Origin of the sequence: Nostoc sp., assembly GCF_036917415.1 — a bacterium.
Taxonomy (GTDB): domain Bacteria; phylum Cyanobacteriota; class Cyanobacteriia; order Cyanobacteriales; family Nostocaceae; genus Nostoc.
Genome location: NZ_JBALDJ010000092.1, coordinates 57,672 through 115,342, shown reverse-complemented (window position 1 = coordinate 115,342; position 57,671 = coordinate 57,672). Strand labels below are relative to the sequence as shown.

The 57,671-nt window shown below is 40.3% G+C and carries 41 protein-coding genes and 1 pseudogene (2 of these 42 cut by a window edge); 27 read left to right on the top strand and 15 right to left on the bottom strand.

The window, feature by feature from the left end:
• Positions 1–92, bottom strand: partial view of a hypothetical protein gene (locus tag V7K41_RS19940; protein WP_334850922.1) — the 5' portion only. The gene continues 79 nt to the left of window position 1, outside the view; 92 of the gene's 171 nt are visible here — the first part of the coding sequence; it begins with the start codon at positions 90–92; its stop codon lies off the left edge, out of view.
• Between the two features lie 87 nt (positions 93–179).
• Here V7K41_RS19940 and V7K41_RS19935 point away from each other — a divergent pair, with 87 nt between their 5' ends.
• Entirely contained in the window at positions 180–812 is a 633-nt protein-coding gene (locus V7K41_RS19935; protein ID WP_334850920.1) for a hypothetical protein, read from the top strand.
• Between the two features lie 22 nt (positions 813–834).
• On the opposite strand, the gene V7K41_RS19930 is transcribed toward V7K41_RS19935, so the two are convergent.
• Both V7K41_RS19930 and V7K41_RS19925 read right to left on the bottom strand, forming a co-directional pair.
• A complete protein-coding gene (locus V7K41_RS19930) occupies positions 835–2,058 on the bottom strand; it encodes a tetratricopeptide repeat protein (protein ID WP_334850919.1) in 1,224 nt (407 codons plus the stop codon).
• Positions 2,059–2,419: 361 nt separating this feature from the next.
• Positions 2,420–3,607, bottom strand: coding sequence for a tetratricopeptide repeat protein (locus V7K41_RS19925; RefSeq protein ID WP_334850917.1), 1,188 nt, complete (start codon positions 3,605–3,607; stop codon positions 2,420–2,422).
• Positions 3,608–4,017: 410 nt separating this feature from the next.
• Here V7K41_RS19925 and V7K41_RS19920 point away from each other — a divergent pair, with 410 nt between their 5' ends.
• From V7K41_RS19920 to V7K41_RS19860, 13 genes are all read left to right on the top strand, one after another.
• Positions 4,018–5,280 (top strand): proton extrusion protein PcxA, encoded by a 1,263-nt coding sequence (locus V7K41_RS19920; protein ID WP_334850915.1) that lies wholly within the window; start codon positions 4,018–4,020, stop codon positions 5,278–5,280.
• Between the two features lie 151 nt (positions 5,281–5,431).
• Positions 5,432–5,908 (top strand): hypothetical protein, encoded by a 477-nt coding sequence (locus tag V7K41_RS19915; RefSeq protein ID WP_334850913.1) that lies wholly within the window; start codon positions 5,432–5,434, stop codon positions 5,906–5,908.
• Positions 5,909–6,283: 375 nt separating this feature from the next.
• Entirely contained in the window at positions 6,284–7,153 is an 870-nt protein-coding gene (locus tag V7K41_RS19910; RefSeq protein WP_334850910.1) for a polyphosphate kinase 2 family protein, read from the top strand.
• Positions 7,154–7,309: 156 nt separating this feature from the next.
• Positions 7,310–7,927, top strand: coding sequence for a chemotaxis protein CheB (locus V7K41_RS19905; RefSeq protein ID WP_442943231.1), 618 nt, complete (start codon positions 7,310–7,312; stop codon positions 7,925–7,927).
• 246 nt (positions 7,928–8,173) lie between these two features.
• Positions 8,174–10,069: a CheR family methyltransferase gene (locus V7K41_RS19900; RefSeq protein WP_334850909.1), complete on the top strand. Its 1,896-nt coding sequence runs from the start codon at positions 8,174–8,176 to the stop codon at positions 10,067–10,069.
• 39 nt (positions 10,070–10,108) lie between these two features.
• Complete coding sequence (locus tag V7K41_RS19895) at positions 10,109–10,495, top strand: four helix bundle protein (RefSeq protein WP_334850907.1); 387 nt, start codon at positions 10,109–10,111, stop codon at positions 10,493–10,495.
• Positions 10,496–10,672: 177 nt separating this feature from the next.
• The gene (locus V7K41_RS19890) at positions 10,673–12,757 is read left to right on the top strand and encodes a PAS domain-containing hybrid sensor histidine kinase/response regulator (protein WP_334850906.1); all 2,085 of its coding nucleotides are present in this window, start codon (positions 10,673–10,675) and stop codon (positions 12,755–12,757) included.
• 51 nt (positions 12,758–12,808) lie between these two features.
• Positions 12,809–13,405, top strand: a complete 597-nt coding sequence (locus V7K41_RS19885; RefSeq protein ID WP_334850904.1) for a tRNA-(ms[2]io[6]A)-hydroxylase — start codon at positions 12,809–12,811, stop codon at positions 13,403–13,405.
• A gap of 18 nt (positions 13,406–13,423) precedes the next feature.
• A complete protein-coding gene (locus tag V7K41_RS19880) occupies positions 13,424–13,828 on the top strand; it encodes a VOC family protein (protein WP_334850902.1) in 405 nt (134 codons plus the stop codon).
• 35 nt (positions 13,829–13,863) lie between these two features.
• Positions 13,864–15,069, top strand: a complete 1,206-nt coding sequence (cbiE, locus tag V7K41_RS19875) for a precorrin-6y C5,15-methyltransferase (decarboxylating) subunit CbiE (protein WP_334850901.1) — start codon at positions 13,864–13,866, stop codon at positions 15,067–15,069.
• A 332-nt stretch (positions 15,070–15,401) separates the two neighbouring features.
• On the top strand, positions 15,402–21,065 hold the full coding sequence (locus V7K41_RS19870; protein ID WP_334850899.1) for an ATP-binding sensor histidine kinase: 5,664 nt from the start codon (positions 15,402–15,404) through the stop codon (positions 21,063–21,065).
• A gap of 201 nt (positions 21,066–21,266) precedes the next feature.
• Positions 21,267–22,016 carry a response regulator transcription factor RpaB gene (rpaB, locus tag V7K41_RS19865; RefSeq protein ID WP_334850898.1) on the top strand — a complete coding sequence of 250 codons (750 nt, stop codon included), beginning with the start codon at positions 21,267–21,269 and terminating at the stop codon, positions 22,014–22,016.
• The gene (locus V7K41_RS19860; RefSeq protein WP_334850896.1) at positions 22,009–22,689 is read left to right on the top strand and encodes an SDR family oxidoreductase; all 681 of its coding nucleotides are present in this window, start codon (positions 22,009–22,011) and stop codon (positions 22,687–22,689) included. The genes rpaB and V7K41_RS19860 overlap by 8 nt, the downstream gene beginning before the upstream one ends.
• Before the next feature lie 9 nt (positions 22,690–22,698).
• Here V7K41_RS19860 and V7K41_RS19855 read toward each other — a convergent pair whose 3' ends face one another.
• On the bottom strand, positions 22,699–23,109 hold the full coding sequence (locus V7K41_RS19855; RefSeq protein ID WP_334850894.1) for a hypothetical protein: 411 nt from the start codon (positions 23,107–23,109) through the stop codon (positions 22,699–22,701).
• Positions 23,110–23,404: 295 nt separating this feature from the next.
• Between V7K41_RS19855 and V7K41_RS19850 the strand changes: the two genes are divergently transcribed.
• Positions 23,405–24,667 (top strand): flavin monoamine oxidase family protein, encoded by a 1,263-nt coding sequence (locus V7K41_RS19850; RefSeq protein ID WP_334850893.1) that lies wholly within the window; start codon positions 23,405–23,407, stop codon positions 24,665–24,667.
• Positions 24,668–25,040: 373 nt separating this feature from the next.
• On the opposite strand, the gene V7K41_RS19845 is transcribed toward V7K41_RS19850, so the two are convergent.
• Positions 25,041–26,081: an SDR family oxidoreductase gene (locus V7K41_RS19845; RefSeq protein WP_334850892.1), complete on the bottom strand. Its 1,041-nt coding sequence runs from the start codon at positions 26,079–26,081 to the stop codon at positions 25,041–25,043.
• A gap of 83 nt (positions 26,082–26,164) precedes the next feature.
• On the bottom strand, positions 26,165–26,458 hold the full coding sequence (locus V7K41_RS19840; RefSeq protein ID WP_334850891.1) for a hypothetical protein: 294 nt from the start codon (positions 26,456–26,458) through the stop codon (positions 26,165–26,167).
• Positions 26,459–27,650: 1,192 nt separating this feature from the next.
• On the opposite strand from V7K41_RS19840, the gene V7K41_RS19835 reads away from it, so the two are divergent.
• Entirely contained in the window at positions 27,651–28,604 is a 954-nt protein-coding gene (locus V7K41_RS19835; protein ID WP_334850889.1) for a ribokinase, read from the top strand.
• The gene (locus V7K41_RS19830; RefSeq protein ID WP_334850888.1) at positions 28,522–31,026 is read left to right on the top strand and encodes a glycoside hydrolase family 65 protein; all 2,505 of its coding nucleotides are present in this window, start codon (positions 28,522–28,524) and stop codon (positions 31,024–31,026) included. Before V7K41_RS19835 ends, V7K41_RS19830 begins: the two co-directional genes overlap by 83 nt.
• 160 nt (positions 31,027–31,186) lie before the next feature.
• On the opposite strand, the gene V7K41_RS19825 is transcribed toward V7K41_RS19830, so the two are convergent.
• The 5 genes and pseudogenes from V7K41_RS19825 to V7K41_RS19810 all read right to left on the bottom strand — a co-directional run bounded on the left by V7K41_RS19825 (position 31,187) and on the right by V7K41_RS19810 (position 36,359).
• Entirely contained in the window at positions 31,187–32,725 is a 1,539-nt protein-coding gene (locus V7K41_RS19825; RefSeq protein WP_334850887.1) for a flavin-containing monooxygenase, read from the bottom strand.
• 16 nt (positions 32,726–32,741) lie between these two features.
• Complete coding sequence (locus V7K41_RS19820; RefSeq protein WP_334850885.1) at positions 32,742–34,382, bottom strand: tryptophan halogenase family protein; 1,641 nt, start codon at positions 34,380–34,382, stop codon at positions 32,742–32,744.
• 55 nt (positions 34,383–34,437) lie between these two features.
• Entirely contained in the window at positions 34,438–35,151 is a 714-nt protein-coding gene (locus tag V7K41_RS19815; protein ID WP_334850884.1) for a hypothetical protein, read from the bottom strand.
• A gap of 438 nt (positions 35,152–35,589) precedes the next feature.
• Positions 35,590–35,770: pseudogene (locus V7K41_RS32955) on the bottom strand (hypothetical protein); the annotation flags it as partial.
• A 43-nt stretch (positions 35,771–35,813) separates the two neighbouring features.
• Positions 35,814–36,359, bottom strand: a complete 546-nt coding sequence (locus tag V7K41_RS19810) for a hypothetical protein (protein WP_334850882.1) — start codon at positions 36,357–36,359, stop codon at positions 35,814–35,816.
• 187 nt (positions 36,360–36,546) lie between these two features.
• Here V7K41_RS19810 and V7K41_RS19805 point away from each other — a divergent pair, with 187 nt between their 5' ends.
• Both V7K41_RS19805 and V7K41_RS19800 read left to right on the top strand, forming a co-directional pair.
• The gene (locus V7K41_RS19805) at positions 36,547–36,750 is read left to right on the top strand and encodes a type II toxin-antitoxin system HicB family antitoxin (RefSeq protein ID WP_322672322.1); all 204 of its coding nucleotides are present in this window, start codon (positions 36,547–36,549) and stop codon (positions 36,748–36,750) included.
• Positions 36,747–36,974, top strand: a complete 228-nt coding sequence (locus V7K41_RS19800; protein WP_334850879.1) for a type II toxin-antitoxin system HicA family toxin — start codon at positions 36,747–36,749, stop codon at positions 36,972–36,974. Before V7K41_RS19805 ends, V7K41_RS19800 begins: the two co-directional genes overlap by 4 nt.
• Positions 36,975–36,993: 19 nt before the next feature.
• On the opposite strand, the gene V7K41_RS19795 is transcribed toward V7K41_RS19800, so the two are convergent.
• A complete protein-coding gene (locus V7K41_RS19795) occupies positions 36,994–42,663 on the bottom strand; it encodes an alpha-2-macroglobulin family protein (protein WP_334850877.1) in 5,670 nt (1,889 codons plus the stop codon).
• A gap of 594 nt (positions 42,664–43,257) precedes the next feature.
• Between V7K41_RS19795 and pbpC the strand changes: the two genes are divergently transcribed.
• Positions 43,258–45,552: a penicillin-binding protein 1C gene (gene pbpC / locus V7K41_RS19790; RefSeq protein ID WP_334850875.1), complete on the top strand. Its 2,295-nt coding sequence runs from the start codon at positions 43,258–43,260 to the stop codon at positions 45,550–45,552.
• Positions 45,553–45,610: 58 nt separating this feature from the next.
• Here the strand turns inward: pbpC and V7K41_RS19785 are convergent, their stop codons facing one another.
• Together V7K41_RS19785 and V7K41_RS19780 are read right to left on the bottom strand one after the other, a co-directional pair.
• On the bottom strand, positions 45,611–47,215 hold the full coding sequence (locus V7K41_RS19785) for a sensor histidine kinase (RefSeq protein WP_334850873.1): 1,605 nt from the start codon (positions 47,213–47,215) through the stop codon (positions 45,611–45,613).
• A 47-nt stretch (positions 47,216–47,262) separates the two neighbouring features.
• The gene (locus V7K41_RS19780) at positions 47,263–47,766 is read right to left on the bottom strand and encodes a hypothetical protein (RefSeq protein ID WP_334850871.1); all 504 of its coding nucleotides are present in this window, start codon (positions 47,764–47,766) and stop codon (positions 47,263–47,265) included.
• 415 nt (positions 47,767–48,181) lie between these two features.
• On the opposite strand from V7K41_RS19780, the gene V7K41_RS19775 reads away from it, so the two are divergent.
• The 6 genes from V7K41_RS19775 to V7K41_RS19750 all read left to right on the top strand — a co-directional run bounded on the left by V7K41_RS19775 (position 48,182) and on the right by V7K41_RS19750 (position 53,138).
• Positions 48,182–49,600, top strand: a complete 1,419-nt coding sequence (locus tag V7K41_RS19775) for an aldehyde dehydrogenase family protein (protein WP_334850869.1) — start codon at positions 48,182–48,184, stop codon at positions 49,598–49,600.
• A 379-nt stretch (positions 49,601–49,979) separates the two neighbouring features.
• Entirely contained in the window at positions 49,980–50,429 is a 450-nt protein-coding gene (locus tag V7K41_RS19770; RefSeq protein ID WP_334850867.1) for a DUF3598 family protein, read from the top strand.
• Positions 50,430–50,580: 151 nt separating this feature from the next.
• On the top strand, positions 50,581–51,969 hold the full coding sequence (gene hisS, locus V7K41_RS19765) for a histidine--tRNA ligase (RefSeq protein WP_334850866.1): 1,389 nt from the start codon (positions 50,581–50,583) through the stop codon (positions 51,967–51,969).
• 126 nt (positions 51,970–52,095) lie between these two features.
• Positions 52,096–52,260 (top strand): hypothetical protein, encoded by a 165-nt coding sequence (locus V7K41_RS19760; protein WP_334850864.1) that lies wholly within the window; start codon positions 52,096–52,098, stop codon positions 52,258–52,260.
• Positions 52,261–52,263: 3 nt separating this feature from the next.
• Complete coding sequence (locus V7K41_RS19755) at positions 52,264–52,401, top strand: hypothetical protein (protein ID WP_334850862.1); 138 nt, start codon at positions 52,264–52,266, stop codon at positions 52,399–52,401.
• Positions 52,402–52,562: 161 nt separating this feature from the next.
• Positions 52,563–53,138, top strand: a complete 576-nt coding sequence (locus V7K41_RS19750) for a TMEM175 family protein (protein ID WP_334850860.1) — start codon at positions 52,563–52,565, stop codon at positions 53,136–53,138.
• A 12-nt stretch (positions 53,139–53,150) separates the two neighbouring features.
• Here the strand turns inward: V7K41_RS19750 and V7K41_RS19745 are convergent, their stop codons facing one another.
• Positions 53,151–54,344: an MFS transporter gene (locus V7K41_RS19745; protein ID WP_334850857.1), complete on the bottom strand. Its 1,194-nt coding sequence runs from the start codon at positions 54,342–54,344 to the stop codon at positions 53,151–53,153.
• A gap of 609 nt (positions 54,345–54,953) precedes the next feature.
• On the opposite strand from V7K41_RS19745, the gene V7K41_RS19740 reads away from it, so the two are divergent.
• Positions 54,954–57,671, top strand: the 5' portion of a protein-coding gene (locus V7K41_RS19740) for an ATP-binding protein (protein ID WP_334850856.1). The gene runs 108 nt beyond the window's last position; only the first 2,718 of its 2,826 coding nucleotides appear in the window; its start codon is at positions 54,954–54,956; its stop codon lies off the right edge, out of view.

The following is a 57,671-nucleotide window of genomic DNA, read 5'->3' as shown; positions in this document are numbered from 1 at the left end:
ATCATCTCCAAGGTTAGCGCCTGCTTGCGATGCAAAATGTCGGCAATTTCTGCTTTACTGCCAATAACAGGCTCTAATTCATCTACAGACAACCCACGAGATTCGAGATAATATAAAATTGCTTAGGTAATTACAGCGTTACGATACATAAATATACTTGAAACCTTTACCAATGACAAATGACAACTGAACGTCAGCGTCCCCCGATACTGAAACCAAATGAATTCTACACATTCCGCAGTTATTTTCTAATGAAATTTGCTCCCGCCGATATTTTGCGGGAATTAGGAGTAACTTTAACTAAAACAACAATCAATTTACCTATTGCTGCTTCCGAATTACTGACTCGACTACCAGACTTACACCAACGCCTAGAAGAAGCGATCGCTCGTGTTAGTCTAACTAGTGAAGCCGCTAGACGCGAAGTACTAATCGCACCCATTTTATTAGAAGTAGCCCACATCACAAAAGCAATAGTTAATATTGAGTACCCTATCGAAGTTAACCAGTACCTCAGAGGTGATTTAGACTACTATCTTCAGTCAAAACACAATGTTTTAGTGGTAGAAGCAAAACAGGCAGACTTAACACGGGGATTTACCCAGTTAGCGACGGAGTTGATTGCTTTGGATACCTGGGTAGAATCAGATGAGCCAATCTTGTATGGTGCTGTGACTACTGGGGATATTTGGCAGTTTGGTAGTTTTGATCGTCAAGAACGGAAGGTGAGTCAAGATTTAATGTTGTATCGCGTACTAACTGATTTGGAAATCTTGATGCAGATTTTAGTAGGAATTTTGATGCAAGGCTAAATGGATGCAACGCCTCAAGGATCTACTTCTGAAGTTGGTTGATGATTTCCAGCACTTTTTGGTAATCTTCTATTTTTCCTTGTTGCTTAAAGATATCTGCGGCTTGCTGCAAGTCAGTAATTGCCCCCTTTTTATCTCCCAATAGAGAGCGGGCAGAACCCCGGTTGGTGTAGGCTTCAGCAGAGTTGGGATTAATCCGCAAAGCTTGGCTGTAATCTTCGATTGCCCCCTTGCTATCTCTCAATCCAATGCGGACATTTCCTCGGTTAATGTAGGCTTCAGCAGAGTTGGGATTAATCCGCAAAACTTGGTTGAAATCTTCGATTGCCCCTTTGTTATCTCCCAAATCGGTGCGGACATTTCCTCGGTTAATGTAGACTGGGGCAAAGTTGGGATAAATTCGCACAGCTTGGTTATAATCTTCGATTGCCCCCTTGTTATCTCCCAATTGAGCGCGGACATTTCCTCGGTTGATGTAGGTAGCGGCATCGTTGGGATTAATCCGCACAGCTTGGTTATAATCTTCGATTGCTCCTTTTTTATCTCCCAATTGAGTGCGGACATCTCCTCGGATGATATAGGCATCGGCATAGTTGGGATTAATCAGCAAAGCTTGGTTATAATCTTCGATTGCCCCTTTTTTATCTCCCAAATCAGCGCGGGCAACACCCCGGTTGAAGTAGGCTTGGGCATAGTTGGGATTAATCCGCAAAGCTTGGTTATAATCTTCGATTGCCCCTTTTTTATCTCCCAAATCAGCGCGGGCAACACCCCGGTGGAAGTAGGCATCGGCAAAGTTAGGATTAATCCGCAAAGCTTGGTTGTAATCTTCGATAGCCTCCTTCTTATCTCCCAAATCAGCACGGGCAAGACCCCGGTTGCTGTAGGCATTGGCATTGTTGGGATTAATCCGCAAAGCTTGGTTGTAATCTTCGATTGCCCCCTTTTTATCTCCCAAATCAGCGCGGACAACACCCCGGTTGGTGTAGGCTTCAGCAAAGTTAGGATTGAGGCGAATTGCTTCAGTATAAGCTGCAACTGCTCCTTGCAAATCTCCTTTCTTTTGCTTATCGAAACCCTGATTAAACAAGTCTTCAGCCGTGAGTGTTGTAACTTTGGGAGCATCAGTTAGACGAATTCCCAAGAAATTTATGTTACTAGCAGAACTGGGCTGATTGATGGTCGCAGTAGTGGTAAATGTAGTTAAGGTTGCTATGGCGAAGGTTTTTGCAACCCCTATCGACAATTGAGTAAACAAGAATTGTCTTATAAATAACATAAAGAATAAATGTTATTGTTGAGTGTTTATAGAAAATAATACAGGCTTACTAAGGAACTTTACGGCGATTTGTCTCTAAGCACCACAATATGTAAGATAGTGCGTTACGCTACTGGATATTTTTTTAATTGCAAATCTTTTAACCTGATATTCAGGGTTCTCAGCCTTTACCGTTATCTGGCAATAACTCTAAGTCTGCACTTGTCCAACGTATCCGTTCATCAATGGTTTGGCTCATCGAAACTTCTAAAATATTGATACTAATATCCTAATGTCATTTGTCATTTGTTATTTGTTATTCTCCCCAATGCCCCATCCCCCCTCACCTCTACATCAATTCCATCTCCTGCAATCCCTGGCGTAGCCTTTTCGCCTCTTCGGGATTATACCTTTCATGGAGGGCGATCGCTTTTTTAAAAGCTGTTAAACTATCTTGATGATTGCCAATTTTCAGCAATACTACCCCTAAATTTTGATACGCTTCGGCATAGTTGGGATTTAACGCGATCGCATGTTGATAATATACGATCGCATCTGCAAATAAACCCAAAGCCTTAAATGTCATCGCCAAATTATAATGTCCAAAAACAAAAGTGGGATCGATTTTCAAAGCTGTGGTATAAGCAGTTCTCGCGCCGTTGAAATCTCCTGCTGCTTTGAGTAAGTTACCCAAGTTGTTGTATGCTCCTAGTTTGAGCATGGGATAAATTGGCAATTTGATGGCAGCTTGATAGTGATAAATCGCCTGTGGGGATTTTTGCAACCGACTGTAGGCTATTCCTAAATGATAGTGGAGTTCATATAAAATATCGTAGTTGTCTTCAGCAACGGTGATTCCTCGTCTCAGCAAATCCATACCTTGAGAAATTTTCCCAGTTTGCACATACAACGCCCCTAATTTACTGCAAACATAGGGATCGTTAGGATGAGTTGCAAAAAACCCTTCCATCGCCGTAGCGGCTTTGGCATATTTGTTATTTTGAGCGATCGCACTTTTTTGATATCCTGTGTGTACAAGGGCAACCCCAGGTAAATAACCTATTTGCCAATGGGGTTCTCTGGTTAAAATTTCTGACACACTATCATCTACCAAAGCATGGTAAGGACGGTCAAAACTAATATCTGGATGATTGCGAAATAATCTAGAAACCAGAGAGTAGGGAGATTGTTCTGCACCAACTTCCTGGCGGACGAGGTTGATAAGCAGGTATTCATCTCTTGCGATCGCCTCTCGTAACTGCGGTACAATTGCTGGAGTCAGAGTTTCATCAGCATCTAATACCAAAATCCAATCACTAGTGACATATTTGAGAGCTGCATTGCGGGCAGCACTGAAGTCATTACACCATTTAAAATGATAGACTTTTGCACCGAGTTGTTGGGCAATATTGGGAGTGCGATCGATTGAGCCTGTATCCAAGACTATCATTTCATCCACTACTTTTCTGACGCTGTTCAGACATTTAGGCAGTGTTGCTGCTTCGTTTTTCACAATCATGCATAAACTCAAACTCATAATTTAAAAATTGGGAGTGGGGAGTAGTGAATAGAGGAATAAGGGCAATAAGAAAGCAACATCTTTACTTTCTATTTTCTTTAACAGTGATAAACTCTGCATAGTGGAAGATTTGCCTCGGTTGTGAAATGTTACAATCAAGGCTTTTGGATTGAGCATAAACACTGACAGATGGTGTCAATGATGACAGTGTAATGGATAAATTGCCAATATAAATAACCAGTGTCAATTTATGCTGATCCATCTGAGTTTACAGGTAATATAAAATTGCTAGCGTAGGCGTAGCCTATCGTAGACATCGCATCAGGGAGTATTACCTGAATCTGGATTGGACTAACTATTTAGCTGTTATTACCCATTTCTTATGATTATATAACTATAATACACATTATCTAAAAGTCATATATATAATGAAAAACTCACTTACCAGAACATTCCAAAAATATTTGCGATCGCTTAACCGTTGGTTTTCAAATACACCAGAAAGGGCACTTTTAGAAGCTTACCAAGCAGCTCAGAGAATTAAAAATATTGAGAACGAACATTTTGATAACAAAAAAATATCTTTACAATCAGTAAAGTATACTGAAAATGTAATGTCTTATTGGCAAGTATATCTTAATAAGAACCTAACTATTATTAAGATCAGGCTTGCAGAATTCCAGCTTAGTCGGGGAATTGTCAATATCTCTAATTCTGTTTTATTAGAGAAATTGAAGGTTATTGATGAAGTAGTAGAGAAGTATGCTATCAAAGATGAGGTAATTAATCATACTCCCTTAGTGTCAACTTATCAGCCTTTAAACATTAATGATAACGAAATAAAAAAACAGCTAAAGTCATCTGACATAAATGATACTCAAGTTAACACTCCAATTCAAAAAACTAGACCACCTAAGAGTTTTATTGGCAGAAGAATTAATAAAATTCAAGCAGATTTTGCACCGCAGACAGAAGAAGAGTTTGTCAGAAATTATCGCCTTTCTAAAGGTAGAACAATAATTGCCCTGCGATTTTTGATAGTTCTCATTCTTGTACCGCTTTTAACTCAATCTTTATCTAAAGAATTTATAGTATCTCCAATATTAGAAAGGGTTAGAGGAGATAACGTAACTAGAGTTTTTCTTAATTCTGATATGGAGAAAGAAGCGCTCCATGAATTACATAGTTTTCAAGAAGGACTGAGATTTGAATATTTGCTTAATCAAGCGCCATCCCTTTCTTCAGAGATAGTACAAGAGAAAATAAAAAGTAAAGCAGTTGAAATATCTGAAGAATTTTATAGAAAAACTAATAGTAACATTAGTAATATTTTTGCTGATTTAATATCACTTTTTTCTTTTGGTATAGTTATCGCCATGAGCAAAAGAGAAATTGTGATTCTTAAGTCTTTTATGGATACCATTGTCTCTGGTCTCAGCGATAGTGCCAAGGCTTTTTTAATTATTCTGTTTACAGATATATTTGTCGGATTTCACTCACCAGATGGGTGGGAAGTCCTTCTTGCAGGATTCGCAGAACATTTAGGTCTACCAGCCAGTAGAAATGTAATCTTTTTCTTTATTGCTACATTTCCTGTAATTTTAAACACTATCTTTAAATACTGGATATTCCGCTATCTCAGTCGTTTATCTCCATCGGCATTAGCTACATTAAAAGAGATGGACGAGTAATTTGTAATTATCCAACGCCCAAATTCATTTACTTTGAGTAAAAAATATATTTTTTCCCAGAAATCAATTAATTACAAATTACGAATTATTTTCACGCATTTGTCTTTTGATTCGCTAGGCTATGTATATCCTGGTTTTTCCAAAGTATACTATGGATTTTGAAAGCAAAGCTAATGCCTCAACTCCTACAGACAACATAGAGTTTGCTCAACCAACTACTACCCGTAAGCCGCTGGAACTGCTGCGAGATACTGAGGCTTTGCTTCGTCGCCCAGCTGTTGCGAAACTGTCGCCGATTTTGCCACCAAAACTAAGCAATAGATTCCAAGCAACCTCATCTTTAGCAGATGACTCCTTTAAGGAACTGGCAGAAATTGACCTGAATACTATTAGTGATTTTGAACTGCGTCCGGCACGAATTCTTGTTGGCTTGAGCCTAGTTGGTTTTGGCGCACTCATGATATTGCTGCTGCTGTTATACTTAAACACATTGCATCCAAAAACCAGTACAGTTGAGCAGATTCGGCAATATTGGTATCAATATATTTGGTTTGTCTGTTTAGGGATCACAGGGATGTTTATCTTAGGACGTGAAGCAATGCGTCCTATGCCAAAACGACGGAACTAATTCGTAACTAAGTTTTGTCATAGAGAGATGAGTGAAAAAGAATGTAGAGAGGTAGCAGTGCTAACTCTCTACAAGGTTTCTGGATAAGGCATAATGGTTAAAAAATCAGGATAAACTTTGGTGAATAAATATACCAATTATTCTAAATTACCGATCAATTCTGACTCCTAAATCTTGGGTACTGAATTCTTATACCAATTCAATTAATGATTGCAACACATCCTTGGGTAAAGACGCGATTCATCGCGTCTCTACAAATGATCTATTTGTTACATCTTTTTTCAAATTGGTATTACTATTAATAAATTATAACTTTCAGGAATTAATACTTAAAAATGTGTTTATGTATTAAGTAGCTGTAAGGAGATTTTATACGTGAATCATGATGCTTTCATTGTTCCGCCAGGTTCAAAAATTTCTCTGAAAAAAAACTACGATCCAGCCTATAAGACCGATTTTCATCAAAAAAGTGATGCTGCAAGCAAATTAGAGGTAGATATTCAAAGACTAGCTAATTACCAAAATATTCTCTATGCTCAAAACACCTATGCTTTGTTAATTATTTTTCAGGCATTGGATGCTGCTGGCAAAGACAGCACTATTAAACACGTGACTTCTGGTGTTAATCCGCAAGGATTTCAGGTGTTTAGTTTTAAGGGCCCCAGTGCGGAAGAATTAGACCATGACTACTTGTGGCGCTCAATGAAAGCTCTGCCAGAAAGAGGAAGAATTGGTATATTTAACCGTTCATACTATGAAGAAGTGCTAGTGGTTCGTGTCCATCCAGAAATGCTTCAGAAACAACAACTTCCTCACTTCCCTAATGGAGAAAAGATATGGAAACAGCGTTTTGAAGAAATCAATAACTTTGAAAAATATTTGGTTGATAATGGTGTAATCATTTTGAAGTTTTTTCTAAATGTCTCTAAGTCAGAGCAGAAAAAACGCTTTTTAGCGCGGATTAACTCTCCTGATAAAAATTGGAAGTTTTCAGATAATGATGTCCGAGAACGAGCTTTTTGGGATGATTATATGAATGCTTATGAAGAGGTTTTTAATAATACTAGTACTAAATGGGCGCCGTGGTATATTATTCCTGCCGATCGCAAATGGTTTACACGTCTGACCGTTGCCAATATCATCTGCACAAAATTAGAAGAACTAAATCTGCAATACCCAACAGTTAGTGAGGAACATAAGCAGCAACTTTTGGAGGCGAAACGTATTCTAGAGCAGGAAAATTAACCTGTGAATTTGAAAGGTAAAGGCAAAAAAATACTGAAATAGTTCAAATATCCTGTATAGTACATGTAAATACGAATAAAAAATTGTAACTTAATTAATAATATTTGTAACAAAAAAAGTTACGCAGATAGTCATAGACGCAAAATTATAATTGAAATGGCAGAAAATGCCAAAAATCATCTACCTCATTTTACTAATGCTGCCTTTGATATAGTGGCGATCGCAGCCTCAGCAGGCGGACTGACTGCTATAGTTAAAGTGCTATCGACTCTAAGAGCAGAATTTCCAGCCGCGATCGCGATTGTGCAGCACCTAGCTCCCGAATATCCGTCGTTCATGGCAGAAATTCTTGGTCGGCACACAGATATTATCGTCAAACAGGCACAAGAAGGAGATTCCCTTACCCCAGGGACGGCTTACGTTGCCTCACCCAATCGTCACTTGTTAGTTAACGGTGACGGTACACTTTCCTTATCACAGTCGGAATTAGTACATTTTTTACGTCCTTCGGCTGATTTATTATTTGAATCAGTTGCAGCTACTTACAAAGACAGAGCGATCGGGCTTGTGCTAACTGGAACGGGTAGCGACGGCGCAATGGGAGTAGAAGCAATTAAAAAAATGGGCGGTACTGTCATTGTCCAAGACGTAAAAACCGCCGAATTTTCTGGGATGCCCTCCGCCGCAATTCACACTGGCAATGTAGATTTTATTCTCCCCCTTGATGAAATTTCCAGCACCCTGGTGAGTTTGGTCATGGGAAAATTTAACTAAACAGAGAGGCATAGGGACAGGTGAGCAGAGGAGATATGTATTAGAGTGCAACCAACTTAGTGGCAACATAGTTTAATGAGTATTAAAGACTCATTAATGAAGCTCAGAACTCCATTAATGAGGCTTTGAACTTTGTTAATGAAGCTCAGAACTCCATTAATGAGGCTTTGATACTCGTGAATGAGTCTTTGATACTTGTGGACGCAAATCATAACTCCACTCCTTTGCCCCCTGCCCTCCTAAGCTATGACTTCCGCAGAAAAAGATCCTAAATTTGAAAATCTACTGGTTTATCTCAGACAAAGCCGAGGATTTGATTTTACAGGCTATAAGCGCTCGACTTTGATACGTCGGGTACTCAAGCGGATGCAGTTATTAGCCATAGAAAATTTTGAAGAGTATCAAGATTATCTAGAAGTTTATCCAGAAGAATTCAATTATCTTTTCAATACCATTTTAATTAACGTCACCGCTTTTTTTCGAGATTCATCAGCTTGGGAATACATCGCAGAGCAAATACTGCCTAATCTGATTAAGAATAAAAAAGCTTCCGATCAAATCCGCATCTGGAGCGCTGGCTGTGCTTCTGGGGAAGAAGCTTATACTTTGGCAATATTGATGGCCCAAATATTGGGAGCAGAGGAATTTCGCCAACGAGTGAAAATCTACGCCACAGATGTAGATGAAGATGCTCTCAACCAGGCTAGGCAAGCCGTGTATTCAGCAAAAGATGTCCAAATTGTGCCAGATGAACTGCGGCATAAATACTTTGAGATTGTCGGAAACCGCTATGTTTTCCGCCAAGACTTGCGCCGCTCAGTGATTTTTGGTCGCCACGATTTGCTTCAGGATGCGCCCATTTCGCGCTTAGATTTACTGGTCAGCCGCAATACATTAATGTATTTTAATTCTGAAACTCAAGGGCGAATTCTGGCCCGGTTTCATTTTGCGCTAAATGATAATGGCTATCTGTTTTTGGGAAAAGCAGAGATGCTATTGATGCATTCTAGTCTGTTTACGCCGCTGGACTTGAAAAATCGGATATTTACTAAGGTATCGATGGTGAATTTACGCGAGCGCCTCTTAGTTATGGCAAATTCAGTAGATGATGAATCTAGCAGCCGTTTGTCTCGAAACCTCCGGCTGCGAGATATGGGTTTTGACACAGCTCCAATCGCCCAAATAGTCATTGATATCAATGGCACTCTGGTAATGGTGAACGAGCAAGCACGGATTTTGTTCGCCCTTTTCCCCAAAGATTTAGCTCGTCCCTTCCAGGATCTAGAACTTTCCTATCGGCCAGTTGAATTGCGATCGCTAATTGAACGGGCTTATAGTGAACGCCGCCCTGTGATCCTAACAAATGTAGAGCGCTATTTGTCTAACACAGAAACTCAATATCTAGATGTACAAATTACGCCTTTACAAGAAACAGACACCAGTTTTTTAGGGGTCAGTATTTCCTTTCATGATGTCACCCGTTATATTAAACTCCAAGATGCCCTGCAACGTTCCCAACAAGAATTAGAAACTACCAACGAAGAATTACAATCTACCAATGAAGAATTAGAAACTACTAACGAAGAATTACAATCTACCAATGAAGAATTAGAAACTACCAACGAAGAACTCCAATCTACTAATGAAGAATTGGAGACGATGAATGAAGAACTCCAATCTACTAATGAAGAATTACAGACAATTAATAACGAACTGAGCGAACGTACCACAGAACTAAATCGCACAAACATTTTCCTCATTTCTATTCTCAAAAGTCTCCAAACGGGAATAGTGGTAATTGACAGCAGCTTTAATATCTCTATTTGGAATTACATGCTAGAAGATTTATGGGGCTTACGGACTGATGAAGTGATCGGAAAGTCTATCTTTAGCCTAGACATTGGGCTACCTGTAGAGCAGTTGCGATCGCCCATCCGTGACTCCCTATCCGGGAAAAAGCAGTTTCAAGAAACGATCCTCGATGCTACCAATCGTCGGGGTAGGCAAATAAAATGTTACTTGGCAATCACTCCGCTAATTGGTATTCAAATGCAGGGAGCAATTTTGATGATGGTAGATGTAGATAAAGTCAATAGTATGATTTCTACTCAAGATATGGAGGAACGGCGGCAGCAGGAATGAAGGAGGCAGAGGGGCAGGGGCAGGGCAGGGGCAGGGGGGATGGAAAAAGAGCCAATTAAAAGTCATGAAGACTTGGAAGTATATAAAATGGCATTTGATGTAGCTATGAAAATTTTTGAACTATCTAAGAAGTTTCCTGTTGAAGAACGTTATTCTTTAACTGATCAGATTCGTAGATCATCCCGTTCTGTATGTGCTAATTTAGCTGAAGCTTGGAGAAAACGCCGTTATGAAGCAGCTTTTGTAGCTAAGTTGAATGACAGTGAAGCTGAAGCAGCAGAAACTCAAACTTGGCTTAAATTTGCTGTGAAATGTGGTTATTTAGACGTTGATACAGGCAGAGAATTTTATGGAGTTTACAACCGAGTTTTAGGCATTCTAGTAACTATAATCAACAATCCATCTCCTTGGCTCATAAAACGCTAATTTCTCCCTGCTCCCTGCCCCCTGCTCCCTGCTCCCTGCCCCCTGCCCCCTGCTCCCTGCTCCCTGCCCCCTGCCCCCTGCCCCCTGCTCCCTGCTCCCTCTGGTTGCTACACTTAAGCAAAGGTCAGTTTTCCTTCTGTATTTCTTAATAAAAGCAATCATTAAAGAAGACTGCAAATGACCAAGAAAAATTTTAAACAAGCAATTGTCAAGGCACATCAGCGACTGGAAAATCTTTCGCAGCTTGCAAGTCTGGCTGTAGAAAAATCTATAGAGCAGGATGATCCTATAAAGCTTTTGCAACAAGCGATCGCCGAAATCTCTATTTCTCTAGAAGAGTTACAGCAACAAAATGAGGAACTGATTGCTACACGCCATTTGGTTGAAGAAGAACGTCAACGTTATTACGATTTATTTAACTTTGCCCCAGATGGTTACTTGATTACAGATACTACTGGAATTATCCAGGAAGCTAACTATGCTGCGGCTAAATTATTGAATGTACGCCAGTCTTACCTGATTGGGAAACCAATTGCTGTGTTTGTGCATCAGACAGAACGGCAGAAATTTCGTCAAATTATGCTGCAATTGCAACAGCAAGAGCAAATCAAAACAGAAGAGTTACGGATTTTTCATCATAAAAATAAAAAAAGTATAGACTTTCCAGCAGAACTAACTGCGATCGCTGTGGAAGATAGTCAGGGTAAAACCGGAAACTTGCGCTGGCTATTTAGAGACATTAGCGATCGCCACCAGCAAGAACAGAAAATTTGCGAACAAGCTGCCCTATTAGACATCACAACAGACGCAATTATCGTACAGGATTTGCATAACCAAATCTTATTCTGGAACCAAGGCGCAGAGAAGATGTACGGCTGGCAAGTTCAGGAAGCTCAAGGAAAAAATGCCTGGGAACTTTTATGTAAAGAAACTTCACCTCTACTCTCGGCGGCTCAGAAAACTGTAATTGAGCGGGGAACATGGCAGGGAGAGTTGCATAAATTCACAAAAAATGGCGATCAACTAATCATTGCTAGCCGCTGGACGTTGATGCTCGATGCTGTAGGCTTACCTAAATCAATCCTGATTATTGACACCGATATCACCGAGAAAAAACAACTCGAAACTCACCTATTGCGTAGTCAACGTTTAGAAAGCTTAGGCACTCTCGCTAGCGGTATTGCTCACGACCTCAATAATCTTCTCACCCCAATCTTGGGAGTTGCTCAACTGCTACCCCTAAAATATCCCCATCTTGATGACGTTTCGCTGCAAATGCTGAAGATCCTAGAAACCAGTGCCAAACGGGGTGGTAATTTGGTGGGGCAAATTTTGTCATTTACTCGTGGTTCTGAAACAGAACACACAATCGTGCTAGTTTCACAACTGATCGAAGATATCAAGCAGATAGCCCAACAAACATTTCCCAAATTCATCGACATCAACACACACATAACGCCAAATATCGGGATTGTTGTCGGAGACAGCACAGAGCTGCATCAGGTGTTGATGAATTTAGTACTCAATGCTCGTGATGCTATGCCCAATGGCGGTAAACTCTGTATTTCTGCCAGCAAGCTATTCATCAATGAAAACGATGCCAGGATGCACATAGGGGCAACAGTTAATTCCTACGTGAAGATTACAGTTGCTGATACTGGAGTTGGGATTAACTCAGAAATTATCGATCGGATTTTTGATCCCTTTTTCACCACCAAAGAAGTGGGTAAGGGTACGGGACTGGGTTTATCTATATTGATAGGCGTCCTCAACAATCACGACGGTTTTGTGGAAGTAGCCAGTCAAGTAGGAATTGGGACTAAATTCCACGTATATTTGCCAAGCAAGGAGGGCAGCATTTCTCAAATAACAGATGAGATAGAACTGCCAAGAGGTAACGGAGAATTGATTTTAGTTGTCGATGATGAAGTAGCCATCACTCAGATTGCTAAAACCACATTGGAATTTTGTAACTACAAGGTATTGACTGCCAAAAACGGGATTGAAGCCCTTGATCTTTACAGCCAGTATAAAGCTGAAATTAGCCTAGTGTTGATAGATATGATGATGCCATTAATGGATGGGAAAACAGCCATCGACACATTGCAAATCATCAACCCAAAAGTGCAAATTATTGCCATGAGTGGATTAGCTAGGGCTGAGACATTAGTCCAATCTACAGGTATTGGTATCCAAGGCTTTTTAGCGAAACCCTTCACCGCCAAACAATTATTGAACTTTGTCCAAACAATATTCCGTTAAAATCAATTTGCTAGGATACTCACCTAAATTAAAATTCTGGAGTTTTGTAATGTGTTTACTCTGTTACCGACTATTAACGCCCTGAAACAGCCCACTAGTTCTGCTTGGGTTGAACAAGCGATCGCTAATTTAGATATCATCTTACTCGACCACTCCCACTGTGAACGCAAAGCAGCAGGCGTAGCCTTGAACATGATGTTTCGCTACCCTTCCAATACTAAAATGGTACGGGAGTTAACTGCGATCGCCCGCGAAGAACTAGAACACTTTGAGTTAGTTAACCAATGGTTAGAACGCCGGCATATTCCCCTAGCTCCCCTACCACCGCCTCCCTACGGCGCTCTTTTAAAAGCTGCTGTCCGCCCCAAAGAACCGGAGCGATTTCTGGATTCTTTACTAGTCACTGGTTTAATTGAAGCTCGCTCTCACGAACGCCTGGGACTACTAGCTGCTCACTGTCCAGAGCCAGAGTTAGCAAAATTTTATCGTGGGCTAATGGCATCCGAAGCGCGTCACTACGGTATATATTGGGTTTTAGCTGCTACTTATTTCGACAAAGAAATTGTCATGCAACGGCTTGATGAATTAGCAATTGTCGAAAGCGAGTTGCTAGCGACTTTGCACCCAGAACCTAGAATTCACAGTTAGTAGACTAACCCAACAGATATGAAGCTTCAGCTAACACACCTGAGACTCCTTGTCTCCAACTACAAAGATTCTTTTCTGTTCTACCGGGATCTGCTGAAATTTGATGTCGATTGGGGCGATGAAGATAGCGGATATGCTGAGTTTAATGCCGGATATCTCAAGCTGGGTTTGTTCAAAAAAGAATTAATGGCTGAAGTAGTCCCAAGAATTGAACAGCCTTCTTATGTTGCCAATCGAGATAAAATTGTGTTAATTTTGGCAGTCGATAACGTGGATGAAGTCTACGAGCAAGTAAAGGCTCAGAATGCGGTCGTTGTGACTCAACCACAAGATCGCCCAAGCTGGGGAATCCGCACAGCTCATTTGCGCGATCCTGATGGCAATCTGATCGAAATCTACAACAATCTAGGAATTGTCAGTTAAAAGTTCTTGCCAACAACATTATGAAGTAATTAATCATGAAATGGCTTTCTATTGTTGGCATTGGGGAAGATGGATTACAGGGGTTAAGCGCGATCGCTCTTTCTTTACTCGATCGAGCCAAAGTAATTGTAGGAGGCGATCGCCATTTATCGATGCTTCCTACAGACGACCAACGTGAGAAACTAGTCTGGACATCTCCCATAAGTGCTTCAGTAGAGGAAATCATCCAGCGTCGCGGCCAGTCAATCTGCGTACTCGCAAGCGGCGATCCGATGTGTTATGGCATTGGTGTCACCTTGATCCGACGAATTCCCGTCTCTGAAATGACGATTATCCCCGCACCTTCAGCCTTCAGCCTCGCCTGTGCCAGGGTGGGATGGTCTTTGACTGAGGTAGAAACTTTAAGTTTGAATGGTCGTCCATCTTCCCTAATCCAGTCTTATATTTATCCGGGAGCGCGGCTGTTGATTTTGAGTGAGGGTAAAGACACACCAGCGCTCGTTGCTCAAATTTTGACAAATGGCGGCTATGGTGACAGTAAGATCGCTGTATTGGAGCGTATGGGCGGCGATCGTGAAAGAATTGTAGAAGGTACGGCTGCATCTTGGAATGAAACTGAAGTTGCGGCTTTAAATGCGATCGCAGTTGATTGTATTGCTGATACTGGGGTTATGCCATTACCAAGATTACCAGGATTACCAGATAAAGCCTACCACCACGATGGACAGCTAACGAAGCGTGAAGTTAGGGCAATCACCCTAGCAGCTTTGGCTCCCACACCGGGAGAATTATTGTGGGATGTGGGCGCGGGTTGCGGCTCAATTTCAATTGAATGGATGCGGAGTAATGGGCGATGTCGAGCGATCGCGATCGAACAAAACTCCTCTAGACTACTGTATATTGCTGACAACGCCGCTACTCTTGGTACTCCAAATCTGCAAATCATTGAAGGTAAAGCGCCCCATGCCCTAAAAGATTTGCCAGCACCAGACGCCATTTTTATTGGTGGTGGGGTTACAACAATGGGACTTTTTGATATTTGCTGGGAAGCATTGCGATCGGGTGGACGTTTAGTAGCGAATGTTGTCACGGTAGAGGGTGAGCAAACTTTATTTCAATGGCATGAACGAGTCGGTGGCAATTTAACTCGTATTGCCATTCAGCGGGCGGAACCTATTGGTAAATTTTTAGGTTGGCGAGCAATGGCGGCTGTGACGCAATGGGTAATAGTGAAGTCTTAAAAATTGAATAGTTAAAGTGATAAGTGCGTAGACGCTTCGTCTTGTCGCAGACATCGCTTTTGTAATTTGGTTATAACTTACGTAAATTCTTGCCTTGTTAGACGCGGTATAGTTTGTAAAATGTATTTTGCTAAGACCATGAAGCATTACAAGTATATTCTCTACCTCTACATACAGTAAAATGAATATCTGCTATACCTACAATTTGCTGTAAATTGGTGATTAATACACTTAATTTTTAGCACATCACAAAATCGCCCTGCTCACTGATAGTAGTAACTCTGTTCTGGGTATACTAAACCATAGAAAGAAAATTATCATAACTAGATGCAATGTTAATAGAATCAAACGAACTATTTATAATACTTGGCTATCGCATTACTAAGCAATTATATTCAGGTAAAAAAACTTTAGTTTATCGGGCTATAAGAGAAAAAGATCGGCAATTAGTTATTTTAAAATTGATGCGTAATGAAGATCCTAGTTTTGCTGAAATTAATCAGTTTCATAATCAATACACCATTACCAAAAATCTTGAAATTCCAGGCATAGTCAAACCAATAAGCCTAGAAAAATACGACAATAGATATATTATAGTAATGGAAGATTTTGGGAGTATTGCCCTTAATATCTGGCAGCAAGAAGAACATAAAAAAGGAAAAACTTCTGTTTCATTGAGTGAGTTTTTTGATATTGCCATTGAAATTAGTGCAACTTTGGAACGGCTACATCACCATCGGATCATTCACAAAGATATTAAACCTGCTAATATTTTGATTCATCCGATAACAGGTAAAACCAGGATCATCGATTTTAGTATTGCTACTCTATTACCAAAAGAAATTCAATTTCTCACAAATCCCAACGTCCTAGAAGGAACTCTAGCTTATATTTCCCCTGAACAAACAGGACGCATGAATCGAGGTATAGACTACCGTACCGACTTTTATTCCTTGGGTATCACCTTCTTTGAACTCTTGACAGGGCAGTTACCCTTTAGTACCACTGAACCGATGGAGTTAATCTACTCTCACATTGCCAAAGAACCGCCAAAAGCCAGCTATATTAACTTCAATATTCCCACAATTTTATCTGATATTATCGGCAAGCTGATGGCAAAAAATGCCGAAGACCGATATCAGAGTGCTCGTGGACTCAGGTATGACTTGGAGAAATGTCAAAACCAATGGCAAGAGAAACAAAATATTACAGTCTTTGAATTAGGAAGTCGGGATATCTCAAATCATTTTGCCATTCCTGAAAAACTTTATGGTCGTCAAAGAGAGATTGAAATTCTACTCACTACTTTTGACCGGGTGACGAAGGGAAACACGGAAATGGTTTTAGTCTCTGGTTACTCAGGGATTGGTAAAACTGCTGTGGTGAACGAAGTCCACAAACCCATTGCTAAACAGCGTAGTTACTTCATCAAAGGAAAATTTGACCAATTCCAACGTGATATCCCGTTGTCAGGATTGGTACAAGCTTTGCGGGATTTAATTGAGCAAATACTCTCCGAAACAGATGCCCAAATTCAACAGTGGAAAACCAAAATCTTATCAGCATTGAGTACGCAATCTCAGGTAATCATTAATGTAATTCCTGAACTTGAAATAATTATTGGCAAACAACCTGTAGCTGCTGAACTTACTGGTAGCGCTGCTCAAAATCGCTTCAATTTATTGTTTCAGAGATTTATCCAAGTGTTTTCTACTAAAGATCATCCTCTGGTGATTTTTTTAGATGATTTGCAATGGGCTGATACGGCTTCCTTGAAGTTTATTCAATTATTAATGGATGAAACTTCTTCTCGCTTTGCTAAGGATACAGAGAATATATCTGAAAGTAAAGGTAGTTTACTACTCATTAGCGCCTATAGGGATAATGAGGTTTCAAATCTACATCCGCTACATTTAACACTACAAGAAATTGTTAAGACAGGAGGAATAATTAATACAATTCAACTCTTACCTTTAAATCAGATTGATTTAAATAATCTAATTGCTGATACGCTGCGTTGTCCAGAAACCATTGCTGTCCCTCTGACTCAAATGGTGTTTTTCAAAACTAAAGGTAATCCCTTCTTTGCATCTCAATTTCTCAAGTTATTATATGATGACGGATTAATTGAATTAAATTTTGATGCTGGTTATTGGAAGTACGATATTACCAAAATTAAAACTTTATCTCTTACAGATGATGTAGTAGAGTTTATGGGCATACAAATAGAAAAGTTGCCCCAAAATGTACAAAATGTATTAAAAATATCTGCTTGTATTGGTAATGACTTTGACTTAAAAACATTGTCACTCGTTAATGAAAAATCTGTAATAGATACTTCATCTGACTTATGGCAAGCATTACTTGAAGGATTGATTATTCCTCAGAAAGATGGTTATAATTTTGCACCAGAAAATGATAGACAACTATTAAGCCTTTCAGCTAGAGAATCAGAAAATTTATCAACGACCAATTCCCAACTCCCCAGATATAAATTCGTACATGACAGAGTTCAGCAAGCAGCTTATTCTCTAATTCCCAAAGACCAAATCAAGCAAATACACTTAAAAATTGGGCTACTCCTCTTGAAGAATACCCCAGTTGCCGAACGTGAAGAAAATATTTTTGAGCTTGTCAATCATTTCAATATTGCAGCTGAATTTATCACCCATCAAGCTAAACGTAATGAGTTAGCTGAAATGAGTCTAATTGCTGGACGTAAAGCTTTAATATCAACAGCTTATTCTTCGGCACTTAAGTATTTAACTACTGGAATTGAGCTATTAGCAGATGATAGTTGGGATACTAAATATAATATCACCTTAGCTTTGTATAATACGGCAGCAGAAGCCGCATATCTCAATGGTGATTTTGAATATACAGAAAAATGTGTCCAGGTTGTGTTAGTAAAAGCGAAAACTCCACTAGATCGAGTGAAAGCTTATGAAGTTGAAATACAGTCTTATGGTGCACAAGGAAAAGAACTGGAAGCTGTCCATATTGCAAAAACCTTTTTGAAAACTTTAGGAGTAGAGTTTCCTACAAATCCCAGCCAAGCAGATATTCAGTTAGCAATAGAGACAACATCTGCAAAATTGGCTAATAGATCCATTCAAGACTTAATTGAACTGCCGGAAATTACAGAAGCGCAACCACTGATAATCATGCGTATTCTATCTAGTACAATTGGTCTTGCTTATACAGTTGCACCGGAATTATTACTATTTATTATTCTGAAACAGATCAATTTATCAATTAAATTTGGTAATTCTCCTTTGTCTGCTTTTGCGTATGTGATGTATGGAGTAATGTTGTGTGGGGTAATAGGAGACATTGATTCTGGATATAAATTTGGAAAACTAGCTGATAGTTTGTTGCCTAATTTCCAAAAAAGAGAAGTAACTGGCAAGGTTATGGAAACATTTAATCATCTTGTCAGACATTGGAAAGAGCATCTGAAGGAAACATTGAAACCTTTACTTGAGGCTTATACTACTAATCTTGAAGTAGGAGATATGGAATTTGCAGCTTATGCTCTTTATGGTTACTCTCAACATGCATACTTTACAGGACAAGAACTAATAAAACTTGAACAAGATATAAAAATATATAGCAAGACTATTAAGCAAATAAAGCAAGAAAGAGTATTTTATTGGAATGAAATATTTCGGCAAACAATCTTGAATCTTCTAGGAGATGTTCAAAATCCGCAGAGTTTAATCGGTGAAGTCTATGATGAAGATAAAATGTTACCACTTCATCTGAAAGCTAAAGATGGAGTAGCACTTTTTTTCCTATATTTTTGCAAACTTCACATATCTTATCTGCTGGCTAATTACTCTCAAGCTCTTAAAAATACAGTCATGGCAGAAAAGTACTTATATGCTGGTGTCGGTATGTTCGTGACTGCTCAATTTTATTTCTATGATTCATTGACACATCTAGCAGTATATTCTGATTTCGATGAATTTGAACAAAAAGAAGTCCTTCATAGAGTGACAGAAAATCAGAAAAAAATGCAAAACTGGGCAGATCGGGCTCCCATGAATCACTTGCATAAATTTTATTTAGTAGAGGCGGAACGACATCGAGTTTTTGGTCAATATATTGAAGCGATAGATAATTATGAATATGCTATTTCCCTTAGCAAAGAAAATGAGTACATTAACGAAGAAGCTCTTGCTTGTGAATTAGCTGCTAAATTTTATCTTGAATGGGGCAAACAAAGAATCGCCCAAATATACCTCACTGATGCCTACTATTGCTATGTTCGCTGGGGAGCATTAGCCAAAGTTTATGACTTACAAAAACGCTATCCTCAATTACTTCTTTCCATGCAGCAAGAAGAACTTAGCTATTCTTACAGTGAAAAGAATCTACCTGAACTGAGCCTACATCTATCTACACTTAGCAATAAATCTACTCTGGTGACTAATGAAACTGTCATTGGCTCTAACACTAGTATTTCAGATATGTTAGATTTAGAAACTGTCATTAAAGCTTCTCAAGCAGTGTCTGGAGAGATTGAATTGGAGGCACTACTTTCTACTTTAATGGAAGTTGTGATGGAGAATGCCGGAGCTTCTAAATGTGTGCTGATATTGAGTGAAGCTAATAACTTAGACTTAACTGTTACTGCAATTAGTTCTGGTTCCACTTTTAGAGATACTCACACAGATTTTTTATCTATTCCTTTAGAATCTAGCGATCTTGTTCCTATCTCTTTGATTAATTATGTTAAACGAACCCAAGAAATATTAGTAATTGATGACATTAAAGCTAAAGCTTATTTTGCGGTAGATAGTTATATTAACCGTGAAGAACCAAAAAGCATATTATGTATTCCGATGCTTAATCAAGGTAAATTGCTGGGGCTGATTTATCTAGAAAATAATTTAACTACAGGAGCATTTACACGCGATCGCCTAGAAGTTCTCAAACTATTAACTATCCAAGCTGCAATTTCTTTAGAAAATGCCATTCTCTACAATAATTTGGCTGAAGCGAATGAGCAATTGGAGGAATACAGTCATATACTAGAGGAAAGGGTGGTAGTAAGAACAGCAGAACTTAACGAAAAAAATCAGCATCTGCAAGCAGCTCTAGAAGAATTACAAAGTACCCAAAGTCAATTAATTCAAAGTGAAAAAATGTCTTCTTTAGGGCAAATGGTGGCGGGAATTGCCCATGAAATTAATAATCCGATCAATTTTATTCATGGTAATATTAATCACGCCAGTGATTATGTTCAAGAATTGCTAGATTTGATTAATATCTATCAGCAAGAATATCCCCATCCCTCAGCAATTCTAGAGCAGAAAATTGAGGAAATGGATGTACAATTCCTGAAAGAAGACCTCCCAAGGGTTCTCGATTCTATGAAGGTAGGAAGTTCCCGTATCCGAAATATTATTCTGAGCTTACGTAATTTCTCTCGTCTAGATGAATCGGAAATGAAGCCTGTAAATATTCATGAAGGCATCGACAGTACCTTAATGATTTTGCAGCACCGACTCAAGGAAAAGAGCGTAGACGCATTCGCGGAGCGTCTCGTAGAGAAGCGGCTTGTCGATAGACATCGCCCAGAAATTGAGGTCTTTAAACAATACGCACAACTGCCGAATGTTATTTGCTATGCCGGTCAACTCAACCAAGTGTTTATGAATATTTTAAGTAATGCGATCGATGCTTTAGAGGACTACAACTATGAAGAAGATTCTCCCAGAAAAAATCCTCAGATTCGTATTCGTACTGAACTAGGAGAAGTAAACACGTTGAAGATTCGGATTGCTGATAACGGTTATGGTATGACTGCACAGGTGCAGCAGAAAATATTCGATCCATTTTTTACCACTAAAACAGTAGGAAATGGTACGGGCTTGGGGTTGTCAATTAGCTATCAAGTGGTAGTGGATAAACACAAGGGTCAGTTAAGCTGTAAATCAACTCCGGGAGAAGGAACTGAGTTTGTGATTGAGATTCCAATGCAACAGTGAGACAAGCTACCGTTACTGAAAAATTTGGCGTTGCATAATGGCGGGATGAATCATTGCAAAACTGGAACATCCCAAATAGATAGCTTACAGCGATCGCTTCTCGATCGTTCTCTAGAAGTCAAGATTGTTTTGCGTTTTTGAGCCTTAATAAGCGGATAATGAAGGTTTAAGAGTTTTCGCCGTCAAGGAGGATTGAGAAACTTGTCAGGACATAAAGGAAAGATCCTGGTAGTAGACGATGAAGCCAGCATCCGCCAGATTTTGCAGACACGTCTTGAGATGATTGGCTACGATGTAGTAAAAGCAAAGGATGGCGAAGAAGCTTTGTTAGCTTTTCGTCGAGAAGCTCCAGACTTAATAGTTTTGGATGTGATGATGCCAAAACTGGATGGTTATGGTGTCTGTCAAGAAATACGGAAACAATCGGATGTACCAATTATCATGCTTACAGCTTTGGCAGATGTCGCAGAGCGAATCGCTGGACTGAATATAGGTGCTGATGACTATATGACCAAACCTTTCTCACCCAAAGAACTAGAAGCCCGAATTGCCTGTATACTTAGGCGACTTTTACAAAAAACCAGTGTCAATGTCATTGATAATTCTAGGCTAATCCATCTGGGCAATCTCAAAATCGATACAAGTAAGCGGCAAGTCCATAAAAATGAGCAGCGCATTCGCCTGACAGGTGTGGAATTTAGCTTGCTAGAGTTATTGGTCAGTCATTCTGGAAAAGTTTTTTCCCGATTAGAAATCTTGCAGCAACTATGGGGCTTTGTACCAGAGATTCATGCAGATACCCGTGTAGTAGATGTGCATATCTCCCGATTGCGGACAAAAATAGAATCTGACCCAAACTTGCCAGAGTTGATCGTCACAGCAAGAGGTAGTGGTTATTTTTTCCCACGAATTATTTCTAAGAGAGCAGGAATAGCAGAAAAATATGACTAAGCTCATCTTAATTACAGGTATCAGCAAAGGTCTAGGTTATGCGATGACCGAGAGTTTTATTCAAGAAGGACATACTGTTATTGGTTGCGCTCGTTCATCAGATGCTATTGATAAAATACGCCAGAAGTTTAGTGCGCCCAACGATTTCACATCTGTAGATGTGGCAAATGAACAGCTTGTAAAAAAATGGGCAGAACACGTACTTCAAAAATATGAACCGCCAGATATAGTGATTAATAATGCGGCAATTACTAATTACCCAGCACCTTTGTGGGAAATACCATCCGAAGAATTTTCCGATCTAATAGATATCAATATCAAAGGAGTAGTAAATATAATTCGTTATTTCGTACCAGCAATGGTAAAAAACAAACGGGGTATTATTGTTAACTTTAGTTCTGGCTGGGGACGTTCTACTTCAGCCCAAGTTGCACCATACTGCGCTTCCAAGTGGGCAATAGAAGGATTAACTCGTTCTTTGGCACAAGAATTGCCAACTGGTATGGCAGCTATACCTCTTAATCCAGGGATTATTCATACAGATATGCTCTCTATTAGCTTTGGAGAAGAAGCTGCTAATTATACACCCGTGTCCGATTGGGTGTTGAAAGCTGTGCCATTTATTCTCAAGTTAAAACCAAAAGATAACGGAATTCCTTTGACTGTACATTAACCCTGAATCTCAATTGCGATCGTTGCGATTAGGTGCTGACAGTTGAATCATCTCAGAAAAACGTGAATATTTAACCGCATCGTTAGGGGGATAATCCGCTGACACTGCAAGTAACCCAATTTTTATATCCTCAAAATAAATCACACCCCCAATACGTCCTTCAACTTGGAAAGCTCCATGAAAGAAACGATACGCAGCTATGTAGATCGAGAAAAAGTCAGTAATCTTTATTGCCCTGCCAAACATCTGCTGACAAGTTTTTTGGAGGACAGCATCTAAATATTCATTATAGGCAGGCTCACCCAGGTCAGTAAATTCCGGCCGATCCGCAAAACGATCCATATAAAATAACCAGATGCAGGACAAGTCTGCGTCATTCGTCAGTTTTTGCTTAAGTTCCTGCAATCGGTCGATTTTCATAGTGTGGATATTGAGGAGATGGGGCGAACAGACAGCACTGTTAAAAATCTACCACAGCGATCGCACTCCAGCGACCTTTGCCATGTTCCGGCCCATCCGTCCGAGTCCAATCATTCCAAGTTCATCCTTGCAACTCTCAGATATGCATAGAGTGGATACTCGAAAACCTTAAAAATAACACTCCGGTAGATAGAAGAGACAGCCAATAGAGTATGCGACATTACGATAAAGAATTTCTCAGAAAAGACAATTGATTTGATTTGGGCAAAGGTATGTAGCAGGATAATGATGACCAATGAGCAAACGAGTAACTGTAATTGGGGCTGGGTTGGCAGGGCTGACGGCTGGTTATGAACTGGTTCGTGCTGGGTTTGATGTGCAAGTGTTTGAAGCCCGCGAACGAGTTGGAGGACGAGTCCAAACAGTTTTTTTGGGAGAAGAACAGCATGGCGAATTGGGTGCAGAGTTTGTCGATGATAACCATACAGCATTGATATCCTATGCCACTCAATTCGACCTCAAGCTTGAGTCTGCCTTTAAGCTTCCAGATGACCTCTATTATTACATTGATGGTAATTTTTTTACTCATAAAACGCTCTTGTCTCAACAGCAAGCTTCTTTAAATGATGTATATCAGAAGTTAGATCGATTATTGGAACAGCTTGCCGATCCTGCCCAAACATTAGCTCAGTGGCTGACTGCACAATCGATTGCTCCCTTTGCCTGCAAAGTTGTTCGTCAGCAATCCTATGGAATGTATGCTGCCGACCCGGAGGCCATTGGAGTTGGCTTCTTTGCTTACAGCGGTACTTCTGGCGATCGCAGTCTGCGAATTCAAGGTGGTAGTACTCAACTTGCAACCGCACTTGCTCGCTTTTTAGGCGATCGCATCCATCTAAACACCCCAGTTGTGCGGATTCAGCAGCAAGAACAAACTATTGCCGTGAGTCTAAAAACTCTTCACGGGCAGGTTGAAGTTTTTAGCGATTGGATTGTTGTCACTATTCCTTGGAGTGTCTTGCGTCATTTGTCCATTGAAGTTCCGCTTACACAGGCACAACGAGAGGCAATAACCTACTTGCCTTATGGAACATCAGTTAAGACCTTACTTCAGTACTCCAACCGTTTCTGGCAGCAATCCAGTTTTGGGCTGCTTGTGGGAGACACACCTTATCAAACTATCTGGGAATCTACCCTAACTCAAGGAGGTGAAGCGGGAATTCTTGCTTGTACGAGCAGTGGGACACCTAGCCGAAATGTTGCTGGACACCCCGTTGAGTTTGCACAACAAACAGTATCTGCGCTTTACCCAAATGCTCCTAAAGTGCTCGCAACTGCAACTCATGACTGGAGTGCCGATCCCTGGTCGCAGGGATCTTACTGCTACTTCGCTCCTAGAGACTTGAAAAGCTGGCGTTCTGACTTACCGTACTCCGCTGGACAAGTCATTTTTGCAGGAGAACATACTGCTCCCGTTGAATATTGTGGCTATATGGAAGGAGCGATTCGCAGTGGACAACGAGCAGCAGAGCAAATTTTAGCTTTCGCTATTACATGAAACGCAGATTTTCTTTTCTTTTTTACGGTTCAAATGGGGCTGTGTTCAATCACACTCCCCTTTTTTTCTTGAAAATCTAAAAAGCCGACGAAGATTAACAAAGAGATGAGAATCAGAATTAGGCGCGATCGCATTGGGGACTTCCAGAAAATAAATTATCCAATAATGAACAGCGAAGACGATGATTCAAAGTCTTCCTTTTCTGCTGATATCAAGTCCGGTTAATCACTTATGATTACCGCATCTGTGCAAAAATCCCAAAAGCCTCTTTCTCCCTGCCCCCTGCTCCCAGCAAAAACTACGGTCTAAATGATAAGTCTTTACCCGGACATGATATGACACAGCGATGGGATAATTTATTTTTTGTTAGTCCCTAAGGATTCCCGCTTCCACCCGCCGCACCGTACACTTGCCCGGTAGCATAGCTCGACTCCTGTGAGGCAAGGAGCACGTAGATAGGGGCAAGCTCCGCTGGCTGTCCGGGACGTCCCATCGGTGAGTCACCGCCGAACTTCTCGACTTTACTCTGCGGTTGACCGCCGCTGACCTGGAGCGGTGTCCAGTAAGGTCCAGGTGCGATCGCATTTACACGGATGCCCTTTTTAGCAAGCTGCTTTGCCAGTGACTTGGTAAAGGCTACCTGCGCCGACTTGGTTTGTGCATAGTCGAGCAGGTTCTCACTAGGGTCATAGGCTTGGACTGAAGAGGTATTGATGATACTTGCACCGGAACTGAGGTGCGGCACAGCAGCTTTGGTAATCCAGAACATCGCGTAGACATTCGTCTTGAACGTTGAATCGAACTGCTCGGTCGTGAGATCGAGAATTGAGTCAACAGAATGCTGTTTACCAGCGTTGTTGACCAGAATGTCCAGTCCGCCGAGTTCGCGCACGGCGGATTCGACGAGCTGATTGCAAAAGTTTTCGTTCCGAATATCGCCGGGAATCGCCACCGCCTTGCGTCCTGACTCCCGAATCAGTTGGATCACTTCGCGGGCATCTGGCTCCTCGGCAGGGAGATAGTTGATCGCAACATCAGCACCTTCACGCGCAAAGGCGATCGCTGCTGCCCGACCGATGCCAGAATCACCACCTGTGACGAGCGCCTTGCGTCCCACTAGCCGTCCAGAGCCCTGATAACTTGTCTCACCGTGATCGGGTCGCGGGGTCATTTTGCTGGCAAGACCGGGTGGCTCTTGCGGTTGTTGCGAAAAGGGCGGACTCGGATATTGCTTAACTGGGTTCTGCTTGACAGACTGGTTGGGTGTTTCCTGTTTGGGTGTCACTTGTTCCTTTGCTGGGGTAGATGTTTGTTGTGCGAAGACTGGTACCGTTTGCGCTGCGACAACGCCAATGGATAGCCCGCCGAGAACTTGACGGCGTGAGGCTTTTTTGAAGATATCTTTTTGTTCCATATTAGGTTTCTTGACTTGGATTTCGCTCCACTGAATTGATTTGAAAGCAGGTTATCGGCAGATCCGCAAATGCCAGGGCAGATTTAGCCGAAGCATCTGCAATGAGACTGATAGAAATTGGCATCAAAGCAAAGCGCTATGGAAGAACGGGCTGACCGCCAGTAACGGGAATCACCGCACCCGAAACATAACTGGCTTCTTCCGAAGCGAGCAGTACGTATATCGGCGCAACTGCTGGTTGCGCGGGACGCTTGATTGGAACCTGCTGCCCGAACTGTGTCACCTGTTCGGGAAACGGCGGCTTTGGTCTTTGTGACTGTAGGTTCTGTGAGGTCATTAACTCTCCTTTCAATCCGGGTCAAAAAACTACAATGCATTTGTATCGCTGCTCTTGTTCAAGCAGCTAGCGCAGCATCTGTTGTAATGCTTCTTAGAGGATGTTTGATTCTTTGTTCTTGCTAGTTAACAATAAACTATGTATCCTTTTACCCAACCTCTAACTACAGAATGAGATTAGTTGTAAATTATTGCTATGTGTTTCCAAATACAAATGTATTTAAAGAAATTGAGAATTACCTCATGGGAAACCTATCTAAAGTAATGCTTAATCAGACTTCGATACAAAACTTTAGCTAGATATATAGCAGTCCTAAATTATTTGTGAAATATTTTTGGAGTTGGCTGTCATTAGTCATTAGTCATTAGTCATTAGTCATTAGTCATTAGTCATTTGTAATCACAAATGACAATAGGACAGCGAGTAAGTTGGTATGTAACCTGTCAATCGTTTCTAATCATTGCCTTTTCATCAGGGATGAGTAATTACAATGTCTATTTTAGGTTAGGCATAGGTTTCATACTTCCTACACTTGGCATTATTACCTCCAGATTGATAAAGCCTTCTATTGATGGAGCGATCGCCATTATCAATAAATGGGGAGTTAAGGAATATGAAGTGCTGCAAAATGAAGATTTAAAGAATTTTAAGATCGAAAGGGCATACGAAAAGGTAAAGTCTAGCTCTCACAGATAAGTTGAACAGAGAACGGACATAATACAGAGATAAAGCCTTAAGTTTGCCAAACTTGTTCCCGTTGTTTTTATCTACGGATGGATCTGTCTTTGTCTTCTAGGTGTCGCTGTCAACCTGAAATTTTAAAGCAAACATTAAATCCACCCAATCTAGTCGGGCTAAAGCAAGTATTAAGAATATCAAAGGCGATCGTTCCTTTGGGACTCATTAAAAAATATATTGAGTGGGAGTTTCTTTTAGTTCACAGATTTCTTTAGCGTAAATGCAGACCCTAAAGAATGACCCTACCTTTTGGCTTAAATCGGAATCGGTATAAGGAGCAGCTTGCGATCGTGAGTGCTTTGGAGTTGACTGAAGCTAAATGCTTGTATTGATAGGAATTGTAAGCAGCCGCACTAAATAAAGCATTGACTTAAGCTAGATGCTTGTCATGTTAGGAAACGGTTTAATGCAAATAGTGAGATTGTCTTCGCAGTCTGGCAACTGACAATCTCCATTGAGAGATTAACTATCGAATCCTAAAGACACAAGACATTATGAATCAAGGAAGCGTCATATCTCTCGGCAGCGTTAATGCTGATTTCCAGGTACGAGTCGATCGCCGTCCAGACCTAAGTGAAACGCTCCTTGCTAGTGATTTTCTTCAACTGAGTGGAGGTAAGGCAGCCAATGTTGCCTATCTCGCTCGCAAACTGGGTCTTCCTGCTATACTTATTGCTCATCTCGGCGCCGATACGCTGGCAGAACAGGCGCTCAAACCCCTCCGGGAGATAGAGGTAGACCTGAAATATGTAAGTGCGGTCGAGGGCGAACCGACAGGTGTTTCCATGATTACCGTGCCCCCCGATCGCAAAAAGGGAATTATTTTGGCTGGAAACGCAAATAACATCTGGACAAAGGAGGATATTGCCATTGTGCGAGATGCGATCGCCAATGCACCTACTGGTTCAGTACTGGTTGTCGATTACGAGATTGCGCCATTTATTGTTGAACCTGCGATGAATGCTGCATATGAGCGAGATTTTCCGGTAATTCTCGATCCATCTCCAGCCGCTCGTGTGGAGCAAGATTTGTTCTCACAGGTGACTTATCTGGTTCCAGATGCAGGGGAAGCAGAGAAATTAACTGGCATCAAGATTGATTCGGTGGATTGTGCGATTCAAGCCGCATATCGTTTTTTAGATCCAGGAGTCAAGAATGCTTGTGTGAAGCTGAAAGACGGAGGCTGTGTACTGATTAACCATGAGCAAACGCTGCATATTCCCCCCGCAAGAGTGGATGTTGTCGATGCCACAGGAGCGGGGGATGCGTTCGCGGGCGCACTGGCTGTGGCGGTACTGGAAAGGCGATCGCTTCAGGATGCTGCCTGTTTTGCAACGGCGGCTTCCCACGTTACAGTAACTCGGTATGGTTCTCAACCAGCCTATCCGACGCGATCGGAAATTGATTCCATGTTTCAACGACTCACACCCCAAGCTTATGTTCTTTGATAACAAAACTTACGACTCCAAAGATGCTTGGAGCCTTGTTTTTGCCGGGTACGATCCAAAAGATGAAGGTCATCGGGAGGCACTCTGTGCGCTGGGTAATGGCTATTTTGTCACTCGTGCGGCGGCGATCGAGGCGACAGCCGACGAGATCCACTACCCTGGAACCTACCGAGCAGGTCTTTATAACCGCTTGGTAACTTGTATTGAAGGTGAAGCGTCCGATGATGAATCCCTTGTCAATTTACCCAACTGGCTGCCGCTAACATTTCGCATTGATGGCGGAAATTGGTTTTCTATTGATGCGGTTGAAATTCTGACTTACCGCCAAACGCTGGATCTCAAAGGTGGAGTTCTGCATCGTGAGATAAAATTTCGCGATCCCCAGGGACGAGAAACCACGCTGGACGAGCAACGGTTTGTCAGTATGGCTCAACCCCATCTTGCCGGATTGCAACTTCAGCTAACCGCCGAAAACTGGTCGGGTAAACTAGAAATTCGTTCAGCGATCGACGCACAGGTGACGAACAACAATGTCAAACGCTACGAACCTTACAATCAACAACATTTAGAGCCATTAACAACTGAAACCATTCAACCAGAGGCCATCTGGTTGATGGTGCGAACCAAGCAGTCTCGAATCGAGATAGTTGTGGCGGCGCGTACCCGTGTTGTTGTGGGTAGTCATGAACTAAATTTGTCCCGAACTGTCGATCGCGAAACTGCACAAATAGGAGAAAGGTTGCAGTTTCAGATTGAGCGGGGTGCAGCGATCCAAATTGAGAAAATTGTTGCCCTCTATACCTCCCGTGACCACGCGATCGGCGAAAGTGCTGAAGCCGCAAGGCAGGCAATCCAGGATGCTCCTAGCTTTGCCGAACTGCTAATTGCTCATCAATGTGCCTGGAAACGGCTCTGGATGCGCTGTGATATTGAGCTTGAGCCAGTGGAAAATTTACGGACATTACGGCTGCATATCTTTCATATCTTGCAAACAGTTTCACCTCATACAGCAGATTTAGATGTAGGAGTTCCCTCACGGGGCTGGCATGGCGAAGATTATCGCGGACACATTTTCTGGGATGAAACCTTTGTACTGCCGTTTCTGGCCTGTCGCTTTCCAGAAATCGCGCGATCGATGCTGTTATATCGTTACCGTCGTCTCAGTGCAGCAAAAATTCTCGCTCGTCAAAATGGTTATAAAGGTGCAATGTTTCCCTGGCGCAGTGCTAGTACCGGACGTGAAGAAACACCCCGTTTTCAGTTCAGCCTGCTTTCAGGGCATTGGATGCGCGATCGCACAAACTTGCAGCATCACATTAACGCTATCATTGCCTGTAATCTGTGGCGCTACTATAACCTCACAAACGATCTTGCCTTCCTGATGGACTACGGGGCAGAGATGATGGTTGAGATTACCCGCTTTTGGGCGAATATTGTCACCTATAATCCCGATCTCGATCGCTACGAAATTTGCGGTGTGGTTGGGCCTGATGAATATCACACCGCTTATCTAGATGCCAAAACTCCCGGCATCAACAATAATACTTATACAAACGTCATGGCAGTCTGGACGCTCTGTCGAACGCAGGAAGTCCTTAATTTACTGTCACCTTCCTGCCGTCGTGAATTCTGCGATCGCCTAAACCTGAGTCAAGAAGAAATCAACCAATGGGATATTGTCACCCGGAAGATGCACGTAGTTTTTCAAGACGACGGTATTTTAAGCCAATATGAAGGGTTCGATCGCTTGCAAGAATTTGATGTCCAGCCGTTCTGCGATCGGCAGTTTAATTTAATTTTGGAGGCAAAAGGGGATGATGTCAATCGCTATCACGTTAGCAAGCAAGCAGATACTGCGATGCTGTTCTTTTTACTGTCTGAGACAGAATTGACAACATTACTAGAGCGTAATGGTTATTCCTTTAATCGGACACAAATGCAGCAGACGATCGCTCATCATCTTCAGCATACAGTGCATGAGTCCAGCCTCTCCCGACTTGTGTATGCTGGGGCGCTTGCCAGATGCAATTGCGAAAAATCCTGGCAGCTATTCATGGAAACGCTGTTTGCCGATTTATCGGGGGCGAGTAGTGGAGAGACAAAAAATGGCATCCACTTGGGAGCAATGGCAGGCACACTCCATCTTCTTCAGCACCATTACCTTGGGTTACACGCTTGCGGCGGTAACATTTGTCTCAATCCATCCCTGCCAACTTCACTAAAGCGATTTCGCGTTAGCCTTCAGCATCAAGGGAACGATTTAGAAATTGAAGTCATTGACAGTCATCTGAATGTAACAGCATCGCCAATTAACTCATCATCCGTCCAAATTGTTTGCTGGGGTGATGTGATGGATTTACAACCTGGTACTTCAATTACTTTCAACCTGCTAGATTCGGCTTCCTCAGTTAAGAGCCATTGAATGATGTAAATTTTGAGATTAAGAGTCACTCTCAAATATACAGTTGTTATCTTTCACTAGGAAGACGCGATCGCACAACTGCTTCTGTAGGATGGTAAGAGTTGAAAGCTTGTAATCGATATCAACGAATGCTTCTCAACTCTACACTTGCCGCAATGGGCTACGCCCCGCCGGAGGCGATCGCAAAATCATTGAGAGATGGATGTTGTTTTTGTTTTGCTTGTAATTCCTCGCCCAGATGCTTGTAGGCAGATGGATCTATTGGCATCAGAAACTCCCCAACCAAGTTCCCTGGTTGACGGCGGCTACTCAGACCCATATCCTGAAGCAATTCATCAATGTAATGGAATGTAAAAGGAGTTACACATGCTCCACTGACGAAAGCATAGGGTCTATCTTTCTTTCTCCATTCCAACTCTGCTGTAACATCATCTAGCATCTGTTGCGGGGATGGTAAAGCTAAATTCCCTTTGACATACTCTGATAACCACCTAGCACCAATTTCTGCTGATAACTGGGCACAGAAAGTATAGTTATAACCAACAAAACCCATCTGTGGAATATGGGGGTGAATTAGATGGCGGTAAAGATGGATAGTGCCTTCCTGATCAAATACGTGTCTGTGGTATTTCTCTTCTAAAAAAGGGATATCCTGAAGAAATCCTGTGCCAAAGACAACAACATCTGCCTGTATTTTATCGCCGTTATCCAATTCGACGCCACTAGCAAAAAACTTGTGGATTTTTGTCTTCACAGCACGAATTTTACCTGCGCGTACATATTCAAAAAAGCCTTTAGGTACTAAACCGATACTACAACCAATTAATTTGTTCATCGGTTGTTTGGGCACCATTCCACAAGCATCAAGGGGAAATTGTAAGCGCAGGATAGTCTCATTTAGCCGCCAGAATGCCCACACTAGTGGCTTGCCAAAACTATGCAGCCACTTTTCCCACCCTTGAAGTTTATGATAGGGCATCCAAATTTCTGCAAACCGAGTCAGGAAAATATACTTGATGTTCAACAGACCGAGAAAGAAGTTGGGAACTTTCCACAGCGCTTGACGGAAGACAAGGGTACATTCCTTGGCCTTGCTAGCTGCGAGATTCGCTAAATCGGTGGCTGACTTGCCAAAACCGACAACAACCACTCGCTTGCCCTCAATTACAGAGCCGTCGTTAAAGTCGTTAGTATGTATTACCTGCCCTCCGGCGGCAATGAACTCTTCCATCCCCGGCAAGTTAGGAATGTAGGGAATATCATAAGTGCCATTGCACACAATCACAAAGTCGAACTCGTAATTTTGTTTTCCGATCTCCTTACCATCTTCTTGAAAGCTAACACTAACAATCCATCTAGGAGTATTTCCTGATTTGCGCTCCACTTTAGTTACTTTTGCACCGAACTGAATTTTTTCTGTGACCCCAAAGTGTTGAGCGTAGGATTCAAGATAAGCGCATATTTGCTCTGCTGAAGGCCATTCTGGATAAGAGGCAGGCATAGGATAGTCTGAGAAAGCATAGGTGTCTCTAGGATTTTGGATCGATAGTCCTGGGTAAGTTCTCGACCTTTCCCACACACCGCCAAGTCCCTGCCGTTTCTCGAACAATGTCACTTCGTAACCTTCCTCAAGAAACGTCTTTGCTGAGACTAATCCACTGACTCCAGCCCCAATCACGCATACTTGTTTCACCGTCATCTTGGATTCTCCTAAATTATGAAATTAGTGCAGGAATCTGATGTGAGCGATCGCTAACCAGACTCAGATACTCCGACTGTTCTTGTGACTTCATTACATGAGTCAAGTATTCATACTGAGATGGTAAAGTTGAAGTTAGGTAATTGGCTCTTTCCCTAATTTCCATAAATGCAGCCTCGGCATTGTGATTTCCGATATGTTCTAAAATGGGAAGACTGCTTTCAGGCATATAATTTAGCCCCAACAACATTACCGAATAAGAGTAAGACTCGAAGCCGTGGTATTTCGGGTTGATAGTCTTATTGCTTGGCAGTCTATTTTTCCATAACCTTAGTTTTTCCTGTAGTTCTTCTGGAACTTTGATATTGTTCTTAGTTGCTTTCCAGAACTCTGTGTCAGTGCGATCGCTAGCATAGTAATGAAGTGTCAAAAATTCTCGCACACCATCTATGCAGTCAGCGATAACTTTGTTATAGCTATGAATTAGCTCTTGATTGAAAGATTTGCTGGGAAAGTGGTTAACTAACTCTTCAATTCCATGTTGAATGAAGAAGATGCCAGTAGATTCTAGTGGTTCTACAAATCCACTGGAAAGGCCAATTGCTACACAGTTTTTCACCCATGAGTTTCTGTTACGTCCAATCCGCATCTTGATATGAGAGGCTTGACGATTATTAGCAGCGGTTCCCAAATGCTGGCGAAATTCCTGTTCTGCGTCCTCAGCAGAAATGAATGCACTCGAATAAACATACCCAGTACCATTTCTGCCATACAAAGGTATATTCCAGACCCAACCAGAGGAAAGTGCAGTTGAGGTAGTGTAAGGGTTGATGCCATCCTTTTTGATATCAGTTGGTATCTGCATTGCGATCGCGCGATCGCACAACAGTGAATCTGAATAAGAAATGAATGGCTCACCAAGGGCTTTGTTGATCAAAAGACCACGGAAACCAGTACAGTCAATAAAAAGGTCGCCACTGAGAATCCTATGCTCTTTGGTTGTAAGACTATCTATGCTCCCATCCTCAGTTAACTTAATATCCACTACATCATCAACAATTTGCTTCACTCCCCTTTCCATTGCATAATCTTTCATGAATCTTGCGAGTAGATTCGCATCAAAATGATATGCATAGGGGTACTGAATTTTTAACTTATCCAAGATATTTTTCTTGGCGATATGCTCTTGAGAAAATTCATTTTGAACTTTGCGATCGAAGACTTTACCATCTAAATATCTCGGCGATCGTTGACGATCGCACAGCCAGGGAATTAGAAAGCAGGCATAATCAAATGCTTCTTGGTCTTTCTTCATTTTCAGCCACCATTCAGAGATATCAAAGCCGTCAATTACCTCATATCTCTGGAAAGGATGGTAGAAGTGTTGCCCTTTTGCATTCCAGTTGACAAACTTAATTGCCATCTTATATGTGGCATTACACTTTGGCATCCATTCATATTCTTGTAACCCAAGAAAATCAAAGAATACTTTGATGGTACTAAAAGTTGCTTCTCCAACACCAATTTTTGTGATGTTAGATGATTCCACCAGAGTAATATTAATATTTTTATCTAGTGCTTTACTTAAATAAGCTGCCGTCATCCAACCGGCTGAACCACCACCACCAATTACAATATTTTGTACATCCTGTGACATAGTTAAAGTTCCTATTTTTGTATGGAAGTCAATTTCAAAAACCTTGCTTAATAACTTATGCAGTTTTCAATTGCTGCTCAATTTTGTGGGTTTCAGCATATACCAAAAGCTCATTTGTAAATTGTGTGAAAACTGTAAATAAGTTCTCAACTAATTCATAAGCTTCTTGTCGAGTTGCTTCTGATACTTGAATATCTTGTAAAAATTGCTCTATTCCAGATTGACTTGTCATGTGACCAGTTTCAACATTCAGATGGAAATCTGCAAAATATCGGCATGGCTTTTGGGTAATTGCTTTAATTTCTTTGCCAATCTCTGCCGCTGTTGAAAACATTATGTTACCTGTCGCTTCGGTAACTTCAATAACTATGATTTTCTGAATAGGAGTTGCTTGTGAAATATATCGATAGAGTTGATAATTTAAACAGCGAGCATTCTTAGTTTCTTCACTCCAAAGGAATTTTAGTGCATCACTAAATTTTAATGATTTGTCAAGTTCTAGGTTTTTCAAATCTTCCAAAAACCACAACCAATGATGGTCATCTTCATAAGTATGCTTGTTAATTAATGCCTGAATTGGATCGTTTGTTGGTTCTACTCGCAAAAAATACTTATTAAGTTCTCCAAAATTCATAATAAAATGAGCAGCACATGGTGCCCAAGCTAACCTTTGTATAGGGTTTATACTTTTATTTTGCATAAAACTAAACAAGGGTAATTGAGCATATTCTTGTTTTTTTTGTTCAATTAATGTTAAAATTTGTTGCATTTTTATTACGCCGATTTTCCATCTTTAAGATTAGAGCAAAAGTAACTTTCCTACTTTGTTGTAAAAATGTCTAATTTGTTATATTCCCATACAGTTTAGTTAAGGGTTTGTGGATAATTGGTCTTTTAAGACGCGGTAAATCATGTCTCTGCATCAGAGTTTTAGGCTTATCTGAACTGTATTGTGTTATATCGTATTGAGACTAACGCTAAATTGTAACCAGCTAATTTACCGTTGTTGTTTTTACTTGAACTTCAACATCTCTATGTAATAAACGCGGCTTTTACTTAAGTATCCTTGTTAAGAAATGGTCTTATATGAGCGTTTCCTTTGCCCAGAAAAACCAAATTAGTTAGTTAAACCTTAATATTTAAAAGCAGGCTCGTATATACTTGGAAAGATTTTTAGATTTGTTGTAGCTAAATATAGTATCAATAATTACTTTGGATACTTTAGTAGCAATGTTGACACAGCAGTACACCCAAATTCTTCTAGTACATATTGCAAATGTACTTGGGCACCAAACCAAGAAAATGCACTAGGAGTCATAGAACAGACTAAGTAATGGAGGGCTATAAACTTCTAGTTCTAGGTGGTCGGCGTAGGCGATAATGCGATCGCCTTTATAATAAAGGCAGATATATGATGATGCCTACCAGTATTTAGATACCTAGAGGTAATGACAACTGAATTCCAGCAGTGAGTCTTTTTTGCTTGGCTTCAGTTTTTAATCTTTTGTCTGCTTTGTAAACATTCTCTATAACTGATATAAGTTCAGCTTTATGCTTAGGCATATATAAATCCAACGCTTTACAAACAGCTTCCACGGGATGGACATCGTGATAACGAATTTGGTTAGCTGCTAATTTACTCATAGCTGAGTAATCCATTAAAGGACGTGTATCGTAATAGTCTCTGATAGCAGCATTTTGAGAAAGATTATTCTGTTTTTTAATTTCTCTAGACTTCAACCCTTGGAGACATTGATTTAATGCATCATTGGTATCAGCAAAAATTCTTCTAGAAGCACTATGTTTTTGCTGCCACTGTTGTACAGCAGACATAAGCTCTGGGTGATCTTCAATTTTCAGTATCTGTCTGACAGTCAATCGCTCTTTATGTGTAGCAAACTCATGTTCAAAATCATTAGGTATGGAAGAGCCAGAATTAGCCTTCCAACCAGTCTTCTGGTGAATAAAAACCCGCATTCCAAGATGTTGAATTAGCGTTAAAGCGGGATCAAAAACTTAGATTTAAGCTATGATAAGCTTTATAACTGAATATTTATATCTTGCAAGAATTCATAAGAAAAAAGCGATCGCTTTTCTTCTCTCAGTAACGGTAGTGCGATCGCCATAAATCATTAAAAATAAAAAGTAACTTTATTGTCAAGTTATGAAACTCAGAGTTGTATTAGAACCCAGTGACGAAGGCGGATACACCGTCCATGTTCCCTCACTTCCTGGCTGTATCAGTGAAGGAGAAACATTAGAAGAAGCATTAGAGAATATCCAAGAAGCAATAGAACTTTACCTTGAGCCATTGGAAGATGAATGGATTACTCAAGAAGGCGTAATAGTCAGGGAATTGGTACTGTGAGCAAAGTTCCCAATTTACCTTACACTCAGATTATCGCTGCTTTAGAACGGGATGGATGGATAGTTGTACGCCAGCGAGGTAGTCACATTAGATTGGAAAAAAGCATACCGGATGAAGTCTTAAAATTGACTGTTCCAGCTCACCGCCCAGTTAAGCGTTCCACCCTAGCTAAGATTTTAAAGCAGGCCCGTATAGACTTGGAAAGATTTTTAAATTTGTTGTAGCCAAAGATGGCATAAATAGTTACTTGCTATCCTCCAGTATTAATGTAGACTCAGCAGTACGCCCAAATTCTTCTGGCGCATATTGCAAGTGAACTTCTGCACCAGGCCAAGAAAAGGTACCAGGAGTAACAGAACGGACTAAGTAATGCAAACTATAAACTCCTGGTTCTAGGTGGTCGGCGTAGGCGATAATGCGATCGCGGTAGACATTCTTAAAACCAAGTTCCCAGCTATCGGCTTTTGCTTGTAATGCAGCTGTAGTAGTTTGAAAACTCGCATCCACAGCCTCAAAACCTGATGGTAACGGATCTTTAATCACCAGATGATCTACAGAACGATCGGCGATGATTTCTAAACCAATATCAAACACCTGTCCAGAGGCTAAAGTCAAGGGTTTATCAAAAGCGTAAAGACCTGTTTTTTGCAAAACTTTCTCTTTATTTACTTGACTAATTTCTCGTGTTATGCGTAGTCCGTTAAACCTGCCTGCTTGATTACCTTGCAAACGATAATTATAAGCAACTAGATAGTGCAAAGTGCCATTACCTGATTTTTGCAGCGTTAAATCATTACGACCACGAGGTAATTTATTCATCGGCAAATTTAGCTGTAAGCTAGGATTTTGGTAGCCATTAAACCTATTTTCTCCTAACTTATTACCAGCTAATTCCACTGTGGCAACAAAATTAAGTGGTGTGGGTTGCAGTTGACTATAATCTACCAAAGCTGTTAAAGCTTGGGCATTATTATAATTAGTTTGCCATGTACCATCACGTCGTAATCCCAGAAGACTTTGGAATAACTTATCTATAACTTCGGGTTTACTTTGTTTGGTAATAAATAAGCGTAAAGCTTGCGCTTGCGTCGTAGTAGATGAACTCATCCATTCCCAACTAGTTGGTAAACTTACAACTGCTGTGCGGCCAGTTTCATAAATATTCTGTTGTAGCTTGTTCACTAATTGTTGAGATTCATCTTGCCATTCTGGGAATTGAAATAAGTATCGCGCTAGTTTAATTTGAGTTGCTACATCAAAGTTATTGCGTTGCTCATAAATATCTGCAAGGAAAGTATTGCGTTTGTCTCCCAATTCTGCTAAGGAGATTAAAGCATTAAGTTGCAGTTGCCTTTTACAGAGTAGTTGTTTGCAAAAGTCGTATTCTCTGGGGTTTGCTAGAACTTTTTGTAAATAAGTTTTGAGACGAAATACCATTGCAGAATCGACTAAATTAGGAAATACCTGACTAGCTTTAGCCAAAGATTCCCCTGTATAGGAAGAAACCCAAGGGTCGGATTTTTCTTTTCCGGGAAAAGTAGCAAAACCACCATCGGCTATTTGGAGTTTTTGTAATTTTCCAATTGCTTGATTAGCTTGTTGGCTAGGATTAAATTCTGCAAAGTTCTGACCATATTTTTGGGTAATAGTTTGCAGATTTGCCGCAATTATTAACTGACTCGCCGCCGGTTCTGTAAACGGCAAATCATCATCTTCTAAAACTTGTTTTGCTGGTGCTTTAATTTCTGGTATCAAAGTACTCGCCAACTGAATATCTAAACCTCCCGCATCAGGGAAGGTATTTTTATCAACATTTAGGGGAATCTTCACCTGTTTTTCAGTGACACCAGATTCAACAACTTGTTCTGTAATTTCAATTGGCTTAATTTCCAACGGTACTTCAAAAGCATCTGCGGCTGTACCATTTAACTGAGTCGTAAAACGAACTTTCCCAACTCCCACACTATCCGCCACCATTGGAAAGCGATAAGCATGAGTTGCGGATTCAGCTTTGGTTTGCAAAGAAGTCGCTGTGGAGTTTTTATCAGCAAACTTCACAGTACCGCTAAGTTCGCCATTAATTGAGAGATTTCCTGTATTTCCGGTGTTGTTAGTTACGGATAAACCGGCGAGGATGCGATCGCCTGGACGGGCAAACTGTGGCAAAATGGCATTACTGAGCAGTGGTTTGGTGGTGATAAACGTTGCGTCTCCATTCCCGAAACGCAGATTTCCATCGGTAGCGACAGCCATCACTCGCCATGTAGTTAAGTCATCCGGGAGTTTAAAGGTTATCTGTGCATTCCCATTTGCATCGCTAAGGACAGAACCGTTGTAGTAAGCTAAGGCTTGAAAATCGGTGCGAGTGCGAGTATTGGCTGCACCAGTTGAGAAACCACCGCCATAGCCCCAACCTTTGGGTTTAGCTACATCTTGTGCTTGTAATATGACATCTGGGCGATTATCGCTAAAGCGGGTAGATATTGGCTGTTCTGCGTAAACTGTATCTACCAAATCTGGCGGACGATAACCAGAAAGTTGTAACACCGCCTCATTTACCACCATGACTGTAAACTGTCCTTTGGTGGGGTTTCCTTGATTGTCCTTTAATTCTAACTGTACTGTTTCCTCTGCACCAGGTTCTAGTGATGCTTGCACTGGTTTAACTTGCAGTTTTAAATACTTATCTTCTAAATTAACTTTAAAAGGTATAAAACCAATCTTCACCAAGTTATCTAAACTTCCCGCTTCCACTTGATTTATGGGTTTACCTTGCCTTACTAATACAGCTTCAATCGCTGCATTAGGCAGCATTTCTGGTGTAACTTGAAACTGAATTTGTGGTGCGCCTCCCTGAACTTTAACAATCTGCTGATAAAGAGGTTTATCTTTAATCACAGCAAAGTACAATTCTGCATCTGCATAGGGAGATTGAATTAAGGCAGTAGCAGTTTCACCAGGTTTGAACTCTTTTTTATCTAATTTAACTTCTAAAACATCTTCTTCTCTAGAACCCCAAAATACTGGATTTTCTCCAGTTGCCCAAATTTGTAAATCTGTAGCGCTTAATTCACCTTTAACATCGCTAAAATTAACTCTAATCCGATATGAAGCAGATTCCGGCGCTGTCAAATTTACCGATTGTGGATTACTCGCAGATGTAATTTCTGCTTGTCCTACTGTTTTATATTCAACTTGATTTTTTGGTGTTCGGCTACCTTCCACCAACTGCGTGACGCTGCTGTATTTAATCTGTTGTAATTCCAGACGCACCCGTTGACCTGTGATTGGTTTTCCTGTAGGGTCAGTAACAATCACTTCAATGGGAAAAGGCTTACCAGCATCAGCGATGAAGTTACTTTTTAAGCCGATGAGGCGATTACTCGGTAAGGCTGTAAAAGTTTTAGAATTTGCTACAGACAGATTAGAAACATCTGCAACTTGCACATCCACTTGGTAAGTCATCGGATATGGTAAATCATTTGCCACATTCACAGTTTGACTACTTTTACCATTCGCATCTAGTTGGGCATTAGTTTGCAAAACATCACTAGATATAGTAGGCGTTTCCTCTGGCCATAACCATTGCCTACCAAAAGTAAATCCCTCCCAACCTTTAGGAACGAAATCAGCCTGCTGACGAGTGATAAAATATTTTGCTTCTCCACCTTCCACAGGCGCACCAAACAAATAATTGCTTGTAGCATTAATATTCACTTTCTCGTCAATGTATGCAAATTCTTTATCTAAGTTGAGTTCGACTTTAAAATTGGGTGGCTTAAACTCAGCTACCCGAAATTCTCCAGAAATTTCTTGCCCATTTTTACCTTTCGCCTGGATTGTATAGTAGCCTAAGCGCTGAGTAGTTTTGATTGGTAGTTCCAGAGAAAAACTGCCAAATTCATTTGTGGTTTGCGTACCTAAGCTGGTTTTTTGCCCATCGGGATTTACCAAAGTTAATTGGTAAGCAGCATTTTTATCTTGCTGAATTGCACCATTTTGCAAAAAGTCCGCGAAACCAGTTAACCAAGCTTTTTCGCCTGGTTGATATAACTGTCTATCCGAGAAAATTACCCCACGTGATTCTGGCTTACTATTTTGCCAACCCGCATCAATGCCATATCCATAAACACCGCTATATTCTTCAGTTCTAGCGAATGCCCAATCTTGATTTTCACGGGCAATTACTAATAGTTGTGGTGATTTACTAGAGCTTTCATTACCAGAATAACATTGCTGTAATCCTTCACGAACAATTCTAAAAATTCCATTTTCATCAGTTTTACCTGTTGCACAAGGTACTGGTTCGGGACGAGATTTTGTTTGTAATTTTGATTGATAAATTTCGATAGCGCCATTTTTAACTGGCGAACCATCTGTAAGATGATTGACGCGAATTAACCCTGACTCAGGAAACCACTGAGTAAATACGCCCAAATTTGTCAATTCAACCATGCCATAAGTCGTAGGTTCGCGCCACAGTTCCTTACCATTCTCTTGATATTTATTAGTGCGGGCTTGGACTCCATAAGCTAACATCCCCGTAGCAGCATTGATTTTTTCCCGCAGAGGAACAGCAATATCAACTGATTGATTTTTCTTACCCGATACCTTAAAGCTTTGCCATTCAAGAGGTTGTGGTAATAAATCACTACTATTATTAAAATAAACTAAATCTGTCGGGTTAACTACTCGATAAGCTGCTTTATATTTAGATTCTGGCAGATTTCCTGTACTAATATTTAACTGTAAATCTTTCCCTGTGGGAAAAATATTCAAATCTGATGGTACCCAGATATCCCCAGCTAAATCTCCAGTATCATATTTAAGCGTGACGGGTTTACCCAAAGTCTGCCCAAACTTATCTTTGAGATTTCCGGCGATAGTAATTGTATAAGTTTTGGCGGGTTCTAGCGCGTAAGGATTGATACCAATAATTTTATCTTCATCATTAACTTGCAGAATTCTCGAAATTTCTTTTGGTGCTGGATTAATCGTAATATTTTCTTTAGCTGAATCTGCTAACAAGACATTATTAAATTCTAGCTGCGGACTACCTTTAATAAATCTTCCAAAAGTTCCCCCTGCATCTGGCTGTCCGTAAAAGTTAATTTTCTGAAATGCCAAGGGCGAATAAGTTGCTAACTTAGTGGCAAATTCTTTTTCTGTAGATAGATTGCCATAAGCAGGACGTATTCCTGGAGAAAATACCAAGCGATAACTGGTTGCTTTTTCCAGATTTTGCTGTGGGATGAGGTTATAAATCCAATTACTTGCTGAAGGGTCAAACTTTTCTAACGGGTCTTCTTCATTTTTTAATGGTTTTTCTTCTTTGTTTAACTCAACTTTAAAACCTATACCTTTATTTTTACCTGCGGGAATTAACTGTAAATGTTCTTGTACAGAAGCTAAATCCAATTCGACATTAGAAGTAAACTGTAACTTTTGTTGTAAATCAATTGGTTCAATATCAGCCTTATCGATGGGATTTACACCGGGTAAATTAGTTAAATTTATGGATTCGGTGTTGAAAGTCCAAGGTAAATCTTTGTCTAGGCGATGATTTTTTAAATCGGCTAAACCTGCTTTGAGAGTGACTTGAAATCGTGTCGCTATTGGCAAAGCCTTATCAGCTTGGAATCCCACCATACGCGGTGTTAAAAAGCGAAATTGACCGGGTAAAGGCGGCCAAAGAGCAAATTTTTGCAATAATTTTTGCTGTTCTGGACTATCAAGACTTTCAACTGGGATTAAAGCTTCTTTAAAACGGATGCGGATTTGATTGAGGGGTTTTGCATCTCCAATGGGACTAATTTGTTCAATCCAGTCTGGTAATTTAGGTGGTGTAAGTGGGGATACTGTTGGAAGTTGTTCTTTACTTGAATTGATACCAAAAAAATTACACCCTGCCATCCCTAATATAAATGTAAATATCAGAAGAAACTGTATTGTTCTTTTCCGGCTTGAAGAACGCCCAATTTTTTTTAACGAACTGCCAATAACCCTAAGAACGCGATAGGTTATTTTATACTGGAAACGCAGTAAAACTCTAATAATCATCTTTCTAGTAATTAAAAATAAAAAATTCACACACTATAGCAAATAAAAACTTGCATTACCTCATGCAGTCGGAAATGCTAACATTAATAAAGTACGCAAGATAAATAGTTAGTTTTACACAAGTTTTGGATGCAACGTATGTTTATTTACATAAATAACTAATCTAGTGTTATTGTTCCAAAAATGACTACAATTCTTAACTATTAGGACTTACGCAAAAACCCTCTCAAACTCTCATTTCTCTGTTACCTCTGCGTCCTCTGTGGTTCGTTTTCCGTTACCTGTGCGTAAGTCCTAACTATAAAGAAGTATTTAAATTTCGCAAACATTAATTTACATTTGCTAAATTAGGAAAAATTAATTATTAAGGATTTGAAATATTTACTGATGTAGATGTAATCGCTGCGTCAAGATTAAGGTAGGTTTTCTTGGACAGGGAATTCCCTGATGAAACTAATTTTACGATCGCTACTCAAACTTAAGCACACTAGTAAGGTTATCCTAGCTGTGCTGCTAATCTGTCTGGTGGTACGCTTACTCCCTTATTTTGCGCCCATTCATGCCGCAGATATTGCCCAAAATCAGTTGGCAATGCAATTTAGCGATCGCAATGGTTTACCATTAGGAACATTACTCACCCGCGATCAAGAGCATACATCAGTAGTACCGCTCAATCAGGTTTCGGCCCATTTTACCCATGCGATTTTAGCCGCCGAAGATGGCAGCTTTTACCATCATGGGGCGTTGGATGTGAAAGCTGTTATCCGCGCTAGCAAAGAAGCCATCCACGCCAAAAGAATTGTTTCCGGTGCTTCCACAATTACTATGCAGTTAGCGCGGATGTTAGATCCAGTGCCCCGCAGTTTCTCTGGTAAACTGAATGAAATTTGGCTATCTTGGCGGTTAGCAGCAGGGATGAACAAAGATGAAATTCTTTGTGCATATATCAATCGGTTGCCAATGGGAGGGAATATATATGGTGTGGAAGCCGCCGCGCGGACTTATTTTTCCATCCCAGCTAGTGAGTTGAATCTTGCTCAAGCTAGTTTATTGGCTGCTATTCCCAATAATCCCACATATTTTAATCCTTATGAGCATTGGGAACGGCTGAAGCAGCGACAAAAATACGTCCTTAATCGGATGATACAGGAAAAGTATATTAGTGGAGCGATCGCAACCCGAACACACACCGAAAAGGTTGTGTTTCAGTCTCGCCAAGGGGGAATTATCGCTGCACCACACTTTTTATTTTGGTTAGCCAATCAGTTTGATAAGACGCAAGCAGAACAAAATTCCCCTATTCTCACGACTATAAATCGCCCTTTGCAACAGTTTGTCGAAGCACAGGTACAGCAGGTAATTTCTTCCCTAGCCGCTAATAATGTCCATGATGCAGCCGCGTTGGTGATTGATAACCACACTGGTGAAGTTTTAGCTTATGTCGGTTCACCTGATTACTTTAATCAAGTCAAACTGGGACGCAATGATGGAGTGCAAGCACTACGTCAACCAGGTTCTACCCTTAAGCCTTTTGTCTATGAACTAGCTTTAGAAAAAGGTTTAATTCGTCCAAATACCATTTTGGCAGATGTACCCGCCCATTATGCAATTCCCGGCGCGAAACTTTACAGCCCTACAGATTACACCGAAAGGTTTCTTGGCCCTGTGCGGGTGCGAATCGCTTTAGCAAATTCTTTAAATGTACCCGCAGTGCGCGTATTAGAAAAAGTAGGTGTGGAAACTTTCTTAGAACGACTGCATCAACTGGGATTTGAACACCTCAATCAAACTCCAGAACATTATGGTTTGGGTTTGACTCTAGGTAGTGGCGAAGTCAGCCTCTGGGAATTAGCCCGTGCATACTTAACCATAGCACGACAAGGAAATGCTACCCCTTTAGTAAGCACATTTTCCAATTCCCCAATCCAAAATCCCAAATATACAATCCAAAATTCGACGACAATATGGCAATTAATCACCAACATACTCAGTGACAGCTATGCTCGTGCAACAGCATTTGGTGTAGACTCGGTGTTAAATTTACCCTTTCCTTCAGCTGTTAAAACTGGCACTTCTTCCAATTTTCGAGATACTTGGACTGTTGGCTTCACTACAGATTACACCGTCGCTACTTGGGTAGGCAATTTCACTGGCGAACCGATGCGACAGGTTTCAGGTGTGACAGGCGCAGCACCCTTATGGAATCGAATTATGTTACATCTGCACGAACATCAAGAACCAGCAGGTTTTCCATCTCCAGAAGGTTTAGTGCAATTACCTGTTTGTGCAGTTTCGGGGTTACGACCCACACCAGATTGTACCTCAGTCGTCCAGGAATATTTCTATCCTGAAGATAAAAGTAATTACGAACGTGAGAATCAATTCAATTTGCCACCAGAGTATGATGAATGGTTGGCAAAACAACAACAGTCAAATTTTACTTCTACCAATTTAAGAATTTTATCTCCGCATCATGGCGATTTATTTTTACTTTATCCAGGTGAAGAAACCAAGCAAAAACTTGAATTTAAGTTAGCGGGAAATAAATTTGCACCAGTGGAGTGGTGGTTAAATGGTGAAAAGTTAGATAAAAACTCAGCTAATTCTTTATTTTGGAATTTACGTCCTGGTAAGTGGACTTTGGAAGCGAGAAGTGGGGAAATGAGCGACAAAGTAAGTTTTCAGGTGGAGTTAGCTAATATTAAACCTACGCATCGAGGATTTTCTATTAGTAATAATTGAAATAGCTTAGATGTCCAGAGTTGTTTTTGTAACGATGGTTTTCTGTCAATAAGGATAGTTAGCGTGTCTGCTTGATAGGAATCTCAATCACAAACTCTGTACCCTTACCAGGTGAAGAAATACACTTAATTTTTCCTTGATGTTTTTCCACTATAATCTGGTGACTAATAGATAATCCTAAGCCAGTACCTTTACCTATAGGTTTAGTAGTAAAGAAAGGGTCAAATAATCTAGTTTGATCTTCTTCAGTTATTCCTAAACCATTATCTTTAATACTAATAATTATACACTCTTTATTTCTAACTTGAGTATGGATAATAATAGAACTAAGCTGTCTTTCAATATCTCCTTTTAAACATTCTACTTCCCTTTGATGTAAAGCATCAATAGCGTTACTGAGAATATTCATAAAGACCTGATTTAACCCTCCTGCATAACATTCAATAAGAGGCAAATTACCATAATATTTGATAATTGCAATTTCCTGTTGTTTATGATTTTCTTTGAAACGATACTGTAAAATTAATAGGGTGCTATTAATTCCTTCATGAATATCAACAAATTTCATTTCTGCTTCATCAAGACGGGAAAAGTTACGCAAAGTTAGCACAATTTCGCGAATACGTTCGGTACCAACTGCCATTGATGATAAAATTTTCGGCATATCATCAACAATAAACTCTAAATCTATCTCATTAATTAGAAGAGTTATTTCTGGGTTTTCATTATAACATTGTTGCTGATATACTTTAATTAAAGTTAGTAATTGCTGACTATATTCTCTAATATACATCAGATTACCATAAATAAAATTAACTGGATTATTGATTTCATGAGCAACACCAGCAACTAGCTGACCTAATGAAGACATTTTTTCAGTTTGAATAAGTTGTACTTGAGTGTGTTGCAATTCTTGCAATGTATTTTGTAGCTGAATATTTTTATGTTTTAATTTTGCCGTTCTCTCTGCAACTTGAATTTCCAATCGACAATTCGTTTCTTCTAAGGCGGCTTGAGCAATTTTTTTAGCTTTTAAGTATTGCTGTAATAAATGCAATACTAAAAGCCATGCCGGAATCAGCATTCCTAAACTTATAATAGACTCCGAAATAGCCCATAATATTCTTTGATAATATTCATCAACTTTTTGCTGCAATTCAAGTGATATATTATAATTTCTTTTCATTACTCCATCAGCATAAATTTGCTTCTGAGTTTCATATTCACGGCTGAAAAGTAGTTGTTGCGCTGTCTGTTTTTGATTTTTATTAACTAAATCAAAAGATTGATATTCCATTGTGACCAGGCGTTGATTAGCAGCATCAATTTTCTTAGCATCCTCATTTATATATGCTTTAGGAGCTAGTTTAATAGATTCTTGAATAGCAGTGTCAAGCTTAGGTTCAAATTGGCGATATCGTTCTTCCCAAATAGTGTTTCCTGTAGCAGCATTCATTCGGGCTGACATAGTTAGTACTTCATCATAATAAGTAATTTCATCGCTTAATATTTGGAGTTTAAATTCATTTTTAGTGATACTATTAAAATTATAATATGCTTGCAAATTGAGCCAAACTTGAGGAATAAATAAGAGCAGGGTAAGCAGTACTGTTACAGTTATTAGTTGAGAGGAAGCGAATTTCAGTTTATAAGGTAGATGCATTTTAATACTATTTTTTTTAGATGTATTTTAATTGGGCGTGGTCGCTATTAATACTTTTGTAAAACTTTATACCTATCAGTATTAATACCAAAAAAATCTCTCAAAAATCCTATAGTTTCATTTTGGTAAATTTCAAAATTAATTTCGTTTATTTGTTTAAATTTAATATTTCTGCCATAAATAAACCCTAACTTAAAACTCATGAAATCTAAATTTGAAAAATTATAAGGAGCTGGATAGATAAATTTAGCAAAAAATTGATAGATGAATAAATGTAGCTGATTAGTCTTTAAGTCATTACCCATTGTAAATCCTATTACAAAAGCTTCATCTTGAGAAGAAATCCCTCTATCTAAAAGTATGTGAATATAATCATGATGGAGCAGACTAATTTTTCCAGGTAATGCCACTATGCTGTTAGGGTTCTCTAGTAACCAAATGACAAAAGGCATTTTCGGCTCACCATGTAACTTAAATACTAATGTATGTGCTTTTTTTAAATTCATTTGAGCTATATCTAGTTGAAAAGCTTTATCTAAATCAAAAGCCATATTCTGTATATTTATAATCAAACAACTAATTTATTAATATTTGTTTTTCTTCTAATTTGTCTATATTTCTCAACAAAGTTATTTTTATTTTTATAATTAAGTATAGCAAAAATAATTTTACATAAAGTTTCAGTATTATCACTGAGTTACATACTAAGAGCAAAAGCATCTAAATGAAGAATCATCAACTTAGCATCGCAAGTTACCTGTTATGCAATCAACCAAATAAGCGATCGCCAATCACACTTTTACCCCGCTAATACTATGCTGGAAAGAAGTAGACCGCAAATACTTGCTGCAAACACAGCAAACCATCATTGAGTGCTTAACCAACCTGGGATGATTTGAATTTGGGAATGGGAATTGGAAATTGGGGATTAAGAAGTAATGACAAATGACAAATGACAAATGACAAATGACAAAACCAATAGAAGTCCGCAATCCCCGAACTGGCAAATTTGACTACGTAATTATCCCGCCGCCTCCAAGGCTACTGGTACAACAATGTAAGCGCACGCGCAGGGCACAAGTTCGCTGGCAGCAGTTGGGCTTAGAAGGTAGAATTGAAGCTTTACAGCAGTGGAAGGATGCGATATTATCTGGACGCGATCGCCTCACGGAAGCTTTGGTAAATGATACAGGAAGATTGTCAACTTCGGTATTAGAAATAGATTCTTTCCTCTCCAGTATCGATCGCTGGTGTCGGTTAGCACCGGAATTGCTGCAAGAATCTGCAAAAAATACAGCCATTCCCTTTATTGCCTTGCAACAAACATCCGTTCCTTATCCCCTAGTTGGGGTAATTAGCCCGTGGAATTTTCCCCTGTCACTGTCTACTGTTGATACCATTCCGGCATTGTTGGCAGGTTGTGCTGTCATTGTCAAACCCAGTGAAATCACTCCCCGCTTCGTAGCACCACTGATTACAGCACTCAACACCGTTCCCAAACTGCACGAGGTATTAACTTTTGTAGAAGGAGCAGGCGCAACCGGATCTGTTTTGATTGAAAATGTAGATTTGGTATGCTTTACAGGCAGTGTAGGGACAGGGAGAAAAGTTGCACAGGCGGCTGCAAAACAGTTTATTCCAGCTTTTTTGGAATTAGGAGGAAAAGATCCTGCGATCGTTTTAGAATCAGCCAACTTAGAATTAGCAACCTCAGCAATATTGTGGGCTTCCGTCGCCAACACCGGACAGTCATACTTGTCAATTGAGCGAATTTACGTTGCAGACTCCATATTTGAAAAGTTTTACCATCAACTAGTAGCCAAAGCACATCGCCTTGAGCTAGCCTATCCCACAGTCGAAAGTGGAGAAATTGGCCCGATCGTTGTTGAAAAACAGGCAGCCATTATTAGCGATCATCTCCTAGATGCAGTTGAAAAAGGAGCAGTAATTCACTGCGGCGGTGTAATAGAAGATTTTGGAGGGGGTTGGTGGTGTCGTCCGACAGTGCTTACCCAAGTTAATCATTCCATGAAAGTCATGACCGAAGCGACTTTTGGCCCGATTATGCCAGTCATGCCTTTTTCCACAGTAGGTGAAGCAGTCTTTTTAGCCAATGACTCAATCTATGGATTAAGCGCTGCTGTATTTGCCTCGGAAACAGAAGCTTTAGAAGTTGCTTACCAGATAGATGCAGGTGCTATCAGTATCAACGATGCTGGACTCACCGCCATTATGCATGAGGGAGAGAAAAACGCCTTCAAATTCTCCGGTTTGGGAGGATCGCGCATGGGTGCGGCGGCGCTGAAACGATTCATGCGAAAAAAAGCTATTTTGATTAAAACCAACTCAACTAGTGACCCTTGGTGGTTTGATAATGAAGCATAAATACTGTCAATAAACAAAGGGTAAGTTTTTAGAGGCAGTGTAATGCATCGACTGACAATGCCATTGTATCGACTCACAATGCGATTGCATCAACTGACAATGCCATTGTATCGACTCACAATGCGATTGTATCGACTTACAATGTTAATGCCGACATTAGGAGTTTTTGAAGGATCAGCACTGCTTACTGTTCATTCAAACTGTTATTTTTAGGACTTATGCACTCAGATCCCTCAACCCCCTTAAAAAAGGGGCTTTAGAACTTCCCCCCTTTTTAAGGGGGGTTAGGGGGGATCTAGGTTTCAGCCGTCAGTGCGTAAATCTTAATTTTTACCTTGTGTTTTGTGCCTTAGCTACAGTTGTTGAGACGTAAATTGCAATGGTTTCTAATATTCGAGAAGGAATGCCCGTACTTAGCCGTCATGAAGGAGATTGGGTAGGAACTTATACAGTAATTGATACAGTCGGAAAAATCCTCGACAAGTATGAGTCTCACTTAACTTGTCAATTTCCAGAAAATGGGCCTCATCCCTACTACCAAATCAATCGCTATAAATGGTCTGATGGTAAACAAGAGGAGTATGAATTTCCAGGAATCTATAAAGATAATAAACTTTGGTTTGACACCGATCGCATTCAAGGTAAAGCTTGGGAAGCCGATGATTCTATTGTGATTTTGTGGTTTACTTACAAGACAAACCCAGAAATGAGCTTATATGAAATGATCTACATTAGCCCTGACAATAACAATCGTGCCCGCACTTGGCATTGGTTTAAAAACAACCAAATCTTTCAACGCACCCTAATTCAAGAAGAACGGCTAAGATAGTAATTTTTGTTATCAGAGTTAATCACTCATTATTCTCCAGTCTCCGCAGGCGGACTACCCTGCGGGAAGCCGCAAAGCGTCTATGTTTGTGTAGCCACAACTTCCAGTCGTTAGGCTTTGATCTCAAACTTCAACTTAGTAAGGTACACGCATGGCCAAAGGTGACAAAATAAACTTTTCTACCCCTAGCGGGTTTCCAGAATTTCTTCCTAGCGAAAGGCGTCTAGAATTATATTTGTTAGATATCATCTGTAGAGTTTTTGAAAGCTATGGATTTACGCCCATCGAAACACCTGCTGTAGAACGTTTAGAAGTGCTGCAAGCTAAAGGAAATCAAGGCGACAATATCATTTATGGAATTGATCCCATCTTGCCACCAAATCGCCAAGCAGAGAGAGATAAATCGGGCGAAACTGGTTCGGAAGCAAGAGCTTTAAAGTTTGACCAAACAGTTCCTTTGGCGGCGTATATTGCCCGTCACCTGAATGAATTAACCTTTCCCTTTGCTCGTTATCAAACCGATGTAGTTTTTCGGGGAGAACGTGCGAAAGATGGGCGTTTTCGTCAGTTTCGTCAGTGCGATATTGATGTCGTTGCTCGTCGCGAACTCAGCTTGCTCTATGATGCTCAGATGCCTGCAATTATCACTGAGATATTTGAAGCAATTAATATTGGTGATTTTCTGATTCGCATCAATAACCGAAAAGTTCTTACTGGTTTCTTTAAATCATTGGGAATTGCCGAAAATCAAATAAAATCGTGTATTGGTATTGTTGATACACTAGAAAAGATTGGTGAAAGTAAAGTAAAGCAAAATTTAGAAAAAGAAGGAATTTCAGTCGAACAGGCACAAAAAATTATTGAATTTATCAAAATAGATGGTTCTGTTGATGAAGTCTTAGATAAACTAAAGCACCTCGCGCAAAATCTGCTAGAAACCGAGCAATTGAGTTTAGGAATTACCGAATTAGAAACGGTAATTACAGGAGTGCGTAATCTTGGAGTTTCTGATAATCGTTTTTGCATTGATTTATCTATTGCCCGTGGTCTTGATTACTATACTGGTACAGTTTACGAAACAACTTTATTAGGACATGAAGCTTTAGGTAGTATTTGTTCTGGTGGTAGATATGAAGAATTAGTCGGGGTATTTTTGGGTGAAAAAATGCCTGGTGTAGGCATTTCTATCGGCTTAACTCGTTTAATTAGTCGCTTGTTAAAAGCTGGGATTCTTAGTACCTTAGCTGCTACACCAGCCCAAGTGATGGTAGTGAATATGCAAGAAGATTTAATGCCCACTTATTTAAAAGTTTCTCAACATCTCCGTCAGGGAGGAATTAATGTTATAACTAACTTTGATAAGCGTCCCTTGGGTAAACAATTTCAATTAGCAGACAAACAAGGAATTCAATTCTGCGTAATTATTGGTTCTGAAGAAGCAGCAGCGCAAAAATCTTCACTTAAAGATTTGAAAACAGGCGAGCAAGTAGAAGTATTACTAGAAAATTTAGCTGAGGAAGTTAAAAAAAGGCTTACCTAAAAGTTGATTTATAAAGTAGCAAATGTCTATTGCAATCTGCCTCATGTACCCTAATTATTTGTAAGTAATTTATGAGTTTGTCGGATGTCCCTAATCTCTGGGTTCCTTTAGCACTTTTAAGTTTAATTGTTATCGCTGCTGTATTTTTCAGCCGCAGCAATTGATATTTACAACTGGAGCGTCTATCCATCACCCGATTTAGTGGTGGAGATAGACATAACTACCTACACCGATATCAATGACTACCTGCCTTATCAAATACTAGAAGTTTGGTTGTTCAAAAAGAACTAGCTTGTGATTTACAGATTGCAAGGCGATCGCTACACTATTGAAACCAGGAGCCGTTATTTCCCTAACATCGATATGTCAGAAGTAGTCATAGAGTCTCTAAAAATTGCCTACGAGCGTAATACTAGCGCTGCTATTCGGTAATTACGGCGGAAATTGGCGAGTGAGAATTAAATATTTTGTGTTGGCATAGCCTGCTGAGGGCATCGCGATCGCAGACAATCTTCATCAATGGCGACTACTTGGTACGATAAAGTACAGAGTGTCACAACTTACTTTCAAGTAAATAGAAAAGGAATGCGTACATGGGAAAAGGGAGATTAGAAGCATTCAGCGATGGGGTGATTGCCATCATCATCACAATTATGGTGCTAGAAATCAAAGTGCCGCATGGATTCGATTTAGCTGCGCTACGTCCACTAATCCCTGTATTTCTCAGCTATGTGTTGAGTTTTATTTATATCGGCATCTACTGGAACAATCATCATCACCTACTACAAGCAGTCCGACACGTTAATGGCCGTATCCTTTGGGCTAATCTGCATCTGCTGTTTTGGTTATCGCTAATCCCCTTCGTCACTGGCTGGATGGGCGAGAATCACTTTGCCGCCATGCCAGTTGTCCTTTATGGTACGGTGTTGTTGTTGAATGCGATCGCTTACTTCATCCTTACCCGCACCCTGATTTCTTACCACGGCAAGGATTCGACTCTAGCGATCGCAGTCACTGGAAACTTTAAGGAAAAGATATCGGTGGTGTTTTATGCTGTGGCAATTCCACTTGCCTTTGTGAACTCATGGTTTGCCTGTGCATTATACGCTTTAGTCGCAGTCATCTGGCTGATTCCTGACCGTCGGATTGAGAAGACTCTCACTTCCTAAACGAATTACGAATCACCTACAAGTGCAATACCTAAACACAAAAAATATGAAAACTGCAAAACCAGTTGCGGCATAAAATACACTACTAATTCCGCCAAAACCAAAGGCATAACCCATCAATAAGGGCCCTAATGTTTGTCCTAATCCATAGAATGTCCCATTTACCGATATAATCGTCGCCAAATATTCTCTTGGTGCTAAATCTGCTAAAAGTGTTTGGATGCTAGGAAAATTAATACCAAGTCCAATCCCAAAAATTGTACTCGGAATTAATAGTAACCAGATATTTGACACAAAGGGAACTATTAACATCGCTAAAGCATAAAAAACATAAGATGCACTAATTAAATTTGTGGCGGTAAATCTTCTCGCTAATCTACCTAACTGGGAAGCTGTGATGGTAATTGCTAGGGAAACACTAGAAAGTAGCAATCCAATAATGGTGGGCGGCGCTTTGAAGGTATCGTTAATTAGCTGTGGTAAATATGTGATATAAGCGCCATAAAGGAAAACAAAGTTAGCAGCACTGGCAACAAAAAGTCCAAATAGCTGACGATTTTTCAGAACTTTTACGGCATTGCTCAAATACTCTTTGAGGTTGCGATCGCCTTTTGGTTCGGGATTCTTAAGTGCAAACAATACCAACAACCCAAGAGGAATCGCTAATATGGGCAACATGAAGGGATAATACCAGCCCATTGTTGCTAATGCGCCACCGATTATTGGATAACTTGATGTACCGATGCTGCTAATACTGGCATTGTAACCCATTGCCGTAGTCCGTCTGTCTCCGGTGTATAAATCGCCGATTAAGGTGATACTCAGAGAAAGCAAAGAAGCAGCACCAATTCCTTGCAGCAAACGTAACCACAGTAATAAATTAAAATCACGGGCAAAGGCGCAAGCTGTACCAGCTATGCCAAATATAAATAGTGAAGGAACAATAATTCTCTTTCTGCCCCATCTATCGGCAAGAATACCAATAATTGGCCCTAAAATTAGAGATGGTAATGTAAATGCTGTAATCAGTAAACCCAAATTCTTAGGATTGATATTTAAGTCTTTAGCTAATTTCGGAAAAGCCGGAGTTACGCTAGAAACTCCGATAACAGTAATCAATACAACTGCACAAATAATCTGAAAATTTAACTCTAAATAAATAGGTTTTTGGTCTTGAAAATGGTTACGATCTTTTGGGGAATTCATGTTATTTACTATGTATATAAAGCAAGACAATTAAGTTAATAGCAATTCTGTATGAAGATGCACTTTATAAAATCCCCCTGCTGGCTCCTCTTAAAAAAGGGGGGTAAAATATATTGCAGCTTCACAAAGAAACAGTATAAGGCTCAAAGTCATGTAAATCTAAGTATTCTTTCCAAGAATGAAAATATAATAGTTTATAACTCAGTGAGGTATAGAACTTAGGTCTCAAAACCAAAGATACAGTCTGTTGGACTCTTGACTCTTGGAACTTCTAAGCAAAATAAGTCAGAAGCTCCAGAGTTATCTGTAAAATGTGGTGTATCTCTAAGAGTTCTCCTACAGTCCTACAAAATACAAAGTACTGAAATATTCAAAGCAATAGAGACAGCTATACCAGTAAAAGTAATCAAACAGGCAATGCAACATTTAGAAGGTTGTGGATAATTACCGCTCAAAATAGTCATAATATGAGCTAATCTTGAAGCTTTCAGCATTCTCACCCTTATTCCAACAAATAAAAATATGTTATTTAAACGCTTGTAGTGTCATTTTTAATTAATTATGCCTACCCAGTCAATTTTGGGTGTGGAAAAAAATTACAAATCAGTCATGAAGCTTCCGCGTTCCTTAACTGCTATTGAAACTTTTGGCTTTGGTTTGTCTGGCTTACTTTCATGGTTTACCTCTGCACCATTCATAACTTCTGGGCTAGGAATACAAGCCTTGTTTGTGTGGATACCAGCAACGATTATAGGTGTAATGCTGTGCTTTCAGGTGCAAGCGTTGGGCAGGCAATGGCCGGATGTATCAGGAGGAACACCTAATTACACAAGCAGACTGCTGAAAAATTTTCCGCTTTTAGGACGCTATGCAGCACTAGGATATTTTGTTGGTTGGGTTTCATTTCCCATCAACGGCGTCATTCTTACAGAATTGATCAAAGTTCAGCTTGAACCTTGGGGCATTCATTGTCCAGAAATGGTAATGAAAATTGGCTTCACACTACTTTTATTCAGTATTGCGTTTAGTGGTACACGCGCTTTGGCGATTCTGCATTTATGTTTTATTATTCCAGCAGTAGGATTAGTGCTTCTGTTTTCTGTTCAAGGCATAGGCTGGTTAGCGTTTTCGCCACAAAGTCCTGGTTTGTTTGCTGGCAGTTTGCCTAGTTTTTCGGCTGTTGAATGGCCGAAGTGGTTTTTCTTCGCTGTTTATGCTGTTTATAGTGTTGAAACAGGTGCGGCGTTTGTAGCAGATAGTCAAAAACCTCATCAAACTTTACGTTTATTATCAGTAGCTGGTTATTCGATCGCTATAATTTCTCTGTGTGGCTCTTGGGTGTTAATACGTTTAGCTAGTAACCCAGAGTTAGAAGGCGATTTGTTTAAGACTTTTGTAGCAGCTTCACCTTTTTGGGGCCAGGCAGCTTCACTAATTGTAACGTTATTGATTTGCTCTAGTTGCCTTCTTGGTGCTGCTATCGGGGTAGCTAATACTCCTCGTATTTTGTACCAACTAGCTTTAGACGGGTATATGTCTCCAGTCTTTACAGTTGTTTCCCGTCAAGGGGTATTGCAACCTAGCCTAATATTTGCCTTTATATTTAGTTTGTTTTATTTACTTTCGGGCGATCTTAATAATTTAGTGATAACTATCACTATTAGCTATTTGTTATGTATTATCACATTCCACTTTGGGCTATGGTTAAACCGTGGAGAGCCTGGAATACGATGGCCTTGGTTATCCTTGGGCTTTTGTTTTGTGGAGATAGTAGCTTTAGTAGTTGGTGGTTTAGCCTGGAGGTGGCAAAACTTAGCTGCTGGGCTACTGTTACCTATGATAGTTTTAGTAGCTGATGCGGCTATCCGGCGAATTCCTTTTGCACCTTTCGATCTGAGATGGTGGATACAACGCCGACAGTCATACAGTACCCAGATTAAAGATTTTGTCGGGTTTCAGGTAGGAATTTTAGTAGCATTAATTTCTAGTACTGCCACTATTACCTGGGTAGTTAAGGAGCAGTTTGAAAAACTTCCTAGTGGTGCAGATAAAAATCTTTTTTTCATTCTGCTGATGGTAATCTCATTTATGGCAGTCGCGATCGCTTGCTGGACTACTTTACCACAAATTTCATCGATTGCCGAAGCCCGCGAAGTGGCTGAAAGTCGCTTCATTACTGCCTTAGATACTGTCCTAGATACAGTTCTAGTGCTGGATGAAAATGGCGTAATCACTCAAGCTAACTCGGCTGCTGAAGCATTGTTAGGAATAGATGTTAATCAGCTGCTTGGGCTTCATCTTGATGATTTTTTTCCGGAATTAAGTGATGTGCCTGCTTATTGGCAAAGCAGAAGTGAGCAAATATTACAAAAATCTCCACAAGATAAGCAAATCATTGAAACAACAATTTCACACAAAATCAATCACCAGTGCCAAGAATATATTGTTTTCTTACGGGATATTAGCGATCGCAAGCAAGTAGAAGAAGCATTACGCGATTCTGAAGCAACTTTGCGCCAGCAAGCAGCTGAACTGGAAAAAACTTTACAAGATTTACAGCACACCCAAGGACAGCTAATTCAAACTGAGAAAATGTCTAGCCTTGGTCAACTTGTTGCTGGTGTGGCACACGAAATCAATAACCCCGTTAACTTTATCCACGGGAACCTCACTCACATTGATAACTATAGCCAGGATCTAATTAGTTTAATCGAGCTTTATCAAGATGTTTATCCAAATCCGGTACCAGAAATTCAAAATCTGATCGCAGAACTTGAACTTGATTATCTGATAGAAGATATGCCCAAAACCCTTTCTTCGATGAAAGTCGGTACTGAGCGCATCTGCGAAATTGTACTTACCTTACGCAACTTCTCTCGACTGGACGAAGCGGAGATGAAACCTGTCAACATTCATGAGGGAATAGATAGCACACTGTTAATTTTGCATAATCGTTTGAAAACAAAATCAGAATATCCCGCGATTGAGATTCACAAAGAGTATGGAGAATTACCAGCCGTAGAATGTTATGCCGGACAATTGAACCAAGTATTTATGAACATTCTTAGTAATGCTATTGATGCGTTAGACAAGTACAACGATGAAAGAACAGTAGCAGAAATCAAAAACTACCCTACTATGATTATCATTTGTACTAAAGTAGTAAATTCTGATTGGATAGCTATCTCTATTCAAGATAACGGCCCTGGAATGAGCGCAAGTGTTAAACAGAAGCTATTCGATCCTTTCTTCACCACAAAACCCGTGGGACAAGGCACGGGTTTGGGATTATCTATCAGCTACCAAATTGTAGTGGATAAACACGGT

Coding starts and splice junctions, on each gene's coding strand:
- V7K41_RS19795 (WP_334850877.1), bottom strand. CDS start 42,663: ATGGCAGGGTGTAATTTTTTTGGTATCAATTCAAGTAAAGAACAACTT.
- V7K41_RS19870 (WP_334850899.1), top strand. CDS start 15,402: ATGTTAATAGAATCAAACGAACTATTTATAATACTTGGCTATCGCATT.
- V7K41_RS19925 (WP_334850917.1), bottom strand. CDS start 3,607: ATGAGTTTGAGTTTATGCATGATTGTGAAAAACGAAGCAGCAACACTG.
- V7K41_RS19860 (WP_334850896.1), top strand. CDS start 22,009: ATGACTAAGCTCATCTTAATTACAGGTATCAGCAAAGGTCTAGGTTAT.
- V7K41_RS19805 (WP_322672322.1), top strand. CDS start 36,547: ATGAAACTCAGAGTTGTATTAGAACCCAGTGACGAAGGCGGATACACC.
- V7K41_RS19810 (WP_334850882.1), bottom strand. CDS start 36,359: ATGCGGGTTTTTATTCACCAGAAGACTGGTTGGAAGGCTAATTCTGGC.
- V7K41_RS19770 (WP_334850867.1), top strand. CDS start 49,980: ATGGTTTCTAATATTCGAGAAGGAATGCCCGTACTTAGCCGTCATGAA.
- pbpC (WP_334850875.1), top strand. CDS start 43,258: ATGAAACTAATTTTACGATCGCTACTCAAACTTAAGCACACTAGTAAG.
- V7K41_RS19835 (WP_334850889.1), top strand. CDS start 27,651: ATGAATCAAGGAAGCGTCATATCTCTCGGCAGCGTTAATGCTGATTTC.
- cbiE (WP_334850901.1), top strand. CDS start 13,864: ATGAAATGGCTTTCTATTGTTGGCATTGGGGAAGATGGATTACAGGGG.
- V7K41_RS19745 (WP_334850857.1), bottom strand. CDS start 54,344: ATGAATTCCCCAAAAGATCGTAACCATTTTCAAGACCAAAAACCTATT.
- hisS (WP_334850866.1), top strand. CDS start 50,581: ATGGCCAAAGGTGACAAAATAAACTTTTCTACCCCTAGCGGGTTTCCA.
- V7K41_RS19840 (WP_334850891.1), bottom strand. CDS start 26,458: ATGCATTGTAGTTTTTTGACCCGGATTGAAAGGAGAGTTAATGACCTC.
- V7K41_RS19880 (WP_334850902.1), top strand. CDS start 13,424: ATGAAGCTTCAGCTAACACACCTGAGACTCCTTGTCTCCAACTACAAA.
- V7K41_RS19825 (WP_334850887.1), bottom strand. CDS start 32,725: ATGACGGTGAAACAAGTATGCGTGATTGGGGCTGGAGTCAGTGGATTA.
- V7K41_RS19900 (WP_334850909.1), top strand. CDS start 8,174: ATGACTTCCGCAGAAAAAGATCCTAAATTTGAAAATCTACTGGTTTAT.
- V7K41_RS19895 (WP_334850907.1), top strand. CDS start 10,109: ATGGAAAAAGAGCCAATTAAAAGTCATGAAGACTTGGAAGTATATAAA.
- V7K41_RS19915 (WP_334850913.1), top strand. CDS start 5,432: ATGGATTTTGAAAGCAAAGCTAATGCCTCAACTCCTACAGACAACATA.
- V7K41_RS19890 (WP_334850906.1), top strand. CDS start 10,673: ATGACCAAGAAAAATTTTAAACAAGCAATTGTCAAGGCACATCAGCGA.
- V7K41_RS19780 (WP_334850871.1), bottom strand. CDS start 47,766: ATGGCTTTTGATTTAGATAAAGCTTTTCAACTAGATATAGCTCAAATG.
- V7K41_RS19785 (WP_334850873.1), bottom strand. CDS start 47,215: ATGCATCTACCTTATAAACTGAAATTCGCTTCCTCTCAACTAATAACT.
- V7K41_RS19905 (WP_442943231.1), top strand. CDS start 7,310: ATGGCAGAAAATGCCAAAAATCATCTACCTCATTTTACTAATGCTGCC.
- V7K41_RS19935 (WP_334850920.1), top strand. CDS start 180: ATGACAACTGAACGTCAGCGTCCCCCGATACTGAAACCAAATGAATTC.
- V7K41_RS19855 (WP_334850894.1), bottom strand. CDS start 23,109: ATGAAAATCGACCGATTGCAGGAACTTAAGCAAAAACTGACGAATGAC.
- V7K41_RS19850 (WP_334850893.1), top strand. CDS start 23,405: ATGAGCAAACGAGTAACTGTAATTGGGGCTGGGTTGGCAGGGCTGACG.
- V7K41_RS19820 (WP_334850885.1), bottom strand. CDS start 34,382: ATGTCACAGGATGTACAAAATATTGTAATTGGTGGTGGTGGTTCAGCC.
- V7K41_RS19920 (WP_334850915.1), top strand. CDS start 4,018: ATGAAAAACTCACTTACCAGAACATTCCAAAAATATTTGCGATCGCTT.
- V7K41_RS19750 (WP_334850860.1), top strand. CDS start 52,563: ATGGGAAAAGGGAGATTAGAAGCATTCAGCGATGGGGTGATTGCCATC.
- V7K41_RS19775 (WP_334850869.1), top strand. CDS start 48,182: ATGACAAAACCAATAGAAGTCCGCAATCCCCGAACTGGCAAATTTGAC.
- V7K41_RS19830 (WP_334850888.1), top strand. CDS start 28,522: ATGGTTCTCAACCAGCCTATCCGACGCGATCGGAAATTGATTCCATGT.
- V7K41_RS19845 (WP_334850892.1), bottom strand. CDS start 26,081: ATGGAACAAAAAGATATCTTCAAAAAAGCCTCACGCCGTCAAGTTCTC.
- V7K41_RS19815 (WP_334850884.1), bottom strand. CDS start 35,151: ATGCAACAAATTTTAACATTAATTGAACAAAAAAAACAAGAATATGCT.